Source organism: Subtercola sp. RTI3, assembly GCF_035018625.1.
In the GTDB taxonomy this organism is placed as follows: Bacteria; Actinomycetota; Actinomycetes; order Actinomycetales; family Microbacteriaceae; genus Subtercola; species Subtercola vilae.
The window spans coordinates 1-57144 of the sequence record NZ_JASJXO010000015.1; the positions used below are offsets into that span (position 1 = coordinate 1).

54 protein-coding genes and 1 tRNA gene (1 of these 55 only partly in view) are annotated in these 57144 nt (G+C 66.9%); 17 read left to right on the forward strand and 38 right to left on the reverse strand.

The features are described 5' to 3' along the window. Positions 1–201: 201 nt before the first annotated feature. From QN358_RS07790 to QN358_RS07810, 5 genes are all read right to left on the reverse strand, one after another. Positions 202–864, reverse strand: coding sequence for a response regulator transcription factor (locus tag QN358_RS07790; protein WP_136643597.1), 663 nt, complete (start codon positions 862–864; stop codon positions 202–204). Further along, positions 861–2171 carry a sensor histidine kinase gene (locus QN358_RS07795; protein ID WP_161580489.1) on the reverse strand — a complete coding sequence of 437 codons (1311 nt, stop codon included), beginning with the start codon at positions 2169–2171 and terminating at the stop codon, positions 861–863. Before QN358_RS07795 ends, QN358_RS07790 begins: the two co-directional genes overlap by 4 nt. Positions 2172–2217: 46 nt before the next feature. Further along, entirely contained in the window at positions 2218–3552 is a 1335-nt protein-coding gene (locus QN358_RS07800; RefSeq protein WP_136643595.1) for a M50 family metallopeptidase, read from the reverse strand. 112 nt (positions 3553–3664) lie between these two features. Beyond that, positions 3665–4750, reverse strand: coding sequence for a 1-deoxy-D-xylulose-5-phosphate reductoisomerase (gene dxr / locus QN358_RS07805; protein WP_136643594.1), 1086 nt, complete (start codon positions 4748–4750; stop codon positions 3665–3667). Between the two features lie 34 nt (positions 4751–4784). Continuing rightward, positions 4785–5807, reverse strand: a complete 1023-nt coding sequence (locus QN358_RS07810) for an FKBP-type peptidyl-prolyl cis-trans isomerase (protein WP_323512035.1) — start codon at positions 5805–5807, stop codon at positions 4785–4787. A gap of 218 nt (positions 5808–6025) precedes the next feature. On the opposite strand from QN358_RS07810, the gene QN358_RS07815 reads away from it, so the two are divergent. After that, entirely contained in the window at positions 6026–10276 is a 4251-nt protein-coding gene (locus tag QN358_RS07815; RefSeq protein WP_323512036.1) for a Pls/PosA family non-ribosomal peptide synthetase, read from the forward strand. Continuing rightward, positions 10276–11619 (forward strand): M1 family metallopeptidase, encoded by a 1344-nt coding sequence (locus QN358_RS07820; RefSeq protein ID WP_323512037.1) that lies wholly within the window; start codon positions 10276–10278, stop codon positions 11617–11619. The genes QN358_RS07815 and QN358_RS07820 overlap by 1 nt, the downstream gene beginning before the upstream one ends. Before the next feature lie 24 nt (positions 11620–11643). Here QN358_RS07820 and QN358_RS07825 read toward each other — a convergent pair whose 3' ends face one another. After that, complete coding sequence (locus tag QN358_RS07825) at positions 11644–12102, reverse strand: OsmC family protein (RefSeq protein ID WP_136643590.1); 459 nt, start codon at positions 12100–12102, stop codon at positions 11644–11646. 115 nt (positions 12103–12217) lie between these two features. On the opposite strand from QN358_RS07825, the gene gabT reads away from it, so the two are divergent. Both gabT and QN358_RS07835 read left to right on the forward strand, forming a co-directional pair. Beyond that, positions 12218–13615 carry a 4-aminobutyrate--2-oxoglutarate transaminase gene (gene gabT, locus QN358_RS07830; protein WP_323512038.1) on the forward strand — a complete coding sequence of 466 codons (1398 nt, stop codon included), beginning with the start codon at positions 12218–12220 and terminating at the stop codon, positions 13613–13615. Beyond that, a complete protein-coding gene (locus QN358_RS07835) occupies positions 13612–14796 on the forward strand; it encodes an asparaginase (protein ID WP_323512039.1) in 1185 nt (394 codons plus the stop codon). Before gabT ends, QN358_RS07835 begins: the two co-directional genes overlap by 4 nt. Before the next feature lie 78 nt (positions 14797–14874). Here QN358_RS07835 and QN358_RS07840 read toward each other — a convergent pair whose 3' ends face one another. Next, positions 14875–15660 carry a PP2C family protein-serine/threonine phosphatase gene (locus QN358_RS07840; protein ID WP_136643587.1) on the reverse strand — a complete coding sequence of 262 codons (786 nt, stop codon included), beginning with the start codon at positions 15658–15660 and terminating at the stop codon, positions 14875–14877. A gap of 250 nt (positions 15661–15910) precedes the next feature. On the opposite strand from QN358_RS07840, the gene QN358_RS07845 reads away from it, so the two are divergent. After that, positions 15911–16378, forward strand: coding sequence for an Lrp/AsnC family transcriptional regulator (locus QN358_RS07845; RefSeq protein WP_136643586.1), 468 nt, complete (start codon positions 15911–15913; stop codon positions 16376–16378). Positions 16379–16464: 86 nt separating this feature from the next. Here QN358_RS07845 and pdxH read toward each other — a convergent pair whose 3' ends face one another. Beyond that, complete coding sequence (gene pdxH / locus QN358_RS07850; protein ID WP_136643585.1) at positions 16465–17106, reverse strand: pyridoxamine 5'-phosphate oxidase; 642 nt, start codon at positions 17104–17106, stop codon at positions 16465–16467. A gap of 214 nt (positions 17107–17320) precedes the next feature. Between pdxH and QN358_RS07855 the strand changes: the two genes are divergently transcribed. The 4 genes from QN358_RS07855 to QN358_RS07870 all read left to right on the forward strand — a co-directional run bounded on the left by QN358_RS07855 (position 17321) and on the right by QN358_RS07870 (position 19744). Beyond that, entirely contained in the window at positions 17321–18001 is a 681-nt protein-coding gene (locus QN358_RS07855; RefSeq protein ID WP_323512040.1) for a hypothetical protein, read from the forward strand. A 258-nt stretch (positions 18002–18259) separates the two neighbouring features. Next, positions 18260–18751, forward strand: coding sequence for a methylated-DNA--[protein]-cysteine S-methyltransferase (locus tag QN358_RS07860; protein WP_237280409.1), 492 nt, complete (start codon positions 18260–18262; stop codon positions 18749–18751). After that, positions 18748–19338 (forward strand): DNA-3-methyladenine glycosylase I, encoded by a 591-nt coding sequence (locus QN358_RS07865; protein WP_136642645.1) that lies wholly within the window; start codon positions 18748–18750, stop codon positions 19336–19338. The genes QN358_RS07860 and QN358_RS07865 overlap by 4 nt, the downstream gene beginning before the upstream one ends. 142 nt (positions 19339–19480) lie before the next feature. Continuing rightward, positions 19481–19744 (forward strand): hypothetical protein, encoded by a 264-nt coding sequence (locus QN358_RS07870; RefSeq protein ID WP_323512041.1) that lies wholly within the window; start codon positions 19481–19483, stop codon positions 19742–19744. Between the two features lie 100 nt (positions 19745–19844). Here the strand turns inward: QN358_RS07870 and QN358_RS07875 are convergent, their stop codons facing one another. The 13 genes from QN358_RS07875 to QN358_RS07935 all read right to left on the reverse strand — a co-directional run bounded on the left by QN358_RS07875 (position 19845) and on the right by QN358_RS07935 (position 30672). Beyond that, positions 19845–20294, reverse strand: a complete 450-nt coding sequence (locus QN358_RS07875) for a DUF5684 domain-containing protein (protein ID WP_323512042.1) — start codon at positions 20292–20294, stop codon at positions 19845–19847. Positions 20295–20414: 120 nt separating this feature from the next. Further along, on the reverse strand, positions 20415–21161 hold the full coding sequence (locus QN358_RS07880; protein ID WP_323512043.1) for a YaaA family protein: 747 nt from the start codon (positions 21159–21161) through the stop codon (positions 20415–20417). 22 nt (positions 21162–21183) lie between these two features. Continuing rightward, positions 21184–21471 carry a F0F1 ATP synthase subunit epsilon gene (locus QN358_RS07885; protein ID WP_136642648.1) on the reverse strand — a complete coding sequence of 96 codons (288 nt, stop codon included), beginning with the start codon at positions 21469–21471 and terminating at the stop codon, positions 21184–21186. 2 nt (positions 21472–21473) lie between these two features. Beyond that, positions 21474–22958 (reverse strand): F0F1 ATP synthase subunit beta, encoded by a 1485-nt coding sequence (gene atpD, locus QN358_RS07890; RefSeq protein WP_136642649.1) that lies wholly within the window; start codon positions 22956–22958, stop codon positions 21474–21476. Positions 22959–22976: 18 nt separating this feature from the next. Then, entirely contained in the window at positions 22977–23876 is a 900-nt protein-coding gene (locus QN358_RS07895; RefSeq protein ID WP_136642650.1) for a F0F1 ATP synthase subunit gamma, read from the reverse strand. Between the two features lie 3 nt (positions 23877–23879). Next, a complete protein-coding gene (gene atpA, locus QN358_RS07900; RefSeq protein ID WP_136642651.1) occupies positions 23880–25517 on the reverse strand; it encodes a F0F1 ATP synthase subunit alpha in 1638 nt (545 codons plus the stop codon). A gap of 36 nt (positions 25518–25553) precedes the next feature. Further along, entirely contained in the window at positions 25554–26354 is an 801-nt protein-coding gene (locus QN358_RS07905; RefSeq protein WP_136642652.1) for a F0F1 ATP synthase subunit delta, read from the reverse strand. A 2-nt stretch (positions 26355–26356) separates the two neighbouring features. Continuing rightward, on the reverse strand, positions 26357–26932 hold the full coding sequence (locus QN358_RS07910) for a F0F1 ATP synthase subunit B (RefSeq protein WP_136642653.1): 576 nt from the start codon (positions 26930–26932) through the stop codon (positions 26357–26359). 54 nt (positions 26933–26986) lie between these two features. Beyond that, positions 26987–27211 (reverse strand): ATP synthase F0 subunit C, encoded by a 225-nt coding sequence (gene atpE / locus QN358_RS07915; protein ID WP_416351970.1) that lies wholly within the window; start codon positions 27209–27211, stop codon positions 26987–26989. A gap of 74 nt (positions 27212–27285) precedes the next feature. Next, the gene (gene atpB, locus QN358_RS07920; protein ID WP_272898625.1) at positions 27286–28077 is read right to left on the reverse strand and encodes a F0F1 ATP synthase subunit A; all 792 of its coding nucleotides are present in this window, start codon (positions 28075–28077) and stop codon (positions 27286–27288) included. Positions 28078–28221: 144 nt separating this feature from the next. Further along, the gene (locus QN358_RS07925) at positions 28222–28779 is read right to left on the reverse strand and encodes a hypothetical protein (protein ID WP_201799311.1); all 558 of its coding nucleotides are present in this window, start codon (positions 28777–28779) and stop codon (positions 28222–28224) included. Between the two features lie 5 nt (positions 28780–28784). Continuing rightward, positions 28785–29978 (reverse strand): MraY family glycosyltransferase, encoded by a 1194-nt coding sequence (locus QN358_RS07930; protein WP_136642656.1) that lies wholly within the window; start codon positions 29976–29978, stop codon positions 28785–28787. A gap of 4 nt (positions 29979–29982) precedes the next feature. Next, positions 29983–30672: an L-threonylcarbamoyladenylate synthase gene (locus QN358_RS07935; RefSeq protein ID WP_136642657.1), complete on the reverse strand. Its 690-nt coding sequence runs from the start codon at positions 30670–30672 to the stop codon at positions 29983–29985. Between the two features lie 77 nt (positions 30673–30749). Between QN358_RS07935 and QN358_RS07940 the strand changes: the two genes are divergently transcribed. Next, complete coding sequence (locus tag QN358_RS07940) at positions 30750–31376, forward strand: HAD-IA family hydrolase (protein ID WP_136642658.1); 627 nt, start codon at positions 30750–30752, stop codon at positions 31374–31376. 43 nt (positions 31377–31419) lie between these two features. Here QN358_RS07940 and prmC read toward each other — a convergent pair whose 3' ends face one another. The 7 genes from prmC to QN358_RS07975 all read right to left on the reverse strand — a co-directional run bounded on the left by prmC (position 31420) and on the right by QN358_RS07975 (position 41334). Continuing rightward, positions 31420–32301, reverse strand: a complete 882-nt coding sequence (prmC, locus tag QN358_RS07945; protein ID WP_136642659.1) for a peptide chain release factor N(5)-glutamine methyltransferase — start codon at positions 32299–32301, stop codon at positions 31420–31422. Positions 32302–32317: 16 nt separating this feature from the next. Further along, on the reverse strand, positions 32318–33400 hold the full coding sequence (gene prfA, locus QN358_RS07950; protein ID WP_136642660.1) for a peptide chain release factor 1: 1083 nt from the start codon (positions 33398–33400) through the stop codon (positions 32318–32320). 6 nt (positions 33401–33406) lie between these two features. Continuing rightward, positions 33407–36121 carry a transcription termination factor Rho gene (rho, locus tag QN358_RS07955; RefSeq protein WP_323512044.1) on the reverse strand — a complete coding sequence of 905 codons (2715 nt, stop codon included), beginning with the start codon at positions 36119–36121 and terminating at the stop codon, positions 33407–33409. Between the two features lie 191 nt (positions 36122–36312). After that, positions 36313–37245: a homoserine kinase gene (gene thrB / locus QN358_RS07960; RefSeq protein WP_323512045.1), complete on the reverse strand. Its 933-nt coding sequence runs from the start codon at positions 37243–37245 to the stop codon at positions 36313–36315. Beyond that, the gene (gene thrC / locus QN358_RS07965) at positions 37242–38348 is read right to left on the reverse strand and encodes a threonine synthase (RefSeq protein ID WP_136642663.1); all 1107 of its coding nucleotides are present in this window, start codon (positions 38346–38348) and stop codon (positions 37242–37244) included. Before thrC ends, thrB begins: the two co-directional genes overlap by 4 nt. After that, complete coding sequence (locus QN358_RS07970) at positions 38348–39667, reverse strand: homoserine dehydrogenase (RefSeq protein WP_323512047.1); 1320 nt, start codon at positions 39665–39667, stop codon at positions 38348–38350. The genes thrC and QN358_RS07970 overlap by 1 nt, the downstream gene beginning before the upstream one ends. Beyond that, positions 39664–41334 carry a diaminopimelate decarboxylase gene (locus QN358_RS07975; RefSeq protein WP_323512048.1) on the reverse strand — a complete coding sequence of 557 codons (1671 nt, stop codon included), beginning with the start codon at positions 41332–41334 and terminating at the stop codon, positions 39664–39666. Before QN358_RS07975 ends, QN358_RS07970 begins: the two co-directional genes overlap by 4 nt. 201 nt (positions 41335–41535) lie before the next feature. On the opposite strand from QN358_RS07975, the gene QN358_RS07980 reads away from it, so the two are divergent. Beyond that, positions 41536–41940, forward strand: a complete 405-nt coding sequence (locus QN358_RS07980; RefSeq protein ID WP_136642666.1) for a hypothetical protein — start codon at positions 41536–41538, stop codon at positions 41938–41940. Positions 41941–41949: 9 nt separating this feature from the next. Here QN358_RS07980 and QN358_RS07985 read toward each other — a convergent pair whose 3' ends face one another. The 5 genes from QN358_RS07985 to QN358_RS08005 all read right to left on the reverse strand — a co-directional run bounded on the left by QN358_RS07985 (position 41950) and on the right by QN358_RS08005 (position 47414). Further along, positions 41950–42681, reverse strand: coding sequence for a DUF2993 domain-containing protein (locus QN358_RS07985; RefSeq protein WP_136642667.1), 732 nt, complete (start codon positions 42679–42681; stop codon positions 41950–41952). An 8-nt stretch (positions 42682–42689) separates the two neighbouring features. Continuing rightward, positions 42690–44342: an arginine--tRNA ligase gene (gene argS / locus QN358_RS07990; RefSeq protein ID WP_136642668.1), complete on the reverse strand. Its 1653-nt coding sequence runs from the start codon at positions 44340–44342 to the stop codon at positions 42690–42692. 88 nt (positions 44343–44430) lie between these two features. Beyond that, a complete protein-coding gene (locus tag QN358_RS07995) occupies positions 44431–45225 on the reverse strand; it encodes a transglutaminase-like domain-containing protein (RefSeq protein WP_136642669.1) in 795 nt (264 codons plus the stop codon). A gap of 240 nt (positions 45226–45465) precedes the next feature. Then, entirely contained in the window at positions 45466–47100 is a 1635-nt protein-coding gene (locus tag QN358_RS08000) for a carbohydrate-binding protein (RefSeq protein WP_323512049.1), read from the reverse strand. Positions 47101–47339: 239 nt separating this feature from the next. Further along, a tRNA-Arg gene (locus QN358_RS08005) sits at positions 47340–47414 on the reverse strand. A 160-nt stretch (positions 47415–47574) separates the two neighbouring features. Here QN358_RS08005 and QN358_RS08010 point away from each other — a divergent pair. Both QN358_RS08010 and QN358_RS08015 read left to right on the forward strand, forming a co-directional pair. Further along, positions 47575–48471 (forward strand): intradiol ring-cleavage dioxygenase, encoded by an 897-nt coding sequence (locus QN358_RS08010; RefSeq protein ID WP_136642672.1) that lies wholly within the window; start codon positions 47575–47577, stop codon positions 48469–48471. Positions 48472–48705: 234 nt separating this feature from the next. Next, complete coding sequence (locus QN358_RS08015) at positions 48706–48858, forward strand: hypothetical protein (protein ID WP_161580439.1); 153 nt, start codon at positions 48706–48708, stop codon at positions 48856–48858. A 30-nt stretch (positions 48859–48888) separates the two neighbouring features. Here the strand turns inward: QN358_RS08015 and QN358_RS08020 are convergent, their stop codons facing one another. Beyond that, positions 48889–49689: a gamma-glutamyl-gamma-aminobutyrate hydrolase family protein gene (locus QN358_RS08020; RefSeq protein ID WP_136642673.1), complete on the reverse strand. Its 801-nt coding sequence runs from the start codon at positions 49687–49689 to the stop codon at positions 48889–48891. Positions 49690–49884: 195 nt separating this feature from the next. On the opposite strand from QN358_RS08020, the gene QN358_RS08025 reads away from it, so the two are divergent. From QN358_RS08025 to QN358_RS08040, 4 genes are all read left to right on the forward strand, one after another. After that, positions 49885–50841: an arginase family protein gene (locus tag QN358_RS08025; RefSeq protein ID WP_323512050.1), complete on the forward strand. Its 957-nt coding sequence runs from the start codon at positions 49885–49887 to the stop codon at positions 50839–50841. Positions 50842–51032: 191 nt separating this feature from the next. Beyond that, positions 51033–52502 (forward strand): NAD(P)/FAD-dependent oxidoreductase, encoded by a 1470-nt coding sequence (locus QN358_RS08030; protein ID WP_323512051.1) that lies wholly within the window; start codon positions 51033–51035, stop codon positions 52500–52502. A gap of 27 nt (positions 52503–52529) precedes the next feature. Beyond that, positions 52530–52913: a Fe-S oxidoreductase gene (locus QN358_RS08035; protein ID WP_416351971.1), complete on the forward strand. Its 384-nt coding sequence runs from the start codon at positions 52530–52532 to the stop codon at positions 52911–52913. Positions 52914–52918: 5 nt separating this feature from the next. Next, entirely contained in the window at positions 52919–53815 is an 897-nt protein-coding gene (locus QN358_RS08040) for an SDR family NAD(P)-dependent oxidoreductase (RefSeq protein WP_323512052.1), read from the forward strand. Positions 53816–53856: 41 nt separating this feature from the next. Here QN358_RS08040 and QN358_RS08045 read toward each other — a convergent pair whose 3' ends face one another. The 4 genes from QN358_RS08045 to QN358_RS08060 form a co-directional block, all read right to left on the reverse strand. Next, entirely contained in the window at positions 53857–54285 is a 429-nt protein-coding gene (locus QN358_RS08045) for an SIP domain-containing protein (protein ID WP_323512053.1), read from the reverse strand. A gap of 102 nt (positions 54286–54387) precedes the next feature. Then, positions 54388–55827 (reverse strand): amidase, encoded by a 1440-nt coding sequence (locus QN358_RS08050; RefSeq protein ID WP_136642676.1) that lies wholly within the window; start codon positions 55825–55827, stop codon positions 54388–54390. Between the two features lie 9 nt (positions 55828–55836). Then, on the reverse strand, positions 55837–56607 hold the full coding sequence (locus QN358_RS08055; protein WP_201799312.1) for a HEAT repeat domain-containing protein: 771 nt from the start codon (positions 56605–56607) through the stop codon (positions 55837–55839). Positions 56608–56613: 6 nt separating this feature from the next. Beyond that, positions 56614–57144, reverse strand: partial view of a GNAT family N-acetyltransferase gene (locus QN358_RS08060; protein ID WP_136642677.1) — the 3' portion only. The gene runs 48 nt beyond the window's last position; only the last 531 of its 579 coding nucleotides appear in the window; its start codon lies off the right edge, out of view — the gene reads right to left on this strand; it ends in the stop codon at positions 56614–56616.

A 57144-nucleotide genomic window follows, 5' to 3' on the forward strand; every position in this document is an offset into this window, starting at 1 on the left:
AGATGTGTATAAGAGACAGTGTAAAGGCCGTCGTCATTGTGTTCGCCACTGCCGTCGTCAGCACCGTCGTGTCCTTTCGTCAGGGCCCGAACTGGGCCGCTGAGTCAAGACTCCGCCGATACCGGCCACCGCACATCCGCCACCGGGCGCGACCCGACTACTCCCCCGGGAGCACGATCGCCAGCCAGCCCACAAACCCGCTCAGCGCCACCCCGGCCGCACGAGCCCGGCCTCGTATGCGGCCACCACCAGCTGCGCCCGGTCGCGTGCGGCGAGCTTCGACATCGTTCGGGAGACGTGCGTCTTCACCGTGAGCGGGCTGAGAAACAGTCGCCCGGCGATCTCGGCGTTCGTGAGCCCCTCGCCGACCAGCGCCAGCACTTCGCGTTCGCGATCGGTGAGCGAGTCGAGCTGCGGCACCTGTGAGCCGTCTCTGAGCCCCGCCGCGACCCGCTCGAGCAGCCGGCGCGTCACGCTCGGCGACAGCAGCGCATCCCCCGCCGCCACCACCCGCACCGCGCGGATGAGTTCGACGGGCTCGGTGTCTTTCACGAGGAATCCGCTGGCACCGGCGCGAATGGCCCGCCCGACATACTCGTCGAGCTCGAATGTCGTGACGATGATGATGTGCGTCTCGGCCAGGGCAGGGTCGGCCACGATCTGCTCTGTCGCCCAGAGGCCGTCGCCGGCGGGCATCCGGATGTCCATCAGAACCACATCGGGCCGAAGCCGCGTCACCGCCTCGACCACCTCAGTGCCCGTGGCGGCCTGCCCCACGACGTCGATGTCGGCCTCGTTCTGAAGCAGCGCGCTGAAACCGGCCCGGATGAGTTGCTGGTCGTCGGCGACGACGACCCTGATCACCGGCCACTCCCCTGCTTGGGGAGAATGGCCCGCACTCGAAACCCCACCGGCCCCGCCAGCCCGCCCGCTGCGGCGTGCAGAGGCGCACCCGCCGCAGCCGCCGAATCAGACGAATCGAACGAATCTGACGAACTCGCAGACCCCGCCGCATCGACCGGCCCCACCTCGAACGTGCCGCCCAGCAGCTCGGCGCGCTCACGCATGCCGCGGATGCCGTTGCCCAGCGCACTCTCGAGCGTCGTCGTCGACGCCCCAGCAGGGGCCGCAACCCCGTTGTCTTCGATGGTCACAGAGTAGAAACCGGCCGTCTCTGCCACAGTCACGGCAACCTCCGATGCCCCGGAATGCCGCGTGGCGTTGGTGAGGCTCTCTTGCGCGATGCGGAACAGCGCGAGCTGCACCCCGGCCGATGGCGCGCTGGTGATGCGGTTGTCGAGCCGCACCCGCAGGGCTTCGGTCGATGCCCCCGCGACGAGCGACTCGAGCCGCGCCAGGTCGGCGCTCGGCAGCAGCGGTGCATCACGCTCTGAGCGGAGAAAACCGAGCACCCCGCGCACCTCGTCGAGCGCAGTCTTGCTGGTCAGTTTGATATTGGCCAGCGCCTCGGCCGCCTTCTCCGGATGCTCGTCGATGAGGTGCAGCCCCACCCCGGCCTGCACGTTGATCTGCGAGAGCGAGTGAGCCAGCACGTCGTGCAACTCCCTCGCAATACGCACGCGCTCTGCCTGGGCCGTGTCTTCGCGCCGCCGCCGCATCGCGAGCTGAAACTCGAGCACGCGTTGGCGTCGGGTTCGGATGCCCTCGCCGATCACCATCGCAACCACGAGCCCGATCGTGGTGACCACGACGCGGCCCGGGTTCCAGTCGATCGAGAACACCAGCGAACCGCCGAACGCGATCAGCCACCCGGCCGTCACGGCAAGGAACGCCCACAGCCGCGCACCGCGCGCAATCGCCGAGATCACGGCGAAGCCGACGGCCACGTAGGGCGCGCCGGAGGCGGAGGGCAGCAGGAGGTCGGCGCAGGCCGCAGCGGCGACGATCGCCACCACAGGGCCAGGAAATCGGCGGGCGAACAGTAGCGCGCCAGGCCCGATCAGTGCGAGAACGAGGGTGAGGAGCCCGAGCGGGTCGTGCCGGTGAACGCCCGAGAGCACGGCGACCGGTACCTGCACCAGAAAAGAGAAGAACACCGGCAGCAGCACGAAGAGCAGGGTCGGCGGCCCAGCGTGGCCGCCGAAGCGCGATGCCTGTCGGTCGAACTCGGCTCCGCCTGGTGCGCCGCGCTGCGGGTTGGTGCGTGCCATAGTACCGATCGTATCGAGGGGGGCCGCGTGCGGCATCCGGCGGGCGCTAGCCGAACAGGTTGACGGGGTTCACGATGTCGGCGTAGACGAGCAGGGCGCTCACGCCGCCGAGAAAGATCACCACCACGAAGGTGAGCGGCATGAGCTTGGCGGTGTCGACAGGACCGGGGTCGCGGCGCTTGAACAGTTTCGCCACGCGGCGGCGCAGGCCCTCCCAGAGAGCCCCGGCGATGTGGCCGCCGTCGAGCGGCATGAGCGGCACCAGGTTGATGACGAACAGGCCGATGTTCACCGAGCCGAGAAGCCCGATGAGCGTGGCCACCTTGCTCGCCAGCGGAATGTCGATGGTGGCGATCTCGCCGGCGACCCGGCCGACACCCACCACGCTGATGGGCCCGTTGACGTCGCGCGTGCCGCCGCCGAACGCGGCGTCGGCCACGCCCACGAGACGGGCGGGCAGGTTGATGATGGTGTTCGCAACGCCCACCACGTTGGTGCCGACGAAGGGCAGCACGGCCGTCACCGGCTGGGGTACAAGCTGGGTGGCGTAGCCGATGCCCACGAAACCCACGTTCTCGGTGACCGCGGCGCCCGTCGAATCGGTCTTGACGACCGACTGGCCGTTCACGACCTCGGTGGCGTCGCGCTGGGTGAGCAGTGGTGTGATGGTGAGCGTGGTATCGGTGCCGCCGCGGTTGACGACAACGGTGAGAGGCACGTTCGACGAGGTACGAATGATCGAGGTGGCGTCATCCCACGTCGAGATCGCGGTGCCATTGATGGTCTCGATACGGTCGCCCGGCAGGATGCCCGCGGCGGCGCCGGGTGACACCGGGTCGCCCGTCTCGCAGGTCTGGCGGGTGCTGCTCGCGGGCAGCACACACGAGCTGACGCTGCCGATGGTGGTGCTCGGGCCGGCAATACCGAACCCGCAGAGCACGATGCCGAAGAACAGAATGCCGAGCAGCAGGTTCATGGTGGGGCCCCCCAGCATGATGATGAGGCGTTTGTAGACCGGCAGCCGGTAGAACGAGCGCGAATCGTCGTCGCCGACGGTGTCGAGGCTCGCCTTTCTCGCGTCTTGAATCAGCGTGTTGAAGAAGCCCGTGGTGGCGCGCCTGGCCTTGCCGCCCGCTTTCTGGGGTGGGAACATGCCGATCATCGAAATGTAGCCGCCGAACGGAATCAGCTTGAACCCGTACTCGGTCTCACCTCGCCGGCGCGAAAAGACGGTCGGCCCGAAGCCGACCATGTACTGCGTCACCTTCACCCCGAAGAGCTTGGCGGGAATGAGGTGCCCCACCTCGTGGAGGGCGATGGAGATCGCCAGACCGAGCGCGATGATGACAACGCCGACGACATAGAGCAACACGTTTTCCACGTGCACACGTTACCGCCACGATTCGGCTGGGCCCTGAGCGCGGGCTGGGCACGAGCCTGACGTTTGCCCGCAACGGGCTGAGGAGCGCGCGCCGGGCCACCGGGCAGTACAGCTAGGCGGCGGCGATCATGCGGTCGGCCTCGCGACGAGCCCAGAGTTCGGCCTCGAACAGCGCCTCGCGGGTGAGAGCACCCTCGTGCGGCTCGTGCAGCTGCACGACCCTGTCGATCGTCTCGACGATGTCGAGAAAACCGATGCGACCGGCATGGAACGCGGCGACGGCCTGCTCGTTCGCCGCGTTGAAGACCGCGGGGTAGGTTCCCCCGGCACGGCCGACCTGCTTGGCGAGTTCGACGGCCGGAAATGCCTCGTTGTCGAGCGGCTCGAAGCTCCAGGTGTGCGCCTGGCCCCAGTCGAGGGGCGCGCCGACGCCGGCAACCCGGTTCGGCCAGTCGAGCCCGAGCGAGATGGGCAGCCGCATGTCGGGCGGCGACGCCTGCGCCAGCGTCGAGCCGTCGATGAACTCGACCATCGAGTGAATGACCGACTGCGGATGCACGGTCACCGCGATGCGCGCGTACGGTACGTCGAACAGCAGGTGCGCCTCGATGATCTCGAGCCCCTTGTTCACCAGGGTTGCCGAGTTCGTGGTCACCACCAGCCCCATATCCCACGTGGGGTGGTTGAGCGCTTCGCGGGGGGTCACGTTCATGAGTGACGCCCGGCTGCGGCCGCGAAACGGCCCGCCCGATGCAGTGAGCACGAGGCGTTCGACCTCGTCGGCGGTGCCCGAGCGGAGAGCCTGTGCGATGGCCGAGTGCTCGGAATCCACCGGAACGAGTTGCCCCGGCGCCGCGATGCCCTTCACGAGCTCGCCGCCGACAATGAGGCTCTCTTTGTTCGCGAGGGCGAGGGTGCGGCCGGTCTCGAGGGCGGCCAGGGTGGGGCCGAGTCCGACGGAACCGGTGATTCCGTTCAGAACGACGTCGGCATCGACGCTTCGTACGAGCTGCTCGGCATCGACCGCACCGAGGGCGACGTCGGTGACGCCGAATTCGGCGGCCTGGGCATCCATCGCCGCACGGTTCGTACCAGCGGCCAGGCCCACCACGTCGAACCTCTCAGGGTTGGCGCGAATGACGTCGAGCGCCTGCACCCCGATCGAACCGGTTGAGCCGAGAATGATGACGCGTCGCATACCTGTCATTGTGGCACCGACGTCGTCGACGGGGTCACTGCGCCGGTGTCGTGGCGAGAATGTCGACCACGAACACGAGGGTGTCGGTGCCCTCGATGCCCGCCGCGGTCTGGCCCGCGACGCCATAGCCCTGGTCGGGCGGGATCACGGCGATGACCTGCGAGCCCACGGCCTGGCCCACGAGAGCGGCCGAGAACCCCGGGATGACCTGGGTGGTGGCGAACGTCGCCGGCTTGCTGCCCCAGCTCTGGTCGAACACGGCGCCCGTGCGCCAGATGACGCCCTGGTACTGAACCGTCACGCTGTCGCCGGTGGCGACCGTCTGGCCGGCGCCCTTCTTGAGGTCGGCGATCTGCAGGGTGGTGGGCGGGTCGGCCGCCGGGATGCTGATGGCCGGGGTGCCGTTCGCGGCCAGTGTCACTGCGGGAAACCCGGCGGGGGCGGGCTGCGCGGCACCGGTCGCCTGCGTGGGCAGGTTCGGATCGAGCGTGGCCGAAGGAGTTGCGGTGGGTGCCGGAGCGACGCTCTTCACATCGACGACGAAGACGAGCGAGTCGGTTGCGCCGACGCCGAGGTCGGTGTTTCCTGCCGCGCCATACGCGTCACCCGGCGGCACGACCGCGACCACGCGCGACCCGACCGTGGAGCACGAAACGGCCTTCACGAGCCCCGGCAGAAACTGCGACTCATCGACAGTGATGGGCAGCGGGGCGCCGCCCTCCTTGAGGGTGGTGAACAGCTCAGCGCCCGAGGTGGCGTTGAAGAGGGTGAAGTCGACGGTGGCGACCATGCCGGTTCCGGCGACGGCGCCGCTGCCGGTCGTGAGCACCGTGCGCTCGGTGATGTCGGTGGTGAGCGGCGCGGTGAACGTTGCCGTGGGGTGCTGGTCGGGTTCGCCGGTCACCGTCACGGCGGCGGAGGCCGCGCCGGGTGCGGTGAGCGAGCACGCGACCGTGGGGGCGGGTGTGGGGGCCGACGAGCCGCTGCACCCCGCGAGCACGAGAAGGGCGGCTACGGCCGCTGCGGCGGTCACGGAGAAGGTGGCGATGGTGCGCATTGATCCTCAGCTGGTCGAGTGACGTCGATCTACGGATGCCAGTCTGCCGTACGACGGTGAGTGGGTGCTGTGCCGGGCATGCTCGGCACGGGCGGCGCGGGGCGGGCATCCAAAGCCGGCTGCCGCCTAGACTGGCGCTCGTTCACCTCGGCTTCGCCCTGCCTCACTACACTCTGAGCACTTCGCCCCGATGTGCGACCCAGAACAGGATGACCGGCATGACCCTCGCCACGACAGCCCCCGGCCTTCTTCTTGCCGGTGAGCGCGCGCCAGAACCCCGCACCCTGATCGATGTGCTTCAGGCGAGTGCCAGGGCGAATCCGCAGGCGCCCGCGTTGGCCGACGCGGGCGGAACGCTCAGCTACCGCGAGCTGCTCGCCGAGATCAACCGGGCTGCGGCCAGGCTCGCCGAAGCGGGCGTGCGGCGCGGCGACCGGGTCGGAATCAGGGTGCCGTCGGGCACCCGTACCCTCTACATCGCGATTCTCGCGACGCTCGCGGTGGGCGCCGCATACGTTCCCGTCGACGCTGACGACCCCGACGAGCGGGCCGCGCTGGTGTTCGGCGAGGCGGCCGTGGTGGGTGTGATCGGGGCGGCCGGCGAGATTGCGCTGCGGCCGGGCACCGGCACGGCTGACGCTGGAATTGCCACCCCCACCCTTGGCTCGCCCACGGGCACTCTGCCGGTCGTCGGCGGGCCCACGACAGACGACGACGCGTGGATCATCTTCACCAGCGGCTCGACCGGCACCCCGAAGGGCGTCGCGGTCACGCACCGCTCGGCCGCCGCCTTCGTCGACGCTGAAGCGCGACTGTTTCTGCAGGCCGAACCCCTCGGGCCGGGCGACCGTGTGCTCGCCGGGCTCAGCGTGGCGTTCGACGCCTCGTGCGAAGAGATGTGGCTCGCGTGGGGGCACGGTGCCTGCCTGGTGCCGGCACCGCGCTCACTCGTGCGCTCGGGCGTCGACCTCGGCCCGTGGCTCATCGCGCACGGCATCACGATCGTCTCGACGGTTCCGACCCTCGCGGCGCTGTGGCCGCCCGAGTCGCTCGAACTGGTGCGCCTGCTCATCTTCGGCGGCGAGGCGTGCCCGCCCGAGCTCGCCGCCCGGCTCGCCATCGACGGCCGCGAGGTGTGGAACACGTACGGCCCCACCGAGGCGACCGTGGTGGCGTGCGGCGCCCTCCTGACGGGCGAGGCTCCGGTGCGCATCGGGCTGCCGCTGGACGGCTGGGATCTGGCGGTCGTCGACAGCAACGGGCATCCGGTGGCCGACGGCGAAGTGGGCGAGCTCATCATCGGCGGGGTGGGCCTCGCGCGCTACCTCGACCCGGCGAAAGACGCCGAGAAGTATGCCGCCATGCCCACGCTCGGCTGGGCGCGCGCCTACCGCAGCGGCGACCTGGTGCTGTTCGACCGCGCCGGCCTCGTGTTTCAGGGCCGCGCCGACGACCAGGTCAAGCTCGGCGGGCGCCGCATCGAGCTGGGCGAGGTGGAGGCCGCACTGCAGGCGCTACCCGGGGTCGCGGGGGCCGCTGCCGTTGTGCAGCAGACCACGGCCGGCAACCAGGTTCTCGTGGGGTACCTCGCGCTGACAGATGCCGCTGCGGCCCCGGTGGCCGCGAGCGCGGTGGCTCCGGATGCCCGGCCCTTCAGCCTCGCCGCCGCGAGCGCGCTGCTTCGCGAAACCCTTCCCGCCGCGCTCATCCCCCTCCTGCACGTGGTCGACACCCTTCCCACGCGCACCTCCGGCAAGGTGGACAGGGCGGCGCTCCCCTGGCCACTCCCGACCGCCGGCAGAGGGGCGGCTGCGGGCTCCGGGTCGAGCACCGGCGCAGGCACAGGCGCAGGCGGCGCACGAAGTGCGGGCGCCCGCGCCGACGCCCGCGCGAGCACGAGCACGGGCACCGGCACCGCAGGGCAGCTACCCGCCTTCTCCCCCACGGCAGCGTGGCTCGCCGAGCTCTGGTCGGGCATCCTCGGTGCTCCGGTGACCAGCCTCGATGACGACTTCTTCGCCTTCGGCGGCGGCAGCCTCACCGCCGCCCAGCTGGTGTCGGCGATTCGCGCCCGCTTCGCAGAGGCCACCGTCGCCGACATCTACGACCACCCGCGCATCGGCGCCCTCGCCGCCGAACTCGACGCCCGCGCCCCCGTCGCCCGCGCCAGCCGCGAACAGGTCGCTCCCACCCCGCCATCGACCCAGTTCCTGCAGACTCTGCTTGGCATCCCCTTACATGTCATCGTGGGGCTGCGCTGGCTCGTCTACGTCTTGGCCGCCAACAATGTTCTGTCGGCCTTCGGGGTGTTCACCTGGGCGCCCACGATCTCATGGTGGTGGGTTGTTGCGGGCTTCGTGCTCCTCATCACCCCGTTCGGGCGCATGGCGCTCTCGGTGCTCAGTGCCCGCGCCCTGCTGGCCGGCGTGAAGCCGGGCGACTACCCGCGCGGCGGTCGCGTTCACCTGCGACTCTGGCTCGCCGAACAGATCGCCCTCCTGGTGGGCGCCACAAACCTCGCCGGCGCCCCGTGGATCCTCACCTACGCCCGCGCGCTCGGCGCAAAGATCGGCCCCGGCGTCGACCTGCACACCCTGCCACCCATCACCGGAATGCTGAAAATCGGCGCACGAGCTTCGATCGAGCCCGAGGTCGACCTCGCCGGCTACTGGATCGACGGCGACACGCTGCACCTCGGCAGCATCCAGATCGGCGCAGATGCGACTGTCGGGGCCCGCAGCACTCTTCTACCGAACGCCCGGGTGGGTCGCCGAGCAGAGATCGCCCCGGGCTCAGCGGTCGCGGGCCGAGTGCCCTCCGGCCAGTTGTGGGCCGGCTCCCCCGCCCAGCGCCTCGGCAAAGCGCACCCCGGCTGGCCCGATCACCGGCCACCCCGCAACGCCCGCTGGCTCGTTGCGTTCGCTGCCGGATCGGTGGCCCTGTCGCTGCTACCCGTGCTGGCCGTACTCGTCGGCGCGGTCGTCGCGGGCGCGTTTCTCGGTCTGAGCCTCGATGCGGGTTCGCTCGGCGGGCTCGGCAGCGTTCTGCCGGGGGCCGGCAGCCAGACCCCGGTGATCGAATCGCTCACAACCTCTGTCGCGAGCGCGCTGGGTCGAGCATCCGGTGCCCTCAGCCTGCCGTCTCTCGGCGAGGCAGCCCTCCGCGTGCTCGCGGCCATTCCGCTCGCCACTATCGCGGCCGGAATCGTCTACGCCGGCCTCACCGTGATCGCCACCCGTCTGCTCGGCATCGGTCTCCGCCCCGGCCACTACCCCGTGCGCAGCCGCATCGGCTGGCAGGTCTGGGCCACCGAACGCCTGCTCGATGCCGCGCGAACCATTCTTTTTCCCTTCTACGCGAGCCTGTTCACCCCCGTCTGGCTCCGGATGCTCGGGGCCACCGTCGGCTCGAACGTCGAAGCCTCGACGGTCTTGCTCCTGCCTCGCATGACCACGATCGGCGACTCTGCTTTTCTCGCCGACGACACTATGGTGGCCTCGTACGAGCTCGGCGGCGGCTGGCTGCGCATCGATCAGGCCACCATCGGCTCGCGCGCGTTTCTCGGCAACAGCGCGCTCACGGCGCCGGGGCGGAGTGTTCCGCGCAACGGGCTCGTCGCGGTGCTCTCGGCGACGCCGCGAAAGGCGAAGAGCGGTTCGTCGTGGCTCGGCAACCCGCCCGTGCGGCTGCGCCGGCAGGTCACCGAGTTCGACGAGGGCCGCACGTTTCGCCCGTCGACGCGGCTGCGGCTCGCCCGCGCTCTCTGGGAACTGGGGCGCATCGTGCCCGTCATGATCAGCGTGGGCATCGGGCTCGGTATCGCGGTGCTGCTGGAATGGCTGCTCGGCACGTTCGGCCTCGGCTGGGCGATCGTACTCAGTGGCGCGGTGATGCTGGCGGGCGGCGCGGTGGCAGCGCTCGTGACGACGGCTGCCAAGTGGGCGCTGGTGGGGCGCATTGTACGTTCGGAGCATCCCCTCTGGTCGTCGTTCGTCTGGCGGAACGAAGTGTCGGATACCTTTGTGGAGATGGTTGCTGCTCCGTGGTTCGCGAACGCTGCTTCTGGCACGCCCGCTCTCGTGTGGTGGCTGCGCTCACTCGGCACGACGATCGGGCGGGGCGCCTGGGTCGACACTTACTGGCTGCCCGAAGCCGACCTCGTCTCGATCGGCGCCGGGGCGACGGTGAACCGGGGCTGCGTGGTGCAGACACACCTCTTTCACGACCGGGTGATGAGCCTCGACGGGGTCGAACTCGCCGACGGCGCCACGCTCGGGCCGCACGGCGTGATTCTGCCGGCCGCCTCGATCGGGGCCGACGCCACCGTGGGGCCTGCGTCGCTCGTGATGCGCGGCGAGCACGTTCCGGCCCGCTCGCGCTGGGTGGGCAACCCCATCGCACCGTGGGCCGCTGGGGCCGAGGCTGCTGCTGGCACTGGAACTGGCACTCGAACTGGCGGGCGCCCCTGATGCCGCGCAGCACCTCTACCGCGCTCGCCTCGGAAGGCGCCCGCTCGCACGGCGACCCCTACCTGCCCACCAGCGGCAATGGCGGCTACACCGTGCTGCACTACGACCTCGACTGCGACTACCGGGTGTCGAGCAACCGCCTCGCTGCCACGGCCACCATCACCGCCCGCGCCACCCACCGGCTCAGCAGGTTCAGCCTCGATTTCGCCGGCCTCGTGGCGAGCAAGGTGAGCGTCGACGGTACGCGCTCCACCCAGCTCACCCAGACCGCGCGCAAACTCGTCATCACTCCGGCCAGCCCGATCAACAGCGGCGACGAGTTCACCGTCGTGGTGCGCTACGGCGGCCAGCCCAAGCCGGTGCAGAGCCAGTGGGGCGAGGTGGGCTGGGAAGAACTCACCGACGGGGTGATTGTGGCCGGCCAGCCGAGCGGGGCTCCGTCGTGGTTTCCCTGCAACGATCATCCATCGAACAAGGCCAGTTACAGCATCGTCTTCTCGGTCGAGTCGGCCTACCGCGTGCTCTGCAATGGCGAGCTCGTGAAACGGTCGCAGCGCGCGAGCAGAACCCGGTGGGAGTTTCAGCAGACCGAGCCCATGGCCAGCTACCTCGCCACCGTACAGATCGGGCTCTACGAGACCATGGGCATCTCGCAGAGCGGCGTGCCGCAGTACGTGCTCGTGCCCGAAGACCTGCGCCCCAACGCCCTGGCCGACTTCGAGCCGCAGCAGCGCATGATGGAGCTGTTCGAGCGCCTCTTCGGGCCGTACCCGTTCGCCGACTACGTGGCCGTGGTCACCGACGACGAGCTCGAGATTCCGCTCGAGGCACAGGGCCTCGCGGTGTTCGGCCGAAACCACATCGACGGTCTCGGCGGCTCAGAACGCCTCATCGCCCATGAGCTCTCGCACCAGTGGTTCGGCAACAGCCTCACCGTGTCGCACTGGAAGGACATCTGGCTGCACGAAGGGTTCGCCTGCTACGCCGAGTGGCTGTGGAGCGAAGAGTCGGGCTCGCTGACGGCCGACCAGTGCGCCGCTTCGCACTGGTCGAAGGTGAACCGGTTGCCCAAAGACATCACCGTCGGCGATCCGGGGGCGGCGCGGATGTTCGACGACCGCCTCTACAAACGGGGCGCCCTCACGCTGCATGCGCTGCGCCGAACTCTCGGCGACGACACGTTCTTCGCGATACTGCGGCACTGGGCGGCGACGTATCGGCACGGCTCGGTCTCGACCCCGGAGTTCATCACTCTCGTCGAGTCGCACGCATCGGTGCCGGTTCGGGCGCTGTTCGCGGCGTGGCTCGACCAGTCGGCGCTGCCGAAACTGCCGCGCGGCTGAGTGCTGGCGGCTGGCCTGCGTGCCTCAGCGAGCGGTCGGCTCGTGGAGCACCGGGAAGTTCACCGACTGGGCGATGAAACACACCGCGCTGGCTTCGTGGTGCAACGAGTTCGCCAGCTCGACCTGGCTAGGATCATCCAGTGTCACCACCGGGCGGAGCGTCACCGAAGTGAAGTGACCGCCCTGGCCCGCCTGCGCCATCGTGCCCACGGCGGCATCTTCGTACGCGGTCACCACCACGCCGTGCTGCACCGCCACGTGCAGGTACGACAACATGTGGCATTCGGCGAGCGCGGCCACCAACAGCTCTTCGGGGTTCCACCGATCGCGGTCGCCGTGGAACGTGCGGTCAGCCGACGCCGGAAGCTCCACCTTGCCCTCGGCACGGATCACGCCCTGCCGACCGTAGTCGCGGTACCCGCTCGTGCCTGTGCCGCGGTTGCCCTGCCATTCGACGCTCACGGCGTAGTGGTGCTCATTCACGGCCCCAGCCTAGGTGCTCTTCCCGCGTCGGCAACCGTCGGTACAACGAGGGTGAAGCAAAGCTGCACGGTGCGCTCCCAGCCGGGCCGGGCGCGAGCCGGTAATCTTGAGCACTATGACTGACACCATCGGCACCCCCGTCTCCTCTGTCTCCTCTGTCTCCGCTGGCCCCGCTGCCTCTGTCGCACAGCAGCGCAGAATCGTCACCGCGATTCCCGGCCCGAAGTCTGACGCCCTGCACGCACGACGCCTCGCCGTGGTGCCGGTGGGCGTGTCCTCCGTTCTGCCCGTCTACATCGCCCGCGCGCACGGCGCCATCCTGGTCGACGTCGACGGCAACCAGTTCATCGACCTCGGTGCCGGAATCGGCGTCACCACCGTGGGCCACACCCAGTCGGGCGTCGTCGAAGCGGCCACTCAGCAGCTCAACGACGTCACCCACACCCTGTTCACCGTCACGCCCTACGAAGAGTACGTGCGCGTCGCCGAGCTGCTCGCCGAACACACCCCCGGTGATTTCGCCAAGAAGACCATGCTCGCCAACTCGGGCGCCGAAGCGGTCGAGAACGCAGTGAAGATCGCCCGCAAGTACACGCGCCGGGTCGGCGTCGCCGTGCTCGAGCACGCCTACCACGGCCGCACCAACCTCACGATGGCCATGAACTTCAAGGCCGCGCCCTACTCCACCGGCTTCGGCCCGTTCGCCGGCGACGTGTACCGCGCCCCCAACTCGTACCCGTACCACGACGGCCTCACCGGCGCCGAGGCGGCGGCCCGCACCATCGGCTACCTCGAGAAGACGGTCGGCGCGTACGACCTCGCCTGCCTCGTTGTCGAGCCCATCCAGGGCGAGGGCGGCTTCGTTCTGCCGGCGGAGGGCTACCTCACGGCGCTGCAGCAGTGGTGCACCGACAACGGCATCGTGTTCGTGGCCGACGAGATCCAGAGCGGAATGGCCCGCACCGGCGAGTACTTCGCCAGCACCCATTTCGGGCTGATCCCCGACATGGTGCTCTCGGCCAAGGGCATCGCGGGCGGCCTCCCCCTCGCGGCCGTCACCGGCCGTGCTGAGATCATGGATGCCGCCCTGCCGGGCGGTCTCGGCGGAACCTTCGGCGGCAACCCCGTCGCAGCCGCAGCGGCGGTTGCCGTGTTCGGCGAGATCGAACGTCTGGGCCTTCTCGCCGAGGCCACCCGGGTCGAGCAGACCCTGTCTGCGGGCCTGCTCGAACTGCAGAAGAAGTACGACATCATCGGAGACGTGCGCGGGGTCGGCGCCATGATCGCCATCGAACTCGTGCAGCCCGGTACCGGCTACACCAGCAAGGAGCCCAATGGCGACGCGGTGACCTTCTTGGCTTCGTACGCGGCGCAGCACGGCGTGCTGATCCTCACCGCGGGCACGTACGGCAATGTTCTGCGCTTCCTGCCGAGCCTCACCATCACCGACGCTCTGCTCGAAGACGCCCTCTCCGTACTCGACGACGGATTCGCCGAGCTGGCCGCGAAGTGAGCGGCGGCACCTTCGCCGCCACCGAGGCGGTCGAGCTCGCCGTGCTCGAGCGCAGCGGATTCGTCGAGTCGCGCCACATCGGTTCGGCCGTCGTCGTGTCGCCTTCGGGCGAAGTCGTCCGCACGCTCGGCAACCCCGACGCGCCCATCTTCCCGCGCTCGTGCCTGAAGCCGTTCCAGGCGCTGGCGGTGCTGAACTCCGGCGTCGAACTCAACGCCGTGCAGACCGTGCTGGCCACGGCCAGCCACGCCGCCACTCCCGAGCATGTGGCCGTGGTCGAGAGCATCCTGGCCAAGGCGGGGCTGACGACAGACGCACTGCAGTGTCCAGACGATTGGCCGGGCGACTCGGCTGCGCGCGACGAACTGGTGCGCGGGCACCAGCACCGGGCATCCATCTACATGAACTGTTCGGGCAAACACGCGGCCATGCTGCTCGCCTGCGTGGTGAACGGATGGCCGATTGACACGTACCTCGACCTCGACCACCCTCTGCAGCAGCGCATCGTCGAGACCATCGAGTCGCTGACCGGTGAGCGCATCGCCGCCACCGGCACCGACGGCTGCGGAGCCCCCGTGCACGCCATCTCGCTCACCGGCCTCGCGCGCGGCATCGGGCGCATCACGGGCGCCTCGGCCGAGTCGGTGCCCGCCGCCTCGGTGCTGACTGCCTCGGTGCTGACTGCCTCGGTGCTGACTGCCTCGGTGCTGACTGCCTCGGTGCTGACTGCCTCGGTGCTCGCGAACGGCTGGGCCATCGACGGGCCGGGCCGCGCCAACACGCTCTGCATCGACTCGCTCGCGGTGTTCTCGAAGCTCGGGGCCGAGGGCGTGATGGTCATGTCAACCACGCCGGCAACCCCGCTGCCCGACGCGTCTGCTGCTGATGGTGCCGCTGCTTCGGGTGCCGCTGCAGGCGCTCCCGCTGCGGGTTCTGGCGCCCCCGCCACCGAATCGCCCGCCGGCACCACCGCCGGCACAACCGTGGCGATCAAAATGCTCGACGGGAGCCTCCGTGCAGCCACCCTCGTGGGGCTGACGCTGCTCGTGCAGGCCGGAGCCCTCGACGAGCGCGCCGTCGATGCCCTGCTGCCCGCCCTCGACCTCACCGTTTATGGCGGCACTTCCCCCGTCGGTAGCATCCGACTCGGAGCCGCAGTCCCGGTCGCCGCCATCTCATAAGGTCATTCTGCGACCGGGATTTCGACCGCGAGCAGCCAGCGGCTGTGAGCGACAAGCGGGCAGCCGCGACGCGCAGCCCTACTCGGCGAGCTCGACGTCGATCACCAGCACAGTGACGTTGTCGCGGCCACCGTTCGAGAGAGCCGCCTCAACCAGCGAGCGCGCTGCGTCTTCGGCCGTCACGCTGATGGCCAGGTAGTGCGCGATGCCGTGGTCGGTGAGCTCTTTCGTGAGCCCGTCGCTGCAGACCAGGAAGCGCTGGCCGGCCGCCACGGCAAGAGTCGAGTAGTCGGGCGCCGGCGTCTCGTGAAAGCCCACCGCGCGCGTGATGATGTTGCTGTCGGGGTGCGTTTCGGCCTGCTCGGCGGTGATGAGGCCGGCGTCGACAAGCTCCTGCACCACCGAATGGTCGATCGTGAGGCGTTCGAGTGAAGCGCTCTCGTACAGGTACACGCGGGAGTCGCCGATGTTGAAGATCGCCCAGGTGGGGTGACCGTCGAGCTGAGTCAGCGCGACCCCTGTGACGGTGGTGCCGGTACCCCGCTCGTTCGCGTCGCCCACAACGTCGATGTCTTCGAGCGCCCTCAGCAGCGCTTCGTCGATCACGTCGCCGGTCGTGAAGGGTTCACCGCTCACGGCTCCGAGTCGGTTCACCACCGCAGCGCTGGCAATGTCACCAGCGGCGTGGCCGCCCATGCCGTCAGCCACGGCGAAGATGGGAGGCGTAGCCACCACGCTGTCTTCGTTGACCTTGCGTTTTTTACCGAGGTCGCTGAGAGCCGACCATGAAACGAGGAAGGTGGGCGCCTCTGCCCCGGCTCCGGTGACGCGTATACGCGCGGAGCTGTCGCCGATCTGGGTCACGCGATGTCTCTTTCTGACCGGCTGTCGTTCGGGTGATCAGCCTTTCGACAACCATAGACGACCTGCGACCCTCACTGTGGTCACACTGTGGTCACACTGTGGTCACACAGTGGTCAGATCAGCACTCTCTCTCGCCTTGCACGCTCGCTCTACCCCCCAACAGGCCGGGTTTACGTCGGGCAGTATAGTTCAGCTCCGAATCCGCACCCAAACCGTTGATGCGCGCAGCGTCGGCTGACACAATCGACAAATGAGCCACAGAGCAAGCCCGACGTCACTCGATGACACTTCGAGATCGATTGTCGAGCTGCTGCAGGCCGACGGGAGGCGCTCCTACTCCGACCTCGGCAAAGAAGTAGGTCTCAGCGAGGCGGCGGTGCGCCAGCGCGTTCAGCGGCTCACCGACTCCGGCGCCATGCAGATCGTGGCCATCGCCGACCCGGCACAGCTCGGGTTCCGACGTCAGGCGCTGGTGGGCCTGGCCTGCTCGGGTGACACTGTCGCCATCGCCGACGCGCTGTCTCTTCTAAATTCCGTCACAAGCGTCGCGCACACCGCAGGCCGGTTCGACCTCATGATCGAAGTCATCTGCGAAAGCGACGGGGCCCTTATCTCGGTTCTGAACGACGATGTGCGAAGCATCGCTGGCGTCGAGTCGACCGAGACGTTCGTGTACCTGGCTGTGCGCAAGCAGTCGCACGGGCGGGCCGGGCGGTAGGTAGGGTCTTCAGCCACTGCTACGCCCCTCAGCGCCTCAGCGCGTGATCTCCACCCCTCACGCACACCTCGCCCATGCCGTGCCGCTCACGGCTGCAGCCGAGTGATCTGCCAGCCAATCTCGCCGGGCGCGTACTCGAACCGGTCGTGAAGGCGAGATGTACGGCCTTTCCAGAACTCCACTCTGGTGGGCACGATCCTGAACCCGCCCCACCCCTCGGGTCGCTCAACACTCCCCTCCGCTTCGTACTCGCTCTCAACGCGCGCCACCCTCGCCTCGAGCTCGGCGCGCGAGCCAATCGGGGCCGACTGTTCGCTGGCGATGGCGGCAATCTGCGATCCTCGCGGCCTCGAAGCGAAGTACGCGTCACTTTCGGCGGCGGTGAGCCGCGCGACCGTGCCCGTCACGATGGCCTGCCGCACGAGCGAATACCACGGAAACAGCACTGACGCCACCGCATTCGCCGCGAGGGCACGGCCCTTCGCCGAATGGTAGTTGGTGAAGAAAGTCAGGCCCCGAGCATCCAGACCCCGCAGTAGAACAGTGCGGCTCCCTGGCAGCCCCGCCGCGTCGACCGTCGACAGCACCATGGCATTCGGCTCCCGGATGCCCGCCCGCTCGGCCTCGGCAAGCCACCGTGCAAGCTGCGCCGTCGGGCTCGGGTCGAGGTCGCTCTCGTTGAGCGCTTCGGCTCCGTAGTCGCGGTGGGTTTCGAGGGAATCGCTCATTGCGCCACGCTACGCCCGGGGTGGGGTGGGCGCCAGTGGGTGGAATATCGGGGGGTGGGTCGAATGCCGGAGGGGGTCGAATGTCGGAGGTCGAATGTCGGAGGGTCGCATGTCAGAGGGTCGAGTTATGCTCGCTTTGACTGTGGCGCTCCGGCTCACTGGCGCGCTCTCAGCCCTCTGATCGACACCACCCCTCACCGAAAGGGCCCCGCCCATGACAACTCCCGCCTCATTCGACCCCCGCCTTGTCGCGCTGGCTCGCGCCGGCAGACTGAACACCCTGCTCGCCACCGTCACTCGTGGGCTCGACGGCGATGAAGCAGAACCCGTCGTCTACCGTTGGGCGTACGTCGCCAGCATGTTCGGCCACCGTGACGCCGACGACCTCGTCGCCGAGTTCGACGAGCGCGAACCCACCTGGTGGGGCGACCACGGCGACCCTGTGTTAGCCGAGATCCACCTCGAGCTCGCGCTCGCACTCCTGTCGGGCCGTCGCGGCCTCCCGCCCGACGAAGGGCGCGCTCGCGCGCACCTGACCGAGGTGATCGACCACTGGCTTGCCGCCGAAGCCGAAGAAGACGAGTGGAACGAGTGGTACGCCCCCGAGAACTACCCGAACCTGGCCGCCGGATGCTCGCCCCACGCCCATGCCCCGACTCCGCCGCCCCGCTCACCCACCGGCCGCCCTCCCACGCCAGCCCTCACCCCGAGCGCCGACCTCTCTGCAAGCACGTGCTCCCCGTCTGAAGAGCCTCCCCAGACGGAGTTCTCGCTCAACGTGCAGCGGGCCCGCCAAGCGCTCCTGCCCGCCGAGCGCCCCCACTTCGACCGAATCTGGTTCGAGACCCTCAACCGAACCGAGCTGCCACCGCGCGACCTGAGCTGGCGCCTCTGACCCATGCCCACGCCCATCGACTTTCCCCAGAACGTCGCCACCGGCCGCACCAACCGACGATGTGGGGCCACTCGATCGATCCCGCGGCGGCGGTGCGAGCGGGCAGTCGCCCGCTGAGAGCGTGATCGGGTGCCTGAAGCCCGGCTCGACCCGGCCCTGCGGAGTACACGGCTCCTGCACGTTGATGAGGATCACACAGTTGTCCACAGTTCAGCGGGAGCTGCGATCGACGTCGGGCCACGGCACTACTGTCGAATCATGACAGCTCCAACCCACCTCCTCCGCGTCGAGAGTCCGCTCGGCCGGCTCGAACTGACGGCCGACGACGACTCCATTCTCACGCTCGAAATCGAGCGCGCCGGCCTTCTCACCTACGAGAACCTGCCCGAGAACTCCAACGACGTCCTCGACGAAGCCTCGCGCCAGCTATCCGAGTACTTCGCGGGTGACCGCACCGAGTTCGACCTCCCCGTGAAGCTCGAGGGCACGCCATTCCAAACCGCGGTCTGGCTGCAGCTGGCGCGTCTCGGCTGGGGTGAGTTCGTGTCGTACGGTGAGCTCGGCGCGCTGGCCGGCAAACCGGGATCAGCACGGGCGGTCGGCGGTGCCGTCGGTTCGAACCCGGTTCCCATCATTGTCGGCTGCCACCGTGTACTCGCGTCGAACCGCAAGATCACCGGCTACAGCGCGGGCAATGGCATTCCCACCAAAGTCTGGCTGCTCGACCACGAGAGCATCGGTCACGCATGAGCGCCATCGTGCAGGGGGCCGATGGCATAACGCGGTGCGCCTGGGCGGGAACAGACGAGCTCTACATCGCGTATCACGACACCGAGTGGGGCAAACCCCTCCACTCCGACCGTGCGCTGTTCGAGAAGATCAGCCTCGAGGGCTTCCAGGCCGGCCTCTCATGGATCACCATCCTGCGTCGCCGAGAAGCGTTCCGTGCGGCGTTCCACGACTTCGACATCGACACCGTTGCAGCTTTCACTGACGCCGACGTCGAACGCCTCGTCACCGACGCCAGCATTATCCGGCATCGCGCAAAAATCAACGCCGTCATCACTAACGCCCGCATCACGCAGAAGCTCATCGCCGACTCCTCCGTCGGCGCCCTCGATCGCCTGGTCTGGAGTTTCGCCCCCGCATCTTCGCGACCTCGGCCTCGAACATTCGCCGACATCGTCGCGACCACCCCCGACTCCATCGCCCTGAGCAAAGCTCTTCGTGCGCTCGGCTTCGTGTTCGTGGGCCCCACCACCATGTACGCCCTCATGCAGTCAGGCGGCCTGGTCGATGACCACGTCGCCGGGTGCTTTCTGGCCGCCGATGAGTGAGACCGGCCATCACCGCTCGAGCCATTCCCCTCCCCGCACAACACCAGCTTCTTCGGCGGCGGTGCTGCCAGTACCGTTGGCGCGAGAGCTGATCACCGAGCGACTCCGACTCGACCCACTGGCCGTCGATCATGCCGAACCGATGGTGGTGGTGCTCGCCGATCCCCAGTTGTATCGCCATACCGGAGGCAAGCCGCCCACGCGCGACGAGCTGACAGCGCGCTATCAGCGACAGACCCTCGGCCACTCCCCCGACGGCATGGAACGCTGGTTCAATTGGGTCATCGCTGATCGATTGACCGGCACGCCGATGGGATTCGCAGCGAAGCTCGGGCTCACTCTGACGGCAACGCTCGTCGATGGGGAGCGGCGATGGAGGCGAACAGTTCGTAGCCGGCCACACTGAGTCGACCTCGGCCGTAGTTTCGCACGCTCGAGACGCTGCGCACCCTCTGTACGCGATTGAGCGTGCGTTCTCGGCAACGGGATGAGGTCGCGCAAGGGCACTAGATCGCGGAAGACAGACCGCCAATGGGGGCGATGGGAGCGACGCGAAACGGCACTGACGGGTCGTAGGCCTTGTCATCGAAGGCAACCATTGCGAGCCATACGTACGGCACGAACACGTACAACACGACCCAGCCGACGGTCGCCTTTGCGAATCGCGCGCCCAGATTGTAGGCAGCGATCGCTTCCAGCACCAGCGCAGCGTAGTTCGCTATCGGAACAAGCGACAGCAGCGCCCACCATCCGGGCTGCCCGCCGTGTTCGAGAAACACCCACTTGCTGTAGACGGGAACCCACGCCTTCCATGGCGCATCGCCCATCTTCTTCAGCACGAGCGACATGAACCATGCGTCGACCACGTACACCGCGACCGCCACCAATACCGTCAAAAGAATCACGACGACAACGACGAAAGCGAACAGGGGCCCAACTGAATGAGTGGAATACACCCCCACAATGTACCAACCCGACGAGTCACCCGCTTGAGGTGCGTCTCGTGGTCAGTTTCGACCATCGATACCGTCAGAGCGACCGCGCGACACAACGACAGCGCGACAGCGCGACAGCGCTCAGACCATCAGCGCAAGATCGCCGTCAGGCGTGAGCCGCAGATCGAAGCCTGCACCAGGCGCCCAGGCCAGCAACTCGTCAACCGAGGCGAAGTCTACCCCCGCCAGCACCAAGGCCCGCGTGAGCTCACCCTTGGCTTTCTTGTTGAAGTGGTTCAGGGCACGGCGCTGGCCGTCGGTGCCCACGGAGATCACCCTCAGAAAGTGCGTGTTCGGCCGGGCATCCACCGGCCCGAGTGCAACGTATCCTTCTGACCGGAAGTCGAGCAACAGCCCTGGCTCCCGCGCCAGCACAGCAGAGGCAGCGGCTGCCCAATGCTTCTTCAGCGGCAACCCCGGCACCCGTGAGTCGTGCGACAACCGATACGCCGGAATCGCGTCAGCTACGCGGATGGGCCCGAACAGCGCCGAGTGCACGGCCACGTGTGCCCCAGCGAACTGGCGAGCAGCGACGGGAAGGCTCTCTGCAGAGAGCGCGTCGAACACCACTCCCGTGTACCGGTCGAGCGCCGGCATGGTCGGCGACAGCGTGAGACGACGATTGCGCTCCACCTCGACCGCGCCCAGGGTGCGGCCGAGTTTCAGCGCGGCGATGGTGGCATCGGCGTCTCGGGCAAGCAGCCGCACGGCACGAACAAGTTCGGCCCGACGCGTCTTCAACCCATTGAAGCTGAGCGAAGACAGGTCGAGCCGATCTAGTGCACCACCGTCACGCTTGGTCTCAGACGGTGGCAGAAGTACGAGCAAGAGAGAGGAACTACCCCGAACCCTAAGAAACGAGTTCGGCCGCGCGCGCCACAATGGTCACGCGGTCGTTCTCAACCGAGAGAAAACCCTCATCGGCCTGCGCGGTGATGCGCTTCCCGTCGGGCAGAGTGACACGCACTTCGCCCTCGGCAAGGATGGCCAGCAGCGGTTCGTGGCCCCGCAGAATGCCGATCTCGCCCTCAGTGGTCTTCGCGATGACCTGCGTTGCGCCGCCCGACCACACTTCGTGGTCGGCCGACACGACACTGACCTGCAGCGGGGCAGCGCCCGCGCCGGTGACATCAGCCATGGCTAGTTGTCTTCCTTCTGAATCTGAGCCCACTTCTCTTCGACGTCGTTGATACCACCGACGTTGAAGAAGGCCTGCTCAGCCACGTGGTCGAACTCACCGTTCGCGATGGCCGAGAACGACTCGATCGTGTCTTTCAGCGGAACAGTCGAACCCTCGACACCGGTGAACTTCTTGGCCATGTACGTGTTCTGTGACAAGAACTGCTGAATACGACGTGCACGCGAAACCGTGATCTTGTCTTCTTCAGAGAGCTCGTCGACACCGAGAATGGCGATGATCTCCTGCAGCTCTTTGTTCTTCTGCAGAATGGCCTTGATGCGAACAGCCGTGTTGTAGTGGTCTTCGCCCAGGTAACGGGGGTCGAGGATGCGGCTGGTCGAGGTGAGCGGGTCGACTGCCGGGTAGAGTCCACGCGATGCGATCTCGCGCGAGAGCTCGGTCGTTGCATCGAGGTGCGCGAAGGTCGTCGCCGGAGCGGGGTCGGTGTAGTCGTCAGCCGGAACGTAGATGGCCTGAAGCGACGTGATCGAGTGCCCACGCGTCGAGGTGATGCGCTCTTGCAGAACGCCCATCTCGTCGGCGAGGTTCGGCTGGTAGCCCACGGCCGACGGCATACGACCGAGAAGCGTTGAAACCTCTGAGCCGGCCTGCGTGAAGCGGAAGATGTTGTCGATGAAGAGCAGAACGTCTTGCTTCTGCACATCACGGAAGTACTCCGCCATGGTGAGGGCCGACAGCGCAACGCGAAGGCGCGTTCCCGGCGGCTCGTCCATCTGGCCGAATACGAGGGCCGTCTTGTCGAAGACACCCGCCTCTTCCATTTCAGCGATGAGGTCGTTGCCCTCACGGGTACGCTCGCCGACACCGGCGAACACCGAGACGCCACCGTGGTCTTGCGCGACGCGCTGGATCATCTCCTGGATGAGAACGGTCTTGCCGACACCGGCTCCACCGAACAGACCGATCTTGCCACCCTGAACGTACGGGGTGAGGAGGTCGATGACCTTGATGCCGGTTTCGAACAGAGTCGTCTTCGACTCGAGCTGGTCGAACGCCGGGGGCTTGCGGTGAATGGGCCAGCGCTCGGTGATCTCGATCTTCTCGCCGTTGATGGTGCCGTCAGCGTCAGCGTTCAGCACCTCACCGATGACGTTGAAGACCTTGCCCTTGGTGACTTCACCAACGGGCACCGAGATGGGCGCACCCGTGTCGGTGACCTCCTGGCCACGAACCAGGCCATCGGTCGGGTTCAGTGAGATGGCGCGAACCAGGTCGTCACCGAGGTGCTGGGCGACCTCGAACGTGATGGGCGTGGTGACGCCATCGATGGTGACCGTTGACTTCAGTGCGTGGTAGATACCGGGGATGGCATCGTGCGGAAACTCGATGTCGACAACCGGCCCGGTGACGCGGGCGATGCGCCCAATGCCTCCGACCTTCACGTCGGCGGCAGCGGGCGAAGTGTCTGTTGCTGTCGGTGTCATAACTTCTCTCTTCTCAAACTAGCGAGCCGGGGTCAGCGCGTCGGCGCCGCCCACGATCTCAGAAATCTGCTGGGTGATCTCCGACTGGCGGGCGTTGTTGGCCAGTCGGGTGTAATCGCGAATCAGCTTGTCGGCGTTGTCGCTGGCCGACTTCATCGCACGCTGGCGAGCAGCGTGTTCTGAAGCGGCGCTCTGCAGCATGGCGTTGTAGATGCGGCTCTCGATGTAGACGGGCAGCAGAGCATCAAGAACGTCGCCCACCTCGGGCTCGAACTCGTAGAGCGGCAGCACCTCGTTGTCGGCCGGCGCTTCGATGCCGTCGACGACCTCGAGGGGCAGCAGACGCGTCACCTCGGGAACCTGCGAGACCATGTTCACGAAACGGTTGTAGACGATGTGGATCTCGTCGACTCCGCCGGCCGAGGCCTCCTGCAGGAAGATCTCGACAAGTGAGTCGCTGATCTCCTTCGCAACCTCGAACGCCGGCTGGTCTGTGCCACCCGTCCACGTCTTGGCAGCTTCGCGCTTCCGAAACGAGAAGTACGCGGCGGCCTTCCGACCCACGACAAAGTAGGCGACGTCTTTACCCTCACTCCGCAGAAGCGACGTGAGGTGCTCAGACTCTTTCAGCACGTTCGAGCTGAAAGCGCCGGCGAGCCCGCGGTCTGACGCGAAGATCACGACAAGTGCGCGCTCGATCTTCTCGGGCTCGGTGGTGAGGATGTGGTCGACGTTGGAGTACGTGGCGACAGCCGACACTGCTCGCGTGACAGCGCGGGCGTAGGGCCCGGATGCTGCCACCCGAGCCTGCGCCTTCTGAATACGCGACGCGGAGATGAGTTCCATCGCCCGCGTGATCTTCTTGGTCGTCTGGGCAGACTTGATCTTCTGTCGGTAGACCCTGAGCTGAGCAGCCATCGGTTAGCGACGACCCTTGACGATCTTCTCTTGGTTCACATCTTCTTTCGGGAGCGACGCGAACTTCTCGCTGCCAACCGACGCGAGAGGCTTGCCCTCGCCCGTCTGGAACTCCTTCTTGAACGCGTCGACACCCGAGACGAGAGCCGCGGTGATGTCGTCAGACAGCACGTTGGTCTCGCGAAGCTTGGTGAGAACGTCGGTGTTGCGAGCGAAGTAGTCGAGCATCTCGCGCTCGAAGCGCAGGATGTCTTCGACCGGAACCTCGTCGAGTTTGCCGTTCGTACCGGCCCAGATCGAGACGACCTGGTCTTCGACGGGGTACGGCGAGTACTGCGGCTGCTTGAGCAGCTCGGTCAGACGAGCACCACGAGCCAACTGGCGACGCGAAGCCGCGTCGAGGTCGGAAGCGAACATGGCGAACGCCTCGAGCGAACGGTACTGGGCGAGCTCGAGCTTCAGTGTTCCTGAAACCTTCTTGATGCTCTTCACCTGGGCGTCACCACCGACGCGCGACACCGAGATGCCGACGTCTACTGCGGGGCGCTGGTTCGCGTTGAACAGGTCGCTCTGCAGGAAGATCTGCCCGTCGGTGATCGAGATCACGTTGGTCGGGATGTAGGCCGAGACGTCGTTGGCCTTCGTTTCGATGATGGGAAGCCCCGTCATCGAGCCGGCACCCAGCTCGTCGGAGAGCTTGGCACAACGCTCGAGCAGACGGGAGTGCAGGTAGAACACGTCACCGGGGTACGCCTCGCGTCCCGGCGGGCGACGCAGCAGCAGCGAGACCGCGCGGTACGCCTCGGCCTGCTTCGACAGGTCGTCGAAGATGATGAGAACGTGCTTGCTGTCGTACATCCAGTGCTGGCCGATGGCCGAGCCGGTGTAGGGAGCAAGGTACTTGAAGCCGGCGGGGTCGGAGGCGGGAGACGCGACGATCGTCGTGTACTCCATTGCTCCGGCGTCTTCGAGGGCACCCTTCACCGAAGCGATGGTGGAGCCCTTCTGGCCGATGGCCACGTAGATGCAGCGCACCTGCTTGTTGGTGTCGCCCGACTCCCAGTTGGCCTTCTGGTTGATGATGGTGTCGATCGCAATGGCCGTCTTACCGGTCTGGCGGTCACCGATGATCAGCTGGCGCTGGCCGCGGCCGATGGGAATCATGGCGTCGATGGCCTTGATGCCCGTCTGCATGGGCTCGTGTACACTCTTGCGGCTCATGACGCCCGGAGCCTGCAGCTCGAGGGCACGCCGACCGGTCGACGCGATCTCGCCGAGACCGTCGATGGGGTTGCCCAGGGGGTCGACGACGCGGCCGAGGTAGCCGTCACCGACGGGAACCGAGAGCACTTCACCGGTGCGCTGAACCTGCATGCCTTCGACGATGCCGCTGAACTCACCGAGAACGATGACACCGATCTCATCTTGTTCGAGGTTCTGGGCGAGGCCCAGCGTGCCATCGGCAAACGTGATGAGCTCGTTGGCCATCACGCCCGGCAGACCCTGCACGTGGGCGATGCCGTCAGCCGCGTCGATGACGTAACCGACCTCGACAGCACTCGCGGCGGTCGGTTCGTACGACTTGACGAAATCTTGAAGAGCGTTGCGGATCTCGTCGGGGCTGATCGTTAGTTCTGCCATTGCCAATCCTTTTGTGTGTTTAGTGAAGCGTAGTTCTTAGCCGGCGAGTTTGTGCCGAAGATCGTTGAGGCGGCTCTCTATGCTGCCGTCGATCACATCGTCGCCGATCTGAACGCGCAGCCCGCCGAGAACAGACGGGTCGACGACCTGGTTGATGGTCAACTCGCGGCCGTATGAACGACCGAGAGCCGAACGCAGCCGGTCAAGCTGCGCTGGAGCGATGGGGGTGGCAGAGGTGACGGTCGCGATCGACTGGTTACCCTCGTCGGCCACGATGGTCGCGGCCGATCTCAGCAACTCGGCGATTCGGCGGCCGCGCGGCTGCTGCACCAGGTGGCGCACGATCACAACCGCCTGCTCTGACGCCTTACCCTGAAGCAGGGTGTTGATCAGAGTGACCTTCGCCTCGGGCGAACCGAGGTTCGAGCCGATGGCGAGTTCGAGGCCGGAATCGCTGGAGACAGCTTCTCCGAACTCGAACAGCTCGCTCTCGATCGACGAACCCGCGGGAGCAGAGGAGGCGATGACGCGAAGCGCGATCTCTTCGATACCGCCGAGCAGTTCATCCGGAGTCGACCAGTGGGCAGACGTGATCGCGGTCAGCAGTGACAACGCATCTGCACCCAAATCGTTTCTGAAAACACGGTCGATGAGGGCTGACTTCTCGGCAGCCTCAGTTGACGGGTCAGCGAGAAGACCACGAAACTGTGCTGACCCCCCGATGATTCGACCGGCGGCGAAGAGATCTTCACCGATCGACAGCGTCAACGAGCCAGCGGGAACAGCAGCGAGTGCTTTCTTCGACGAAGCCAGGGCTTCTCTGGTTGCGCTACCCATGCTTACGAAGACACCGCCTTGGAGTCGCTGGCTTCGAGATCGCGGGCTTCGAGATCGTGCAGGAAACGGTCGACGATGGCCGCCGAACGCGTGTCGTCAGTGAGGCTCTCGCCGATGACGCCGGATGCGAGGTCGATGGCCAGTGAACCGACCTCAGACCGCAGTGAGACGACAGCTGCCTGACGCTCCGCTTCGATCTGAGACTGTGCGTTGGCTGCAATGCGGGCTGCCTCTGTGGTGGCCTGTTCTTTCAGCTCAGCGAGAATGCGCTGGCCGTCGGTACGGGCCTGGTCACGAATAGTGCCTGCTTCGACGCGAGCGTCGGCAAGCTGAGCGGTGTACTGCTCGAGTACGGCTTCGGCTTCGCGCTGGGCGACATCGGCCTTTTCGATGTTGCCTTCGATGGCCTCGCCGCGCTCATCGAGCAGCTTCTTCATGCGGGGCAGAATCGCGCGCCAGAAGAACACCAGCAGAACGACGAAACACACCGCACCCCAGACGAGGTCGGGGGTTTCAGGGGCAATCGGATTGTGAGTCGCTTCAGCCGCGATCACCGAAGTGGAGAGTGCTTGTAACATCGTGCCTCCTTTCTAACTGTGAAGGTGAATAGCTTGTCGAGGATTGGCGCGGATTCAGGTGAAGATGAAGCCGGTGGCGATACCGATGAAGGCCAGGGCCTCGGTGAACGCGATACCGATGTACATCAGAACCTGCAGGCGGCCAGCAAGTTCGGGCTGGCGCGCAACGCCCTCGATGGTCTTGCCGACGACGATGCCTACACCGATTGCCGGGCCGATGGCTGCGAGGCCATAGCCGACGGTTGCGATGTTGCCGTTCAGGGCCGCAAGTACGGAGATGTCTGCCACGGGTATTTCCTTTCGTAGGAGTGAGTCGGCAGGTGCCGGGCTCACTTCGTTTGTGGGTTGTAGTTTTAGTGCTCTTCTGCCAGCGCGAGCTGGATGTACACGGCGGTCAGCAGCGAGAAGACGTATGCCTGCAGCACCGCGACGAGAATTTCGAAGAGGGTGAAGACGAAACCGAAGGCGAGGGTGCCGATGCCGAACAGCGAGAACCACCCGCCGGCCGTGAACAGGAAGAACGAGGTCGCCGAGAAGAACAGCACCAGCAGGAGGTGCCCGACGACCATGTTCATGAGAAGTCGGAGCGTGAGCGTGATGGGCCGGAGCACGAACGTCGAGACGAGCTCGATGGGCGCCACGATGATGTAGATGGGCTTCGGCACGCCGGGCGGGAACAGAGAGTTCTTGAAGAACGCACCCGGGTGCTTTCGAACACCGGCATAGATGAACGTGACATACGACACCACGGCCAGAACGAGCGGCACACCGATGACCGACGTACCCGCGATGTTCAGGAGCGGGATGATGCCGGTGAGGTTCATGAACAACACCATGAAGAAGATGGTGGTCAGAATCGGCAGGAAACGCCGGCCGTCTTTCTTGCCCAGCAGGTCTTCGGCGATGTTGACGCGAACGAAGTCGAGCCCCATCTCGACCAGGCTCTGGAATCGGCGGGGCACGATACGCATCTTTCGCGTACCGAGCCAGAAAATGAGGACAATGGCCAACACCGCGATGAATCTGATGAGCATGATGCGGTTGATCTCGAACGGCGAACCGGCGAAGAGCAGCACATCAGGAAAAAATTCATTGATGGAGGGACCCGTAAAGCCACCTTCATCGGTTGCTAACGGGGCTAGCAGGTTTACAGCGTTAGATAGCAGCGCTTTCTCCTGTATCGGGGCGTGGAGCTCTGCTCTCGCGTCGACGAATATTCGGGGGTATTGCTTGGTGCTGCAAACTAGGCGAAATACGGCCGGCGCAGCTGAACCAACATGTGAAGCCTATCAAGCTTTGGGGCCCCTTGACGAATCCTCTTCGCCTGAATTCCGCAGTTTCGGCTGGTTTTCGGCCGCAATTTCGACATTCGGTAGAACTTGCTGCGGTTTCGGTAGGCCGGCGTCGCTGACGTACGGCATGCGGGTACGCGAAACGACCACGACGTCGACCACGAGCGTGCCGATCACCCCCACGATCAGAAAACCGAACAGCACCACCTTGTTGATCCACGGCTCGTCGCGCAACAGCAGCGCCACCACGATGAAGAGCACGAACTTGAGGAGCCAGGCACCCAGCACGATGGAGAAGAACATCACAGTGAACAGCGGTGACGCGTATGACCGGTTGGCAATGAGGATGCTCGCTGCCGTGATCGCCAGGAACACGAACGCCATGGCTGAGCCGATGACCGCGCTGGTCACGCCCACCCATGAATCGATGAAGTACCCGGCGACTCCCCCGACGACGATCAGTGCCACCGTCACGATCGCAGCGACCTTCAGTGCGCGGATGAGGATGGGTGTCGAACTCAGCGTGACCGGCTGGGGGCGAGGGGCGGTAGACACGGGTATCAGATTTCCTTTTCGTCGCTGGCCATATCGAGCGGGTCGAGTACAGCGGCTTCAGTTGAGAGGATGCTCTCGGCGGGGGCGAGCTGGATGGCGGCTTCGACGGCCTTGCGCCGCGTCAGCGGGGCGAGGGTGAGAACGGTGCAGACGAGCATCCCGACCCCGAGGAAGACGAAGGCGTACCAGTACGGGTTCAGTACGAAGAAGAGGAGGCAGCCGACGGAGGCGACGGCCGTCCACGCGTAGAAGATGAGCACGGCATGAAAGTGCGAGTGACCCATATCGAGCAGGCGGTGGTGCAGGTGTTTGCGGTCGGCGCTGAACGGGCTCTTGCCCGCACGCAGGCGCCTGATGATGGCCAGACCGAAGTCGAGCAACGGCAGGATGAGAATGGCGAACGGCAGCAGGATGGGCATGAACGCGGGCAGCAACTGCGAGCGGCCGAGGGTCCCGGGATCGATCTGGCCGGTCACCGCGATGGCGCTGGTGGCCATGAGAAGACCGACGAGCATCGAACCGGCGTCGCCCATGAAGAGGCGGGCCGGGTGCCAGTTGAGCGGCAGGAAGCCGGCGCACGCGCCGATGAGCACGGCCGTGATGAGCGAAGCCAGGTTGAAGTAATCGCTCGGCGAGGTCTCTTTCACCAGCAGGTAGCTGTACAGAAAGAAGGTGCCGTTGGCGATGATGGCCACGCCCGCGACGAGACCATCGAGCCCGTCGATGAAGTTGATCGCGTTCATCACCAGAACGATCGCGAGAACCGTGATGAGAAGCGACATGCCGCTCGAGCCGATGGTCAGGCCGCCGATGGGAAGCGAGACGATCTGCACGCCCTGCCACGCCAACAGCAGAGCCGCGATGATCTGGCCGGCGAGCTTGGTGAACCAGTCGAGATCCCAGATGTCGTCGGCCACGCCGATGAGAACCACGATGAGCGCGGCACCGAGGATGGCGAGAATGGGCCCGGGGTTGGTGAACACCAGCCCGAACCAGCTGATCTGGGAGGCGATGCCGATCGCCACCACGATTCCGAAGAACATGGCCACGCCGCCGAGCCGCGGTGTGGGGCGTGTGTGCACGTCGCGTTCGCGGATCTTCGGGTACAGCCGGTACTTGGTACTGAGCTTGTAGACGAGGATGGCCAGCCCGAAGGTGACCACGGCAGACAGGCCCGCGATGAGCAGGTAGAAGCGCACGTGCTCAGCCCGCCGGGTCGGCGTCGGCCGGGGTCTCGTCGGTGACGAGCGCGTCACCGATCACGGCGCGAATCTCCTCGAGCGATACCGCGCCCACTCGGATGACCCGCACGGTGTCGTGGTTGGTCGCGTCGAGAATCGTCGACGAGAGACCGACCGGAGTGACGTCGGCGTGCTCGGCGTCGAGGTAGACGCTGATGCTGTCGCCGAGCATCCGCTCAGCCTCGTGCGCAGTGAGAGCGGCCGGCAGCCCCGTGAGGTTCGCCGACGACACGGCGAGCGGGCCCGTCTCGGCCAACAGCTCGAGTGCGAGCGGGTCGGCGGGCATGCGGAGGGCGACGGTGCCTTCGGTCTCACCCAGATCCCACAGGAGGGAGGCGCGCGCCGGCACCACCACGGTGAGCCCGCCCGGCCAGAACTTCGCGGTCAGCAGCCGAACCGGCTCGCTCACGGTCTCGGCGAGGGCATCGAGCGTACGGAGGTCGGGAATGAGCACAGGAGGCGGAGACTGCCGGGTGCGCCCCTTCGCGTCGAGCAGGCGCTGAACCGCGCGCGCGTTGAACGCGTCGGCGGCGATGCCGTAGACGGTGTCGGTGGGGATCACGACGAGCTCGCCCCGGGAGAGAGCGGCCCGAGCGAGGCGCATTCCGGCAAGGAGTTCGGCCGGAACCGTGCAGTCGTAGATGGCAGCCATGTCGCAGACAATGATAGCCGCTGCACGTGTGTGCACCGATGCAGAACGCGCGGGGTGAGCACTGGGATACTCGATAGGTGACCAAACTCTATCTGTTCGACTTCGACCAGACGCTCTACGCGTACGACTTCCACAAGCGGCTGCCTGCCCTGGCCGAGCTCACCGGCTCGACCCAGTACCACCTCGCCAAGACCTGGTGGGTCGGCGGGCACGAAGAGAAGGCCGACAGCGGTGGGTACCCCACGGTCGAGTCGTACCTCGAGGCGTGGCACGAGGTGACCGGTACGGTTCTGACGCTCGAGAAGTGGCAGACATCACGTAAGGCCGCTATGACACGCAGCGAGACGGCCGTGGATGCCCTGCGGCACGCCACCAGCATCGGCACCGCTTCACTGCTTTCGAACAACAACGTGCTGTTCCGCACCTCGCTGCCCGTGTTGGCGCCCGACGTGGCCGAGATTCTCGGCGACCACGACCTGGTCTCGGCCGACCTCGGCGTCACCAAGCCCGACCCGCTCATCTTCGAACTGGCCATCGAGCGCTTCGATGCGGCCAAAGGCGACGCACTCTTTCTCGACGACAACGCGCGCAACGTCTCTGCAGCCCAGAAGTTCGGCATCCGGGCATTTCACGTGCCCTCGGTCGACCACCTGCCCGACGGCGCAGCCATGCGCGCTGCGATCGACGCGTTCGCTGCGGCCTGACCGGCCCCGCCGCTCCGCGTTCGCTGAGGGCCAGCGGGGCGAATCAGCGGAGCGCAGTGGTGGCGCGGTCGCGACCGGTCAGGTCGCGGTGCGACGCAGTTGCATTCCAGCCGTCGGCCTGCAGCAGGCTCCGGATGGCCGCTGCCTGAAGCTCGCCGTGCTCCATCACGAGCGCACCGCCCGGCCGCAGCAGGCGCAGAGCCGTGAGCGACACCTGGCGCACTACGTCGAGGCCATCGGCGCCGCCGTACAACGCGTGCTCCGGATCGTACAGCCGCACCTCGGGGTCGCGCGGAATGGCGTCGGTGGGAATGTAGGGCGGGTTCGAGATGACGACCGACACGAGACCGTCGAGTTCGTGCAGCGCGTCGGCAAGGTCGATGAAGACGAGCCGGGCATTGGGGGCATCCACTGCGTGGAAATTCTGTTTCGCCCACACGAAGGCGGCCGTCGAGTTCTCGACCGCGACCACCTGGGCGTGCGGCACCTCGACAGCCATCGAGAGCGCAATCGCGCCACTACCGGTGCCGAGGTCTACCCCGATGGGCGACTCATCGGCCATCGAGCGCAGGGAATCGATGGCGAGCCCGGCGACGAACTCTGTCTCGGGCCGCGGCACGAACACGCCGGGGCCGACCGCGAGTTCGATGGTACGAAAGCCCGCCGAACCCGTGATGTGCTGCAGCGGTTCGCGCGCGGCGCGGCGCTCGACCGCCTCGGTGATCATGACTGCGTCGTCGACCGTCACCGGCGAATCGGTGTAGGTCAGCGCCTGAACCTGGCCGCGCGTGGCACCGAGCACGTGGCCGAGCAGCAGCAGCGCGTCGACGTCGGGATCAGGCACACCGGCGCGCCGAAGTACCCCGACCGCGTGCTCGAGCAGCACGCGAACCGTGATGGGCCTGTCGATCTGAATCACACTCATGGCCGGGCCACGCGTCTCACTCAGCCTGAGTGCCCAGCTCTGCGAGCCGGGCTTCTTCGTCTGCCGCGATGCAGGAGTCGACGACCGGCTCCAGGGCACCGTTCATGACGGCGTCGAGGTTGTAGGCCTTGTAGCCCGTGCGGTGGTCGGCAATGCGGTTCTCGGGAAAGTTGTAGGTGCGAATGCGCTCAGAGCGGTCCATGGTGCGAATCTGGCTCTTACGAACGGCAGACGCGGCCTCGTCGATCTCCTCCTGCTGCTTCGCGAGCACTCGGGCACGCAGAACCCGCATACCGGCCTCCCGGTTCTGCAGCTGGCTCTTCTCATTCTGCATCGCCACCACGATTCCCGTGGGGAGGTGGGTGATGCGAACGGCGGAGTCGGTCGTGTTCACCGACTGGCCACCGGGGCCACTCGAGCGGTAGACATCGATTTTGAGGTCGTTCTGGCTGATCTCGACCTCTTCGGGCTCGTCGACCTCGGGATAGACGAGCACGCCGGCGGCGGAGGTGTGAATACGGCCTTGCGACTCAGTGGCCGGCACCCGCTGCACGCGGTGCACGCCACCCTCGTATTTCAGGTGCGCCCAGACGCCCTCGGCGGGGTCAGTCGACTTGCCCTTGATGCCGAGTTGCACGTCTTTGATGCCGCCCAAGTCACTCGAGGTCTGCTCGATGATCTCGGTCTTCCACTTCTTCGACTCTGCGTAGTGCAGGTACATGCGAAGCAGATCGGCGGCGAACAGCGCGCTCTCGGCACCGCCCTCCCCCATCTTGATCTCCATGATGACGTCTCGGCCATCATTGGGGTCACGGGGAATGAGCAGGCGCCGCAACTTCTCGGTCGAGACCTCTAGCTCTTCGGTCATACCGGGCAGCTCGGCGGCGAACGACGCGTCTTCGGCCGCCATCTCGGTGGCGGCTTCGACGTCGTCGGTCAACTGCTGCCACTCGCGCCACGCCGCGATGATGCGGCTCAGCTCGGCATAGCGACGGTTGACCTTTTTGGATCGAGCAGGATCCGAGTGAAGCGCTGGATCAGCGAGCTGCTCCTGCAGCTCGTCATGCTCGATCAGCAGGGTTTCCACTGATTCGAACATGACTGCCTAATCCTCTTTGTGGTTGTGGTTCGTGTGGCCGGCCGCGGCGCGGGTCTCCGGCATCGACTTCTGCACCTGCATCAGAAACTCTACGTTGCTGGTGGTGTCTTTCAACCGACCCAGCACGATCTCGAGCGCCTGCTGCTGGTCGAGCCCGGCGAGGGCACGGCGCAGCTTCCAGGTGATCTTCGTCTCGTCGACGCCCATCAGCAGTTCTTCGCGACGGGTTCCGGATGCGTTCACATCGACCGCGGGGAAGATGCGCTTGTCGGCCAGCTGGCGCGACAGACGCAGTTCCATGTTGCCCGTGCCCTTGAACTCTTCGAAGATGACTTCGTCCATCTTCGACCCGGTCTCGACGAGAGCCGAGGCGAGAATGGTGAGCGAGCCACCGTTCTCGATGTTGCGGGCGGCGCCGAAAAAACGCTTCGGCGGGTACAGGGCTGCGGCATCCACTCCACCGGAGAGAATGCGACCCGACGGCGGGGCCGCCAGGTTGTACGCACGCCCGAGGCGGGTGATCGAGTCGAGCAGCACGACCACGTCGTGGCCCAGCTCGACGAGGCGCTTCGCACGCTCGATGGCGAGTTCGGCGACCGTGGTGTGGTCTTCGGCGGGGCGGTCGAAGGTCGAGGCGATGACCTCACCCTTGACCGTGCGCTGCATGTCGGTGACCTCTTCGGGCCGCTCGTCGACCAGAACGACCATGAGGTGAACCTCGGGGTTGTTGGTCGAGATCGCGTTGGCGATCTGCTGCATGACGATGGTCTTGCCGGCCTTGGGGGGCGCGACGATGAGGCCGCGCTGGCCCTTGCCGATGGGGGCAACCAGGTCGATGATGCGCTGCGTCAGTTTGCCGGGCTCGGTCTCGAGGCGCAGGCGCTCCTGCGGGTAGAGGGGGGTGAGCTTCGAGAATTCGACGCGGTTTGCAGCCTCTTCGACGGGCAGGCCGTTGATCGACTCGACCTTGACGATGGCGTTGTACTTCTGGCGACCGTTGCTGTCGCCCTCTCGCGGCTGGCGAATGGAACCGACGACGGCATCGCCCTTGCGCAGATTGTACTTCTTGACCTGGCCGAGCGAGACGTACACGTCGCTGTTGCCCGGCAGGTAACCGCTGGTGCGAACGAACGCGTAGTTGTCGAGAATATCGAGGATGCCCGCCACCGGGATGAGCACGTCGTCTTCGCTGATCTCGGGCTCGAGGTCATCGCCCTGGCCCTGGCCGCGGCGCTTGCGGTCGCGGTAGCGGTTGCGCGCGCTGCGGTCATTGCGATCGTTCGGGTCTTGACGGCCACCGCGGTCGTTGAGCTCGTCGAGCTGCTGCTCGTCGAAGCTCTGATCGTCGCGGTCGCGGTCGGTGCGGTCACGATCGGTGCGGTCGTTGCGCTGGCCACGGGTACCGGCGGCGCCGCGCTGGTTGTTCAAACGGTCGCTGTTGGTGCGGTCGGCGTTGCTCCGCCCCTCGGCGCGGTCGTTCGCAGCGCGGTCGGTGGTGTTGCGGTCGTTGGCGGCACGGTCGTTGGCTGCACGATCGTTCGCGGCACGGTCGGCGACAGCCTCGGTGCGGTCACCGGATGCACGCTCCCCGGTATTCGCAGCCCGGTCGTTACCCTGCTGGGCGTTCTGGCCGCCCGCGGCGCCACCGTTCGCTGAACGATCGGCGTTGCGGTCGCGACGGTTGCGGTTGCGGCCGCCCTGGCGACCCTCACCCTGCTCGGACTGCTCGCCACGCGCCGAAACGTCGGACTCGGTGTCGGAACTGTCGACGATCGGCAGGTCGGGAAGAATGGAGTCGGTACGGGAACGCTCGAACGTGGGCGCTTCGGCCGGAGCCTCGCCGGCGTCACGGGCAGCCTGCGCTGCGCGCTGGGCCCGGGTGAGGCGCGGGGTGCGAGCCTGACGCTCGGAGCGTGCGGGGCCGCCCTGCGGACCCTCGGGAAGCGTGATCTCGAACGAGGCGGTGCCCGGCTCGGCGACGGCGGTCTCAGAAGAGGCGGCAGCGGCAGAGCTGGCGACAGCGTCGAGGGCGAAGCTGTTCGAGTCATCGCGCGCGCTGGTGGCGGCGGCGGTGTCGGCACCGGCGTCAGTGTCGGCGCCAGCTTCAGTGTCGGCACCGGTGGGAACCAGAGCAGCGAGCTCGTCTGCCGAAGCGTTCACGTGCTGTACGGCCGAGCGACGCTCGGCTGCGGGGGCACTGGTCGGCTCGGAGTTGGTGACGCGGCGAGAGGCGCGACGACGGCCCGTGCTCGCCGGTGCGACGACCTCGGCCGTCGGCTCGGCGATACCGGCCGCAGCCAGGGCGGCAGCGGTCGGCTCGTCAGCGGCGCTCGGCGCGGTGGCACTCGAAGCAGATGCGCTCGGGGCGGTGGCGTTCGGGGCGGTGGCGTTCGGGGCGTCAGTGCCCGCGGCAGCAACCGGAGCCGCCGGTGCGGTGGCGTCAGGCGCGGCGCTGGCCCGTGCATCCGGAGCCGTCGTCGACTGCGTCGGAGCGTCGGCTGCAGCGTCGACCGCAGCGGAGGCTGCGTCGGCGGCAGGCGCGAGGTCAGCCGAGGGAGCTTCGGCCTGCGCGCCGGCGATGGCGGCGACAAGGTCGCCCTTGCGGAGCTTCGAGGCGCCGGCGATGCCGAGCGCGGAGGCCAGGGTCTGCAGCTCTGAGACTTTCAGAGTTGCGAGATCGGAGCGTTGCGCGCTCGGGGCGTGGAGATCGGTGTCAGACACTAAGGTGATTTCCTTCCTCTGCCGGCTTATGAATTGCGGCAGAAGAGCTGTACGCGCTTGAATGCGTTGGCGGAGGCTACGAACTGTGGCTCTCAGCGGCACAACAAGCGTCAGCGATAATTAGAGGATGTGCGACCGGGCCCCACGGGTTGGCAGATGAGCCAAAACCGTACGCCGCCAGCTTTTGAGAGCTACTCGACGTCGACCGGGTGCGCTATCACTGTAGCACCTTTGAAGTCGACAGCCAGAACGAGTGAGCTCCAGGGTGTCGCCGACTCTGCTGCCACCAGTTCGGCAGCCGCCAGGCGCTGGCCCGGGTCGCTGCAGAGCACCAGAATGCTCGGCCCCGCACCAGAAACGACGGCCGGAAAGCCCTGGGCACGAAGCAGCCTGATGAGGCGGTCGGTCTCGGGCATCGCGGCAGCACGATAGCTCTGGTGCAGCTTGTCTTCGGTGGCGGCGAACAGCAGTTCGGGGCTCTGGATGAGCGCCGCAATGAGAAGTGTCGAGCGCGAGACATTGAAGATGGCGTCTTCGTGCGGCACCGTCGCCGGCTGCAGGCTGCGAGCCAAGGCCGTCGACATCGTCGCCTGCGGCACGAGAACGAGCGGCGAGACCCCGCGGTGCACGTTCAGCTTCTTGAACTGAGGGCCCTCAGGCGTGACCCACGCGATGGTGAGGCACCCGAACAGGGCGGGCGCCACGTTGTCGGGATGCCCTTCCAGTTCGGTCGCGAGAGCGAGCAGCCCCAGCGCGTCGATCTCGACCACGCCCTCGAGCAGACCTTTCGCGGCCATGATGCCACTCACGATGGCCGCGCCAGACGAACCGAGCCCGCGACCGTGCGGAATGGAGTTGCGAGCGATGAGGTCGAGCCCCGGCATGCTCTGGCCGTAGTGGGCGAAGGTGTGCGCGATGGAGCGCACGACCAGGTTGGTTTCGTCAGTGGGTACCTCGCCGGCACCGACGCCCCGAACATCCACTGTGGCACCGGGCTCGTGGCGAACGGTGACCGTCAGCTCGTCGTAGAGGGACAGCGACAGGCCGAGCGTGTCGAAGCCCGGGCCGAGGTTCGCCGACGTCGCGGGTACCCGAACGGTGACCGAGCGACCAGCCAAGCTCACGCGGTGGCCTTCGACAGGCCGAGCACACCGGCGATCTCAGCCGCATCGACGGGAACGACGGTGGGCGTGATGTCGCCGCCGTTGGCGGTACGAAGCGCCCACTGCGGGTCTTTCAGCCCGTGGCCCGTGACCGTGAGAACGACCGTGGAGCCGCGCGGGATCTGGCCCGCTTCTGCGCGCTCGAGCAGGCCGGCCACGCTGATGGCAGACGCTGGTTCGACGAAGATGCCGACCTCGGCCGAGAGAATGCGGTACGCCTCGAGAATCTTGGCGTCGTCGATAGCGCCGAAATAGCCGTCGCTCTTCTCACGCGCCTCGAGGGCGAAGCCCCACGAAGCAGGGTTGCCGATGCGGATGGCGCTGGCAATGGTCTCGGGATTCTTCACCACGTGACCGAGCACGAGGGGCGCACTGCCTGAAGCCTGGAAGCCGAACATGCGCGGCAGTTTCGTGGTGACGCCCCGCTCGAGCTCTTCGCTGTAGCCGCGGAAGTAGGCAGTGTAGTTACCCGCATTGCCGACGGGCACGATGTGGAAGTCGGGCGCATCCTGCAGAACCTCGACCACCTCGAAGGCGGCCGTCTTCTGGCCCTCGATGCGGTCGGGGTTGACCGAATTCACGAGGTGCACCGGGTAGTTGGCAGCGAGCTCGCGGGCAATGTCGAGACAGTCGTCGAAGTTGCCCTGAACCTGCAGAAGCTCGGCGTCATGTGCGATGGCCTGGCTGAGCTTGCCCATGGCAATCTTGCCCTCGGGCACAAGCACGGCGGCCTTGATGCCCGCGTGAGTGGCGTACGCCGCAGCCGAGGCCGAGGTGTTGCCGGTGGAGGCGCAGATGACCGCCTTGGCACCGTGCTCGACGGCCTTCGAGATGGCCATGGTCATTCCGCGGTCTTTGAACGAACCCGTGGGGTTCATGCCCTCGAACTTCACCCAGACCTGGGCACCCGTGCGGGCCGACAGAGCCGGCGCGGGAATCAGCGGGGTACCACCCTCGCCCAGCGTGATGATGGGCGTCGCGTCGCTGATGTTCAGGCGGTCGGCGTACTCGTGCAGCACGCCCCTCCACTGCCGCGACGGGATACGGGGGCTTTCGGTGGCCATTAGGCTCCTTCAACTCTCAAGACAGATTTCACGCATGTCACGGCCTCGTGCCGGGCCACCGCGTCGACCGTGGCAGACAGGGCCGCGTCGGTCGACTGGTGCGTGACAATGACAAGGGTAGCGGTGGAGCGCTCAGACTCCGAACGCGACCCGACAGACTGCTGCACCGCTTCGACAGAGACGGAGTGCTCGCTGAAGATGCTGGCGATCCTCGCCAGAACGCCGGGCTCGTCGACAACCTCGAGGGTGATCTGGTAGCGGGTGAGCACGGTGCCGATAGGCAGAATGGGCAAGAACGAGGTGAAGACCTCACCCACCCCGGGCCCGCCCGCAACATGTCGCCTCGCTGCCGAAACCAGGTCGCCGAGCACCGCGGATGCTGTCTCCAGCCCTCCCGCCCCGGCACCGTAGAACATGAGGTCGCCGGCCGCCTCAGCCTCGACGAACACCGCGTTCTTCGCACCGTGAACGGCAGCGAGCGGATGCAGTCTCGACACCAGCGCGGGGTGCACCCGCGCCGACACGCCCTCGGCGCCGGTCTCGGGGTCGACCACCCGCTCGCAGATGGCGAGCAGCTTCACCACATAGCCCGAACGACGGGCCTGGTCGACCATCGTGGAGGTGACGCCGGTGATTCCCTCCCGGTAGACCGCATCGACGGGAACCGCCGTGTGAAAGGCGAGGCGCGCGAGGATGGCCGCCTTCTGCGCGGCGTCATACCCCTCGATGTCGGCGGTGGGGTCTGCCTCGGCGTAACCCAGCTCAGTGGCGGCGGCCAGGGCGGCCTCCATTGTGTCTCCGTCGACATCCATGCGGTCGAGGATGTAGTTGGTGGTGCCGTTCACGACGCCGAGGATGCGCTTGACCCGGTCACCCGCGAGGCTGTCGCGCAGCGGCCGGATGATGGGAATCGCTCCCCCGGCAGCAGCCTCGTAGTACAGCTGCGCGCCCACTTGCTCTGCCGCCTCGAACAACTCGTTGCCGTGCAGCGCAAGCAGCGCCTTGTTGCCCGTGACCACGTCGGCACCGGAGTGCAGCGCCTGCAGAATGTAGCTGCGCGCCGGCTCGATGCCGCCCATCAACTCGATGACGATGTCGGCCGAGAGAATGAGCGATTCGGCGTCGGTCGTGTAGAGCTCCTGCGGCAGGTCGACACTGCGCTCGGCGTCGACGTTGCGCACGGCGATGCCGACGAGCTCGAGCCCGGCACCCACTCGTGAGGCGAGTTCGTCGCTGTGCTCGATGAGCAGCTGCGCCACGCGGGCACCCACGTTGCCGGCGCCGAGCAGCGCGATCTTCAGGTTGCGGTATTCGATCATGATGCTTTCCGGGGCTCTGACGCGGCGCGTGCCGGGGCGTGGTTCGGGGCAGTGGTGGCCGTGGTGGCGGATGTCCCCGTGGCTACGGATGCGGCCGTGGTGGCGGATGTCCCCGTGGTGGCGGATGACCCCGCGGCTGCGGATGCGGCCGTCGTGGCGGTGCGGGTGGAGCGCGCCAGCCCCGGGTCACGGGCGAGCAGGTCGTCGACGCTCTCGCCGCGCATGATGAGCCGAGCCGAGCCGCCCTGCACTGCTACTACGGGCGGGCGCCCCAGATAGTTGTAGTTGCTCGAGAGCGACCAGCAGTAGGCGCCGGTGGCGGCCACGGCCACGGTGTCACCGGGGGTCACGTCTGCCGGCAGGTAGTCGGCGTAGACCACGATGTCACCGCTCTCGCAGTGCTTGCCGGCAATGCGCACCAGCAGGGGCTCGGCCGTCGACACGCGGCCGGCGATGCGCACGCTGTAGTCGGCACCGTAGAGCGCTGGGCGGGCGTTGTCGCTCATGCCGCCGTCGACGCTCACGTAGGTGCGCACGGCGGTGTCGGCACCATTCTCGGCGCTTCCGTCTGCGCCGCCCTCTGCCTTGCCCTCTGCATTGGCATCTGCACTGGCATCTGCACTGGCATCTGCACTGGCCTTTGCACTGGCCTCGACGCCCACGCTCACGGGCTTCACTGTTCCCACGGTATAGAGCGTCGCCGTCGACGGGCCGATGAGCACGCGGCCCGGCTCGAACGCAACGTGCGGCACCGGGATGCCGAGGCGAGCGCACTCCGAACCGACGATGTCGGCCAACTGCTCTGCAAGCTGCCCCACCGGCGTCGGGTCGTCGGCGCGCGTGTAGGCGATGCCGAACCCACCGCCGAGGTTCAGCTCGGGAATCTCGCCGCCCTCGAGCAGCGCCGCGTGCACGTCGAGCAGGCGCGCCGCCGACTCGCTGAAACCGTCGCTGCCGAAGATCTGCGAACCGATGTGGCAGTGCAGGCCGAGAAAGCGCAGGCTGCTGTGCGACCGGATGGCCGCCACCAGCTCGGGAGCGTCGCTAAGTGCGGTGCCGAACTTCTGGTCGTCGTGCGCTGTGGCGAGAAAGTCGTGGGTGTGAGCGTGCACGCCGCTGTTCACCCGCAGGCGCACGGCCTGCACGCGGCCGTGGCGAAGCGCTGCGGCAGCAACGCGCTCGACCTCGATGGGACTGTCGATCACGATGGCGCCCACGCCGTACTCGACGGCCTCGTCGATCTCGGCGAGCGACTTGTTATTGCCGTGGTACCCGATGTGTTCGGGTGAGACGCCGGCGCCGATGGCCACGGCGAACTCGCCCGCGCTGCACACGTCGATGCTGAGGCCTTCGCCGGTCATCCATTCGGCGACGGCAGAGGAGAGAAACGCCTTGGCGGCGTAGTAGACAGTGACGTCGGTGCCGATGCGCGCGAACGCACCCTCGAACGATGCGCGGAAGTGGCGCGCGCGGCCCCGGGCGTCTGCCTCGTCGACCACATAGAGCGGAGTGCCGAAGCGGGCCACGAGCTCCGAGGCGGCAACGCCACCGAGCGAGAGTTCGCCGGTGCTCGTGCGCGTGGCAGAACCGGGCCAGACGGCGGGAGGGAGATCATTGGCGTCGGCGGGCAGCGTGAGCCACGACGGCGCGAGCGGATTGGCAGTCATCGGGTGAACCTCTGGCACATCGAGCGGGGCCCGGCGGTGGTCGGCGGGCTCAGGGCAGCTGGGGGCGAGCGAACCCGGATTGGTCCCTGAAGCCGTCAATAAGGCAATTCTAGCGGAATCCGTGAGTGGCTCGAATCGTGTTACACGCGAACCTGATGAATTCTCTATACTTGGTGAGAATTCATCGATGAAGGAGGCCGAATGACCACCACCGCTCGAAACACGCCCGCACGGTTCGGTGCGCAGCATGCCACACGTCGGCGGGCCCGTCGTGGGCCGCTCGTCGCGACGCTCGCGGTCTCGTTCTCGCTCGCGCTGTCGTTCGCGGTCTCCGGGTGCTCGGCGAGTGCCTCCCTCACCGTGCCGGCCAGCGAATTCGCCACCGGGGTCACGAACACCCTCGTGAAGCAGGTCGCCGCCGGTACCCCGTCTCCCACCGTCGACTGCGGCAGCGACCCCATCGCCCTCGTCAACGACTCCGTAGTGCACTGCGACCTCACGGCCGACGACTCCCCCGGCGTGCACTACGACACGGCGGTCACCATCAGCAACGTGAAAGGCAGCGACTACCACATCGACATCAAGGTCGCCGACCAGCCGAAGTGAGTGGGGTGTTCAGCCGCAGCTGCCCGTGGCGCTCAGCGAGGCGGCACTCAAGACCAGGTTCGTCGCGGTCGCGTCGACCGTCACCTGCCCTGGCGAGGGCGTGATGCCCGTGATCTCGACTCTCGGCGGCAGGTACTTCGCCACACAGATGCTGATCGGCTTCGCCACCACGGCTTTCAGCGCCCCGCTCACGTCGAAACTCGCAGAACCCGCCGACAGCTTCGCGTTCACGGGAGTCAGAAGAACGTCGGCACCCGAGGGGGTCGCCGTCGCCGTCGCGTCGTACCCGAACGACAGGCCGAGCACACTCACCGAACCCTGATACCCCACCGTGCCGTCGCCGAGCGTGATCGAGTTCGAGCCCGGAATCGACAGAAACCGGTTCACGGCCGCTTCATCGAGGGTGAGAGTCGCCGCGATCCGCGGTACGGGCTTCGACTGGTCGGTCGACACACCGTTGGCCACGACCTTCGCCTGCAGCGGCGTTCCGTCGACCGCCAGCCCGGCACCGGTGAGGGTGACCTCGTCGAACGTTCCGCTGGCGTACTGCTCGAGAAACGACCATCCGCCAATCTGAACCGTCACGTCACCCGTGACGTTCGACGGCAGCCTGTCGAGCATCGCCCGTCTGACCTGCCCCTCGGCGAACGATCTCAGGCCCACATCGGCCACGACCAGCCCACCCGCCACGACCACCACGGCGATCGCGACTCCGGTCAGCACCCTGCTTCGGCGTCTCATCGCTCGCCTCACATGCGGTCGGGCGCAGAGACGCCGAGCAGCTCGAGGCCGTTGCGAATGACCTGGCCGGTGGCGTCGTTCAGCCACAGACGCGTGCGGTGCAGGTCGGTGACCGGCTCGTCTCCGAGCGGAAGCACCCGGCACACCGAATACCAGCGGTGGTAGTGCCCGGCAACCTCTTCGAGGTAGCGGGCAACGCGGTGCGGCTCCCGCAGCTCGGCCGACTGTGCCACGATACGCGGCAGTTCCTGAAGCGACCCGAGCAGCTCGGTCTCGGCCTCGTGGCTGAGCAGCGACGGCTCGAACACACTGCGGTCGACGCCGGCCGCCGCCGCGTTCTTCGCCACCGAGCGAGTGCGCGAGTGCGCGTACTGCACGTAGAACACGGGGTTGTCGTTGGTGCGCGAGCGCAGCACCTCGCCGTCGAGCGACAGCGGCGAATCGGCCGGGTAGCGGGCGAGCCAGTACCGCAGGGCATCCGCGCCGACCCAGGCCACCAGGTCGTCGAGCTCGATGATGTTGCCGGCGCGCTTCGAGAGCTTGGCACCGTTCAGGTTGACCAGCTGGCCGATGAGCACCGAGATGTTCACGTCGGGGTCGTCGCCGGCCGCCGCTGCGAGCGCCTTCAATCGGCCCACGTACCCGTGGTGGTCTGCACCGAGCAGGTAGATCTTCTCGGTGAAGCCGCGGTCTTTCTTGTTCAGGTAGTACGCCGCGTCGGCCGCGAAGTACGTCGTGATGCCATTGCCGCGGGTGAGCACGCGGTCTTTGTCATCGCCGAAGTCGGTGGTCTTCACCCACACCGCGTCGTCTTTCTCGTACACGTGGCCCTGCTCGCGCAGGCGCACGGCGGCCTGGTCGATGAGGCTGAGGCCCGTCTCGGGGTCGGTCTCGTGCAGGCTGAGTTCGGAGAAGAACACGTCGAAGTGCACGTTGAAGCTCTCAAGCGAGGTTTTGATCTCTTCGAGCTGCTGGCGGTAGCCGATGTCGCGGGCAACGCCCACGGCCTCGTCGTGCGGCAGCTCGGCGAGGTTCGGAACCTGCTCGAGAACCTTCGCGGCGAGCTGCTGGATGTACTCGCCGGGGTAGCCCTTCTCGGGCGTGGGCTCGCCCTTCGCGGCGGCGAGAATGGATGCCCCGAAATTGTCCATCTGGTTGCCGGCGTCGTTGATGTAGTACTCGGTCGTGACCTCCGCACCCGATGCGCTGAGCACCCGCGCGATGGCGTCGCCGAGGGCCGCCCACCTCGTGTGGCCGAGGTGCAGCGGGCCGGTGGGGTTGGCCGAGACGAACTCCATGTTGACGCTCAGGCCGTCGAGCTGGTGGTTGTGGCCGTAGCTGTCACCGGCGACGAGAATGGAGCGGGCGATCTCGCCTGCGGCAGCGGTGTCGAGAGTGATGTTGATGAAGCCGGGACCCGCGACATCCACCTTCGACACACCGGCGATGGCGGAGATCTCGGGCACAAGCTCGGCGGCGAACGCGCGCGGGTTGGTGCCGAGGCTCTTTGCCAGCTTCATGGCGATGTTCGAGGTCCAGTCGCCGTGGTCGCGGTTGCGCGGGCGCTCGAGCAGCACGTCAGCCGCTGTGATGGAGGCCGAGCCGTCGAGGCGGGCGGTCACAATGTCGAACAGAGCGCTGGAAAGATCTTCGGGAGTCACGGTCTACGAGTCTATCTCGGCGCCGCGTGGGGCCCCGAGACACCGTGCGTCAGTGCAGCCGGTCAGTGCAGTGGGTCAGTGCAGCCGGTCAGTGCAGCTGAACGAGCTCGCGGGTGTCATCGTGGGGCAGGGCATCCGCTGTGGCCGTCACTTCGAGAGCCGTAAGGGTGAGCCAGCCCCCGTGGTTGGTGAGAAAGGCCGTATCAGCAGCATCGCGACCCGTGGCGATGCGAACAAGGCTCTGACGGGGTGCGAGCGCCGTGGCATCGACGATGAACCATTCGCCGTCGATGTAGGCCTCGGCAACCGCGTGGAAATCCATGGGGCGAAGGCCCGGCGCGTACACCGACACCAGCCGCGCCGGCACGTCGAGGCCGCGCAGCAGCGTGATCACCAGGTGGGCATAGTCGCGGCACACGCCCTGGCGGCTCAGCAGAGTGCGTACGGCTCCGTCGGTGGGCAGGCTCGACCCGGGAACATAGCTGAGCTTCTCGCCCACCCACGACGAGACGCAATCGAGCAGTATGCGCCCTTCGAGCCCCCGAAATTCGGAGCGCGCCGTCGGCAGCAGCATGTCTGACTCGCAGTAGCGGCTCGGTCGCAGGTACGTGATGAGGTCGTTCTTCGTCACCGGAACCGCGGTCTCGAGGCCGTCGACTTCTGCCCAGTAGTTGAGGCTCAGGTGCCCGGCTCCGGCGTCGAACTCGTGCAATCGGGTTCCGTGCACGTCGAGAATCTCGACCGGCGTGATCGGATGCCCGTTGTACAGGTACTCGATCGACTCCTTCTGCGTGGCAAGCCCAGCAGCTACGGCTATGGAGAAAACAAGGTTTGCGGGGGCGTCGATGTCACATTCGATGTGTGCGCTGACCGTTCGCTTCATGATCACGATCCTGCCACGAATTTCGGGCGATTCTGGCACCCCGATTCGTGCACGCAGGGCCTTGTCGGGCAGCCCGACACCCGGGTAGAAGTCAGTGAGTACTTCTTCTGCCGCATCGAGGTCACGAAGCTCGCAGAACGCGCTCGGTACCTGAGCGACATCGACCGGAACGTCATAGTCACTCGTGCGCGGAGCCGTCGGAGCTGGCTCGGTTGACCCCGTGCATCACGACCCACCCGCTCAGAGGCGGCCGAGTGCGGTGAGGAAGCGCTTGGTGTACGCGAGAGCCGGGATGGGGGGCGTGGAGTTGCAGGTGTTCGAGAGGGCAGTCTGACCGCAGGGCACGTCGCGATCGAGCGACCAGTAGTGCAGCCCGGCCAATTTGTTCTGCACGGCGTACGCCGTCATCTCGTCGATGTCCTGCAACGTGAACACCTCGTCGGAGATGTCGTTGAGGGCGATCATCGGGGTGAGTTCGATCTGTGTCAGAGGAACGGTCGGGTAGGTGTGACGGAGGTTCGTCACGGCCTGCACGGCCGAGAGGCCCATATCGCAGACGGAACCGCCCATCACGCAGACTGAAGCCGAGGCCGGGCCGTAGTCCATCACCATGAGGTTGATGGTGTAGTTGCGGATCCCCGACGCAAGCACCGTTTTGATCACCGTGTCACCGGTCGAATTCACCCCGCCGTAGCTGCCGTCAGAGGCGCCGAGTGTGGCGACGGTGAAGGAGAAGCGCAGGTTCGGGTAGCTGCTCTGAACAGCGGCCACCGCCGTCACCAGATTGCGGATGTCGGCTTCCGACTGCCCACGCTCGATGTCGAAGTCGACACCGATGAGGTTGCTACTCGCGTAGCGATCGATGAACGTGCGCATGCCGGCGGCAGACGAGCAGGTGAAGCTGCCTGCCGCGCCACCAGCGCTGACGATGTAGTCATAGTTGGCCGCGTCGAGTCCGGCGATGTTGGCATCGGCGAAGGCCGCTGCAGAGACGCCCGCCCAGTTCTCTGTGCCGCAGTCACCCGTGGCGAACGCCAGCGTGATTGCGTTCAGCTGGGGCAGTGTCGACTGCAGGGTCGTGCCGCTGCCGACGAGTGGGGTCGGCGATCCATTGACCGCTGTGGTTCCCATGGTGTAGCCGGTGCTCCAGAACATGGCCTGGGCAATGTCTTTGTACGGGCTGAAGACCAGCCCGCTGGGCGTGCCGGTGACGGGCGGGGTGGGGCTGGGAGTCGGAGTTGGGGTCGGCGTCGGAGTTGGGGTCGGCGTTGGGGTCGGCGTCGGCGTACTGGTGCTGCCGTCGCAGGTCGTCTCGCTCCAGTACTGCGGCGCAGCGCTCGGCGACCACCAGTTCGGCGCGAACGTCGACACGTATGCCTTGCCGTTGAACGTCACCTTGTCGCCCTTCGCGTACGCAGGATCGCCGGAGTAGGGCTGAGCGAACGGCCGGCAGGCCGTGGGTATCGGCGTAGGTGTGGGTGTGGGCGTAGGGGTGACCGTCGGGCTCGGCGTCGCAGTCGGCGTAGTGGTGTCGCAGGTCGTCTCGCTCCAGTACTGAGGCGCAGTGCTCGGCGACCACCAGTTCGGGGCGAACGTCGACACGTACGCCTTGCCGCTGAAGGTCACCTTGTCGCCCTTGGCATAGGCAGGGTCGCCCGAGTACGGCTGCTGGAATGGCGCACAGCTCGTCGTCGTGGCGGCTGAGGCGACCGCCGCGACTCCCCCGATCGCTGCTGTCATGACAATGCCGAGGATGGTGATCACTGTCAGCACCCGGCGGATCAGGCTCCGCTCCGCGGGCCCACCGGCTCTCTTGCGTACATGGTGGCCTCTCGAGGCTCCGCCAGCGTCGTCGTTCGGTCGCATCCACGTCATAGTTTTCCCCCAGAGAATCGCCGGTTGTGCGTGAGCTGAAACGCACGGTGGCGAGGCCGCTGAGTCTACTGGTAGCCGGGGCGTGGGGCCGAGCATCCGCGTCTCAGCGAGCTGGCGGCGGTAAACAAGAACCGCGCTTCGACGCAGGCGCTCGCGCGAGAGTTCCGCCCGGAATCGCGACTGCACTGCTCGGAAGACGAGCCGCTGATGCGGAAATGCCGCTGGTGAGAAAGTACCGCTGGTGGCCCCAGGCAGATTCGAACTGCCGCCCCTGCCTCCGGAGGGCAGTGCTCTATCCCCTGAGCTATGGGGCCCGGAGTGCGATGTCTAGGTTAGCACTGGCCGCGGGGTGCGTCTTCACGTGACGCCCGCGACGGCAGCGGCCGCGGTCTCATAGCAAGCGCAAAGAGAGAGCAGAGCATCCATCAAGGCCGGTCAGATGTGATAGCTCTCATGAAACCTCACGATGAGCGCATGACAGAGAACACGACCGACCGTCAGTGGCTGGATGCCCAGGGCGACCCCATCGACGAAGAAGACCGGGGGCTCGTCTACGACGTTCGCACCCTGGTGAACCGCCGCAACGTGCTCGGGCTGTTCGGCGGCATCGCTACGGCGTCGCTTCTGGCGGCCTGCTCGACGCCGACATCCGCGGCGAGCGGAGCGACGGCCAGCGCGAACGCTTCAGCAACAGCGAGCGCCACGGCGGCGGCCACTGCATCGGCAACCGCAACGACCGCCGGCGACGTGACCGAGGTGCCAGACGAGACGGCCGGCCCTTACCCGGGCGACGGATCGAACGGGGTCGATGTGCTCGGCGACTCCGGCATCGTGCGCAGTGACATCCGGTCGAGTTTCGGGTCGTCGACGACGACCGCGCCGGGGGTGCCGTTGACCATTCAACTCGGTGTGCGCGATGCGTCGACGGGAGCAGCACTCACGGGTGCCGCGGTCTATCTGTGGCACTGCGACCGTGATGGAGCGTATTCGCTCTACAGCAAAGGCATCACGTCAGAGAACTATCTGCGCGGGGTACAGGCGGTCGATGCATCGGGAATCGTCACATTCACTTCGATCTTTCCGGCCTGTTACTCGGGTCGGTGGCCGCACATCCACTTCGAGGTGTACGCAAATGTAGCGACGGCGGTGGCTTCGGGCCCGATCGTCAAGACGTCGCAGATCGCGATGCCCAAAGAGACCTGCGACGTGGTTTACGCAACCAGTGGGTACGCGCAGAGTGTGAAGAACCTGGCGAGCGTGAGCCTCAGCACCGACAACGTATTCAGCGACGACGGGGCCATCCACCAGATCGCCACGGTGTCGGGGTCGGTTGACGCGGGGTTCACAGCCGCCCTGACCGTCGGGGTGTGATGCGCGCTGGGGTGGGCGAATGTAACGGTTTGGGCCACGAAATGTCAAGGGCAGCCGAGTTCTGCACAAATTGCGGCTCAAACGCCGTGTTTGCGCGGGTCTGATCGCGGTAGACGCTACGCTGACAGCAGCAATTGACCCCCAGTAACACCCCCATGACCCAGCGTCGGGCCACAGCTCCTCACGCTCTTCGACGGGTCGCCTCACCGTTCGATAAGAAACCAGGAGCACACAATGACGTTGGCCCTCGTCTTAATCATTGTCACAGTGTGGGTGATTGTGTCGCTGCCGGTTGCGCTTATCATCGGTCGCATCCCGCGCTTAGCCGAACGGGCCGAGCTGCAGCGCTCACAGCCGACGGGTACCGTCGGTACCATCCCGCGCTGAACGCGGTTGTGATCACGCGCTGAGAGCGACTCAGACGCGGGCTGCCACCAGCGCGGTGAGCAGTACGCGCAGCTGACCGGCTGGCGCTCCTGGGTCTTCGGGGTGCCACTGCACGCCCAAGACCGGCGCGGTGATGTGCTCGAGCGCCTCGGCTGTTCCGTCGGGTGCCACGGCAGCGACCATGAGGCCCTCGCCAAGAGTCGACACGGCTTGGTGGTGCGCGCTCTGCACCCGGATGCCGGTGCTGCCGAAACGCGCCGCGAGAGTGCTGGCCGCATCCAGTTCGACCGCGTGAGACGACATGGTCGCCGACACTGCGACGCCCGTACGCCGGTGCAGCCCGGTCTCGTCGAGATGCTGCGTGAGGGTGCCGCCGAGCGCCACATTGATGATCTGGTGCCCCCGGCAGATGCCGAGAAGCGGTGTCTTTCGTTCGACCGCACGCCGAACGAGCGCGATCTGGCCGAGATCGGCCTCGGTCGAATGTGCGCCTTCGGCCGGGTATCCGGATGCCCCACCATAGAATCGCGGGTCAACGTCTTCGCCGCCCATGATCACCACGGCGTCGGCGTCGTCGGTGAGCGCAAGAAGCGCTCGTGGGCCGAGGTCGGCCGCGGCCAGCCGGGTCACCTCGAAGCCGAGTTCGGTCGCCTCGCGCACCACACGCGAGTTGAGCACGTCGACGTACGAGTGGTATTCGGGGCGGGTCGGGCGATGCGCAGAAACCTCGACCACGACCAGTCGGCGGCGTTCGAGGTGCTCGGCCCGAGCTTCCGGCGTGCGGGTGATAGAACCGAAGACAGCGCCAGGGGCAGCCGATGTGAGTGTCATGCTGCGCCCTCCTCGTGCATCAACGGTGCTCAGCAGGCTCGACGCCCGCACGTGTTCCTACAGTCAACGCTGCCGTCGCCCCGCCCGCCACCGGGCGCGTAACGCGGTGTCACACTTCTGCGTCGCGCTTCTGCCGCAGAAACGACTTCTGAAGCGCCCCGGCCGCGCGGGCCGGCGCCGTGCCAGACTGAGATCGTGCCAGCTACGTTTCTTGTTGTCCCCGAGTGGCAGGGCTCCGGTTCGAGCCGCGCCATGCAGCTCATCGACGGTGCCGACGCCATTGCGGGCGACCTCCCCGCGGCCGTGACCCGGCGTGTGAGCGTTCCCCTCGGTTCGGGTGAGAGCCTCGGTACCGGGGTGAGTCGCATCAGTGCGCTGCACACGGTGCGCGACGCGGTGGCGCAGGCGCTCGACCAGCTGGCGGCCGCTGCCGCGATCGATGCCGTCAACGCCACTGCCGATCCCGATCCCGATCCCGATCCCGATCCCGATCCCGATCCCGCGAGCATCCCCCGCCCGCGCGCCGACATCGTCGTCACCATCGGCGGCGACTGTGGAGTCGAACTCGCCCCCATCACGGCCGCAAAGCGCACCCACCCGAAGCTGGCCGTGGTCTGGCTGGATGCCCACGCCGACCTGCTCACCCCCGAAACCTCCGACACCGGAGCCTTCTCAGGTATGACGCTTCGCACCCTGCTCGGCGAGGGCTCAGAGCTGCTCGTTGCGGCACCGGGGCAGCGCCTCGAGGCGTCGCACGTGGTACTGGCCGGGGTGCGCTCCTTCGACGATGCCGAAGAGGAGTACATCCGGAAGCACAGCATCACCCTTGTCGACGTCGACGCTCTCTCGCAGAGCGAAGAACTGGAGCGGGGCGATGCTCTCGTCGAGGCGATTCGGGCCACCGGTGCCGACAGCGTCTACCTGCACGTCGACCTCGATGTGCTCGACCCCGCCGAGATTGCGGGCATCAGTTTTCCTGAGCCGTTCGGCGTCACCGTTGCAGCCCTCGTCGAGAACATCACCGCCGTGCGCCGGGCGTTCGCGCTGGTCGGTGCCGGCATCACCCAGTTCGCCCCTTCGAGCCCCGATGCCGCGTCAGACGACCTGTCAGCGGTGCTGCGCATCATCTCGGCGCTGACCCGCGCACTCTGACCCACACGCTGGCCGGCGCGCCCTGACCAGGGCACTCCGACCCGCACGCTCCTGCCGCCACTCGGCTCTACTCCCCCGGGCCCACGCTGGCAAGCATCGCCCGCCATTCAGACGCCTGTCACACCCCGGCGCTAGTGTGAGACGAAACCCGCTGCCGGCGCACCCCGCGCCCGGCCGTCGAGAGGAACACCGTGGCCACACCAGACTCTGGCAGCACATTCGACGTCATCGTCATCGGCGCCGGCGCCGTGGGCGAGAACGTTGCAGACCGCGCAAAGCAGGGCGGCTTGAGTGTCGCCCTCGTCGAAGCCGAACTGGTGGGCGGCGAGTGCTCGTACTGGGCCTGCATGCCGTCGAAGGCGTTGCTCCGAAGCGGCGCGGTCGTTCGTGCGGCGCAGAAGGTGGGCGGCGCGCGTGAGGCCGTCACCGGCAGCATCGACGTGCAGGCCGTGCTGAAGCGGCGCAACTCCACGGTGAACAACTTCGACGACTCCAGCCAGGCCGACTGGGTGAAGGGTGCCGGGCTCGAACTCGTTCGCGGCCACGCCCGCTTCACCGGGGTCAAGACGATCGAGGTCACCGCGCCCGACGGCACGATCAGCACCCTCACCGCTCGCCACGCTGTCGTCGTCTCCACCGGTTCTGCCGCTCTGCTGCCCGACATTCCGGGCCTTCGCGACGCGAGCCCGTGGAGCAGCCGCGAAGCCACCTCGTCAAAGGTCGTTCCGGCGCGACTCGCCATCATGGGCGGCGGGGTTGTCGGTGCCGAGATGGCCACGGCCTACGCCTCACTCGGATCGCAGGTCACCCTGCTCTCCCGCAGCGGCCTGCTCGGCAACCAAGAACCGTTCGCCGGTGAGATGGTGCGCGACGCGCTCATCGAGCTGGGCGCCGACGTGAAGATCGGCGTCAACGTCACCGCGGTCAGCCGTAACGGCGCTGGTGGCGAAGTCACGCTCACCCTCGATGACGGCAGTCAGCTCGTCGTCGACGAACTGCTTGTGGCCGTCGGCCGCACGCCGAACACCGGCGACCTGGGGCTGTCGAGCATCGGTCTCGAGCCGAACAGCTGGCTGAACACCGACGACACGCTTCTGGTTCAGGATGCCGATCAAAAGCCCCTCGAGGGTGAGTGGCTCTACGCCACCGGCGACGTCAACCACCGCGCACTCCTCACTCACCAGGGCAAGTACCAGGCCCGGGCAGCCGGAGACGTCATCGCCGCCCGCGCCCTCGGCAAGCCAATGTCGACCGGCCCCTGGGGCGCCCACGTCGCCACAGCAGACCACGAAGCCGTGCCGCAGGTGACCTTCACCGACCCCGAGGTCGCCTCCGTCGGTCTCACGGCAGCGGCGGCAGAGAAGGCCGGCTACCGCACGAAGGTCGTCGACTACAACATCGGCTGGGTGGCCGGGGCGTCTGTCACGGCCGACGGCTACACGGGCCAGGCCCGCATGGTGGTCGACGAAGACCGTCAGGTCGTTCTCGGTGTCACCTTTGTCGGCCAAGAGGTCGCTGAGCTGCTGCACTCCGCCACGGTGGCGGTGGTGGGTGAGGTTCCGCTCTCCCGTCTGTGGCACGCGGTGCCGTCGTACCCGACGATCAGCGAGGTGTGGTTGCGACTGCTCGAGACCTACGGCCGCGATGCGTCGAGCTTCTAAGCTGTGGGCATCCAGACCCTGAAGGCGCTGGGCCGCGCTTACGCGGTGCCGGCACTGAAATCGGCCCTCATCGCCCCTCCGCTCGCGCGGGCCGGGTTTCTGTACGCGACGCTTGTGGGTGTCGTGTGGGGTGCCGTGCTCAGCACCGGTCGCATTCGCCGCGTGAACGGCTTGTTCGTGTTCACCGGTGTTCCGCAATGGGCGTTCTCGCGCGGCGGGTCGTGCATCGGTGGGGTCTACCTCACCGACACGAACGCCGCGGCTACCGTGCTCGAGCACGAGGCCGTGCACCGCGAGCAGTGGATGCGGTACGGCCTGCTCTTTCCTCTGCTGTACTTTCGGGCCGGAACCGACCCGCTCACAAACAGGTTCGAGATCGAGGCAGGCCTCGAGAAGGGTGGTTACCGGTGAACGGTATGCCAGATGACACCGGCAGGTCAGTGGCGACAGGGGCGACAGGCATGTCGGGCAAGACCGTCGTCATCACGGGCGGGAGCTCGGGCATCGGCCGTGCGGCCGCTCGCGCGCTGGCCGCTGACGGCGCCCGCGTGGCGGTGGTGGGTCGCAACCCCGAACGCACGCACCAGGTTGCCGACGAGATCGGCGGCGAAGCATTTCTCGCCGACTTCGACCGGCTCGACGACGTGCGCAGGCTCGCGGATGCCCTACTCACCCGCTTCGCACGAATCGACGTGCTGGCGAACAACGCCGGCGGCCTCATCTCGAAGCGGGCTGACACCGTCGATGGCCACGAGCGCACGATTCAGAGCAACCATTTCGCGCCGTTCCTGCTGACCAACCTGCTGTTGCCCCGGCTGCGGCAGAACGCCGCCGAGGCGCCGGTGCGCATCATCGCGACCGCCAGCAGCGCTAACTCATTCGGCCGGCTGCGGCTCGACGACCTCGATCTGCGCCACAGGCGCTGGCTCGCGGGCTGGAGCGCCTATGGGCAGGCGAAGCTGGCCAACATCGTCTTCACCGACGAGCTAGCCCGGCGAACGGCGGGCAGCGGTATTGAGGCGTACAGCTTTCACCCGGGGTTCGTTGCGACGTCATTCGGGGCCGACACCGCCCTGCTGAAGTTCGCCAACACGGTCGGCGGCGGGCGGCTCGGGCTGAGCCCCGAAGCGGGCGCGGTGCCACTCGTGCAGCTCGCTTCGGTACCCAACGTGGGCTCCCCCAGCGGAACCTACTTCAGCCAGCTGAAGCCGAACGGGCACACCGCCCGGCAGGCGGGTGACGCGGCGCTGGCGTCGGCCTTCTGGGCAGCGTCAGAGCGTGCGGTCGGCTGGAGCGCACCGCCCACGGCCTGATCACTGGCCCGATGCCAACCGCCACCGCTGGGCGAAGTCTGTCAGCGAACGAAGGTGCCGGAGCCGGTGCTGCTGCCGATGCGATCGACCATGTCGAGACGCAGTTCGTGGACGAGTGCCTCCGTGCCGTCGATGAAGACGACCAGTTCGCCGCCGTCGACCTCGAGGTCACCGGTCGACATCTCGCTGACCCAGGCACGAACCGCGCGCCCCAAGGCTTGGCCCGGCCGGCATGTCTCGCAGGTGCCGGGCTCTCCCGAGCGCGTCTCGCGCACGAGCCAGGCCACGGTGATGAGTTCGGGGGTCTCGAACGGTACGATTTCTGCCGCGCTGGCAACCTCGACGAAGACCTGCCCGCGTACCCGCTCGCCCAAACCGTTGACGAGGTGCTGCAGGGTCGCAATCGACGACGCCGAGCCCGCCAGAAGTACCCGACTGGTGCCCTCGGTGGCCGTCACTAGGCCATTCATCACTACACTCATTGTGATTCAAGCATAGGCTTGCCTTACCTAACAACGCAAGCGCCTGATGCTGCGAAAACCACGTGAACGGGCCCGCCGACGGTTGCGTGATCAGCCGCGGGCGTTCCAGACGGGCGGGTGCACGAGGTCCCAGCGGAGACGGCGTTCGAGCTGACGCCCGATGGCGAACAGGGTCGCCTCGCCGCCCGGCCGCCCGATGAGCTGCACGCCGAGCGGCAACCCGGCGGCGGTTGTCCCCACGGGCAGTGTGATGGCCGGCAGGCCTGTGACATTCACGAACGACGTGAAGGGCGTGTACTGCACTTGCTGCGCGAAGTTGTGCTCGCCGTCGACCGCGTCGAACCAGCCCACGGGTCGCGGTGGCAGCGCCAGGGTCGGTGTGACGATCGCGTCGAAGCTCGCGAACTGTTCGATGACCGAGCGTTCGTAGGCCGAGAGCGTCGACAGTGCCTGCGCGAGGTCGGCCGCACTCAGTTCACGCCCGCGGTGCATCAGCCAGCGCGTCAGCGGTTCGAGCAGGTGCTCGTTCGAGTCATCGGCGGGCAGCAGTGCCGCACCGGCCTGCCAGATGGTGCGAAAAGCGGGGGCGTACTGCTCGCTCGGCGGCAGCGACACCTGTTCGAGCCCGTGGCCGAGCGAGGCGAGCAGCCCCAGCGTCTGCTCGTAGGTCTGCCGCACCTCGGAGTCGATGGTGATCTCGTAGGCGGTGTCCCACGGCGACTCGAGCAGGCTGCCCAGCTGAAAGCGGCCTTCGCCGCGGATGGCCGCCCCGAGGTACTGCCCGTCGGAGTTCTCGGGGGCGCGCAGGCTGAAGTGGTGCCGGGGGCGGGAGCCGTTCGGGCTGATCATGCCGTCAAGCAGCAGTGCGGCATCCGACACCGTTCTGGCCAGCGGGCCTCCGACGGGCAGCCCGGCCAGCGCGCCGATGCCCGACGTCGAGGGAACCAGGCCACGCGTGGGTTTCACGCCCACGAGCCCGGTGGCTGCGGCGGGAATGCGAATGGAGCCGCCGCCGTCGCTGCCCGGCGCGAACGGCAGCATGCCGGAGGCCACGGCCACCGCTGCTCCGCCACTGGAACCACCCGGGCCGAGCGTGGGGTCGTAGGGGTTACGAGCGGGCGGCGCCACGAGGTTCTCGGTGTAACTCGGCAGGCCGAACTCGGGCGTGGCCGTCTTGCCGAGGCTCACCCCGCCGGCCGCGTCGAGCACCTCGGCGATCTCGTCGGATTCGTCTGGAACAAAATTCTCGAACAGCCGCGAACCGAAGGTGGTGCGAACCCCCGCCCGGCGCACGAGGTCTTTGTCACCGAACGGCAAACCCCAGAGAGTGCTGCTGCGAGGAACTTCGTCTTCGACGTACCGCGCCCGCTCGCGGGCCTTCTCGGCCGTGACCTCGTGAAAGGCGCCCAGCTGGGGATTCAGCCGTTCGATGCGTGCCAGGTAGTGGTCGGTCAGTTCGAGAACGCCCACCTCGCCCGTCTGTAGGAGCGCGTACTGTTCGAGGGCAGTGAGATCGTGCAGCTCTGACATGCTCCGAGCCTACGCCGGGCCGTTCGCGGTCGCCGTCTCCGTCGCGTCAGGCAGCGGGCCCTGCCCGGCCCGGCGGGCATCCTCGGCCCGCTGGGCGTCGCCGAAGAGTTCGTCGAGATCGGCGTCGGGATCAGCGACCAGCCGTTCGGTGGCGGCCGCATGCACGCGCACGCGACCGCTCGCGTCACCACGACGGGCCTCGAGCGGTGCCAGCGCTGCCGCACCGAGCATCGCGAGAGCGCGGCTCAGGCTGCGCTCGGTCTCGTGAGTACCACGCGCAAGCTGCGAACACAGGTGCTCGGCGAGCTCGGGCTCCTGCCCCGCGGGCACAACACCGGCCGCCGTGCGCCAGGCGGCTCGTGCCACTCCGTCATCGGGGTCGCGAAGAAGCTCGGGCGTGATCGCCGCCCACCCGGCCGGGTCACCGATCTTCGACAGCGTGTGCAGCGCCTGGCTGCGCGCCTGCGACTCGTCGGCTCCCACCTCGTAGACCAGGCGCCGAACGGTCGCCGATGACGGATGCCGCATCAGCGCCCAGGTGAGCATCTCGCGCACGAAGAAATCAGGCTCGACGGCACTACGCCTCACCAGCACATCGACGAACGACGCATCGGGAGTGGTACCGGCGGCGAGCGCGCCCTGCAGCCTCACCGACGACGACTCGTTCTCGAGCACACGGCGCAACCGGGCTGCAGGGCTGGGCGGCCCAGCATTGCCAGCACCACCAGCCCCACCAGCACCACCACCAGCCGGGCCAGCCGGGCCGACAGCGTCGCTCACCCGGCGCTACTTCAGGTGCTTCTGCAGCAGCACAGTGCCGAGCCAACGGTTGAACTTGAAGCCGACCTTGCCGAGGCGGCCCACCTCGACAAAACCGAAGTTCTCGTGCAGCCGGATCGACCCTTCGGCCCCCTTGTCGACGATGACGGCCAGTACCTCTTTGATGCCCGCGGCCTTGGCCTTCGCGAGCAACTCTTTCAGCAGTACCTTGCCGAGGCCCTTGCCGGTGGCGGCAGGCCCGAGGTAGATCGAGTCTTCCACCGTTCTGCGGTAGGCCGCCTTCTGCTTCCACGGCGACACATACGCGAACCCGATGACCTGCCCACTCGCCCCCACCGCAACGATGAAGGGCATGTCGAGCTTGCTGACCCACTCGAACTTCGTCTTCCACTCGGCCAGCGTCATGGCATCTTCGTCGAAGGTGACCACGCTGTTGGCCACGTAGTGGTTGTAGATCTCCCGCACGTAGGGCATGTCGGCCGCCACGGCATCTCTGATCGTGTACTCGAAGGTCTCTTCCGGCGGGGCCGGCGGGCG

Excerpts from the sequence above, each read along its gene's own strand:
- QN358_RS07795 (WP_161580489.1), bottom strand. The coding sequence starts at position 2,171 with ATGGCACGCACCAACCCGCAGCGCGGCGCACCAGGCGGAGCCGAGTTC.
- dxr (WP_136643594.1), bottom strand. The coding sequence starts at position 4,750 with ATGCGACGCGTCATCATTCTCGGCTCAACCGGTTCGATCGGGGTGCAG.
- QN358_RS07810 (WP_323512035.1), bottom strand. The coding sequence starts at position 5,807 with ATGCGCACCATCGCCACCTTCTCCGTGACCGCCGCAGCGGCCGTAGCC.
- QN358_RS07815 (WP_323512036.1), top strand. The coding sequence starts at position 6,026 with ATGACCCTCGCCACGACAGCCCCCGGCCTTCTTCTTGCCGGTGAGCGC.
- QN358_RS07820 (WP_323512037.1), top strand. The coding sequence starts at position 10,276 with ATGCCGCGCAGCACCTCTACCGCGCTCGCCTCGGAAGGCGCCCGCTCG.
- gabT (WP_323512038.1), top strand. The coding sequence starts at position 12,218 with ATGACTGACACCATCGGCACCCCCGTCTCCTCTGTCTCCTCTGTCTCC.
- QN358_RS07845 (WP_136643586.1), top strand. The coding sequence starts at position 15,911 with ATGAGCCACAGAGCAAGCCCGACGTCACTCGATGACACTTCGAGATCG.
- pdxH (WP_136643585.1), bottom strand. The coding sequence starts at position 17,106 with ATGAGCGATTCCCTCGAAACCCACCGCGACTACGGAGCCGAAGCGCTC.
- QN358_RS07855 (WP_323512040.1), top strand. The coding sequence starts at position 17,321 with ATGACAACTCCCGCCTCATTCGACCCCCGCCTTGTCGCGCTGGCTCGC.
- QN358_RS07860 (WP_237280409.1), top strand. The coding sequence starts at position 18,260 with ATGACAGCTCCAACCCACCTCCTCCGCGTCGAGAGTCCGCTCGGCCGG.
- QN358_RS07865 (WP_136642645.1), top strand. The coding sequence starts at position 18,748 with ATGAGCGCCATCGTGCAGGGGGCCGATGGCATAACGCGGTGCGCCTGG.
- QN358_RS07870 (WP_323512041.1), top strand. The coding sequence starts at position 19,481 with ATGGTGGTGGTGCTCGCCGATCCCCAGTTGTATCGCCATACCGGAGGC.
- QN358_RS07885 (WP_136642648.1), bottom strand. The coding sequence starts at position 21,471 with ATGGCTGATGTCACCGGCGCGGGCGCTGCCCCGCTGCAGGTCAGTGTC.
- atpD (WP_136642649.1), bottom strand. The coding sequence starts at position 22,958 with ATGACACCGACAGCAACAGACACTTCGCCCGCTGCCGCCGACGTGAAG.
- QN358_RS07895 (WP_136642650.1), bottom strand. The coding sequence starts at position 23,876 with ATGGCTGCTCAGCTCAGGGTCTACCGACAGAAGATCAAGTCTGCCCAG.
- atpA (WP_136642651.1), bottom strand. The coding sequence starts at position 25,517 with ATGGCAGAACTAACGATCAGCCCCGACGAGATCCGCAACGCTCTTCAA.
- QN358_RS07905 (WP_136642652.1), bottom strand. The coding sequence starts at position 26,354 with ATGGGTAGCGCAACCAGAGAAGCCCTGGCTTCGTCGAAGAAAGCACTC.
- QN358_RS07910 (WP_136642653.1), bottom strand. The coding sequence starts at position 26,932 with ATGTTACAAGCACTCTCCACTTCGGTGATCGCGGCTGAAGCGACTCAC.
- QN358_RS07935 (WP_136642657.1), bottom strand. The coding sequence starts at position 30,672 with ATGGCTGCCATCTACGACTGCACGGTTCCGGCCGAACTCCTTGCCGGA.
- prmC (WP_136642659.1), bottom strand. The coding sequence starts at position 32,301 with ATGAGTGTGATTCAGATCGACAGGCCCATCACGGTTCGCGTGCTGCTC.
- prfA (WP_136642660.1), bottom strand. The coding sequence starts at position 33,400 with ATGTTCGAATCAGTGGAAACCCTGCTGATCGAGCATGACGAGCTGCAG.
- thrC (WP_136642663.1), bottom strand. The coding sequence starts at position 38,348 with ATGGCCACCGAAAGCCCCCGTATCCCGTCGCGGCAGTGGAGGGGCGTG.
- QN358_RS07970 (WP_323512047.1), bottom strand. The coding sequence starts at position 39,667 with ATGATCGAATACCGCAACCTGAAGATCGCGCTGCTCGGCGCCGGCAAC.
- QN358_RS07975 (WP_323512048.1), bottom strand. The coding sequence starts at position 41,334 with ATGACTGCCAATCCGCTCGCGCCGTCGTGGCTCACGCTGCCCGCCGAC.
- QN358_RS07980 (WP_136642666.1), top strand. The coding sequence starts at position 41,536 with ATGACCACCACCGCTCGAAACACGCCCGCACGGTTCGGTGCGCAGCAT.
- QN358_RS07985 (WP_136642667.1), bottom strand. The coding sequence starts at position 42,681 with ATGAGACGCCGAAGCAGGGTGCTGACCGGAGTCGCGATCGCCGTGGTG.
- QN358_RS07995 (WP_136642669.1), bottom strand. The coding sequence starts at position 45,225 with ATGAAGCGAACGGTCAGCGCACACATCGAATGTGACATCGACGCCCCC.
- QN358_RS08000 (WP_323512049.1), bottom strand. The coding sequence starts at position 47,100 with ATGACGTGGATGCGACCGAACGACGACGCTGGCGGAGCCTCGAGAGGC.
- QN358_RS08010 (WP_136642672.1), top strand. The coding sequence starts at position 47,575 with ATGACAGAGAACACGACCGACCGTCAGTGGCTGGATGCCCAGGGCGAC.
- QN358_RS08015 (WP_161580439.1), top strand. The coding sequence starts at position 48,706 with ATGACGTTGGCCCTCGTCTTAATCATTGTCACAGTGTGGGTGATTGTG.
- QN358_RS08020 (WP_136642673.1), bottom strand. The coding sequence starts at position 49,689 with ATGACACTCACATCGGCTGCCCCTGGCGCTGTCTTCGGTTCTATCACC.
- QN358_RS08040 (WP_323512052.1), top strand. The coding sequence starts at position 52,919 with ATGCCAGATGACACCGGCAGGTCAGTGGCGACAGGGGCGACAGGCATG.
- QN358_RS08045 (WP_323512053.1), bottom strand. The coding sequence starts at position 54,285 with ATGAATGGCCTAGTGACGGCCACCGAGGGCACCAGTCGGGTACTTCTG.
- QN358_RS08050 (WP_136642676.1), bottom strand. The coding sequence starts at position 55,827 with ATGTCAGAGCTGCACGATCTCACTGCCCTCGAACAGTACGCGCTCCTA.